The sequence below is a fragment of the Qipengyuania sp. NPDC077563 genome (assembly GCF_044901345.1).
Lineage (GTDB): Bacteria > Pseudomonadota > Alphaproteobacteria > Sphingomonadales > Sphingomonadaceae > Qipengyuania > Qipengyuania aestuarii.
This window is the reverse complement of the sequence record NZ_JBJDPC010000003.1, coordinates 114,490-172,160: the sequence shown is the minus strand read 5'-3', so window position 1 is coordinate 172,160 and position 57,671 is coordinate 114,490. Positions and strand designations below refer to the sequence as shown.

Here is a 57,671-nt window from a genome sequence, read left to right as displayed (position 1 = left end):
CTTTATGATCGCCGTCAATCGACGCAAGTTTCTCGGAGCCGGAGCAGGAGGAATGGGTCTGCTCGGCCTTGCCGGGGCGATGCCTGCCTGGGCACGGGGCGCGGACATCCTCGCAGGTAACGCCCGCAAGGGGCTGGACGAGATATCCGGCCCCAATATCGACCTCACCGTTGCCCGATCGGCCTTCGCGACCGGCAACAGGCGCGGCGGCGCGATCGCCGTCAATGGCACTATTCCTGGTCCGCTGTTGCGATTGCAGGAAGGCACGACCGTCCGGCTCAATGTCCATAACCAGCTCGAGGAAGATACCTCGATCCACTGGCACGGTCTGCTCGTGCCGTTTCAGCTCGATGGAGTGCCCGGCGTGAGCTTCCCCGGCGTCAAACCGGGAGAGACCTTCACCGCCGAGTTTCCGGTTCGCCAGTCGGGTACCTACTGGTGGCACTCGCATAGCGGCCTGCAGGAGCAGGCCGGGCATTACGGCGCGATCGTGGTCGACCCCGCCGGACCCGATCCGGTCCAGGCCGACCGCGAATATATCGTGGTGCTGAGCGAATTCAGCGAAATGTCGCCCCACACGATTTTCGACAAGCTCAAGAAGGGCGAAGGCTACTTCAACTACAACCAGAACACCTGGACCGACGATTACCCGCTTTCGGGCGAGGATCGCCGGATGTGGGCGAAAATGCGCATGATGCCGACGGACATCCTCGACGTGTCGAGCGCGGCTTATACCTATCTTCTGAACGGCCATGGCCCGCTCGACAATCTGGAATACCTCTTCCGCCCGGGCGAACGCGTGCGGCTGCGCTTCATCAATGCCGGCGCCATGACCTTCTTCAATATTCGCATTCCCGGCCTGCCGATGACCATCGTTCAGGCGGACGGGCAGAACGTCGAGCCGGTGGAGGTCGACGAGTTCCAGATCGGTGTGGCCGAGACATACGACGTCGTCGTGACGCCGGGCGCGCAACAAGCCTACACGCTGGTCGCGGAGTCGATGGACCGCTCGGGCATGGGTATTGCCACACTCGCGAGTGCACCCGGCGCTCGCGCCGCCATTCCGCCGCTGCGCGATCCGCCGCTTCTGACCATGGCCGACATGGGCATGAGCGGCATGGACCACGGCTCGTCTGGCGATGCCGGCATGTCGGGCATGGACCACGGAAGTGGCGGCGACATGGCGGGGATGGATCATGGTTCGTCCGGCCAATCCGAGATGGCAGGCATGGCCGGCATGTCGGGGATGCAGATGCGCGACACGTCGCTTCTGCCGCCCGATGTGAAGGTCGGGCCCGGTCTCGACATGGTCTCGATGAACCCGGTCGACCGCATGGGCGATCCCGGCATCGGTCTCGCCGATGTGCCGCATCGTACGCTCGACTATCGCAAGCTGCGCGCTCTGACTCCACACCGCGAGGGCCGCACGCCGTCCCGGCGAATGGAAATTCATCTGACCGGCAATATGGAGCGCTACATGTGGTCGTTCGACGGCAAGAAGTTCTCCGCCGTCTCAGACGAGCCGATCCGTTTCGCCTATAACGAGCGCGTGCGCGTGAAGCTCGTCAACGACACGATGATGGCGCACCCCATTCACTTGCACGGTCATTTCTTCGAGCTGGTCAATGGCGCGCCGGCCGATCGTCAACCGCTCAAGCACACGGTAATCCTGCAGCCGGGTGGCAGCGCGCAGTTCGACCTGACGGCGGACGAGCCGGGCGACTGGGCCTTCCACTGTCACCTTCTCTACCACATGCATGCCGGGATGTTTCAGATCGTCACGGTCGCCAATCCCGACGGGAGCGAAGCATGAAAATTCGTATTGTCAGCCTGCTCGCATCGGTCGCAGCCGGCTCAGTTCTCGCCTTCCCCGCGGCGGCGCAGCATGCCGGTCATTCGCCGGCGGAGCCGCAGCAAAGCGCCGAGGCGCAGGCTGACGCGAAGACGAAGTGCGAGGAAGAAGCCGAGCGCCATCGCGCGATGGGGCATCCGGTTGCAGATGGAGCATGCGAACCGGCTGCTCAACCTGAAGCCGCCATGGACCGCTCGCAGATGGATCACTCAACCATGGATCATGGTGCGATGACCGCTCAGGATGGCCATTCTGGCATGACAATGCCTGTGGACGCTGCCCGTCCACAGGCATCGCCCGAAAGTCATGAAGGAATGGATCACGGCTCGATGCCGCAGGGCAAGCCCGCCGAAGGCGCGATGGATCATTCGCAGATGAATCACGGCGAGATGGGTCAGGCGGAGGCCAGTTCGTCGATGGACCATGGGCAGATGGATCACAGCCAGATGAACCATGGGGAGACGCCTTCGCAGGACAGGCAGGGCATGGACCATTCGGCGATGCAGATGGGCTCGGACGATGATATCCCGCTGCTGCCGCCTCCTCCAGAAGCAGGGAGCGGCCCAGCGCGCGCGGCGGTCGCCATCTGGGGCGAGGAAGCCATGAACGAAGCGCGCCGCGAGCTTGTCCGCGAGACCGACGGAGGAATGCGCTTCTGGTTTCAGGGCGACCGGCTCGAGTACCGCGCCCGCGAGGGGAAGGATGGATATCTGTGGGACATCCAGGGATATTATGGCGGCGACATCGACAAATTCTGGTTCAAGTCCGAGGGTGAGGGCAGCTTCGGCGAACCCATAGAAGGCGCCGAGGTCCAGGCGCTCTGGAGCCGCGCCATTGCGCCCTTCTTCGATTTCCAGGCGGGTGTTCGCCAGGACCTGACCGGTCCGGAACGCACGCACGCGGTTATCGGTATCCAAGGGATCGCGCCTTACCAGTTCGAGGTCGATGCCGCGGCCTTCGTCTCCACCAAGGGCGATGTGACGGCGCGTTTTGAGGGCGAACTTGATCAGCGCATCACGCAGCGGCTGATCCTTCAACCGCGTGCCGAAATCGCACTTTCCGCTCAGGATATTCCCGAACTCGGCATTGGCGCTGGCCTCGACCGGATCGAGGCAGGTCTGCGTCTTCGCTACGAGTTCGCACGCGAATTCGCGCCCTATGTCGGCGTTTCCCAGGAATGGCGCATCGGCGACAGCGCGGATTTTGCGCGGGCCGCCGGAGAGGATCCGAGCGTCACCAATTATGTCGTCGGTGTGCGATTCTGGTTCTGAAATCTCAAAAAGGATAGAACTTCCATGACCAAGACGTTGACACGCATCGCGGCGACTGCGCTTGTTGCCACGCTGATACCGCTGCCAGCCTTCGCGCAGCAGATGGACCACTCTTCCCATGCGAACCATCAGATGCACGCGATGGACGCTTCGGCGGACGATGTCGCGGGCGCTGAAGAAACCCTCAAGGCCTATCGCACCGCTCTTGAAGCGCGCGACGCGCAGGCAATGCGCGCGCTCTTCGCCGAGGACTCGGCGATCTTCGAGAATGGCAAGGCCGAAGGAAGCTTTGCCAATTACATGGAGCACCATTTGGGCCCCGAGCTCGACGCGATTGTGAGCTTCACCTTTACCGACCCCACGCTGACCGTCACCCGGATGGGGCACATGGCCCATGCCTATGAGACGTATGGCTATCGCATCGAACTTAGCGATGGCCGGGTGATCGAGCGCGACGGCGTGGCGACATCGGTGCTTGCTCACGATGCGGACGGGTGGAGAATCGTCCAGTACCATTCCTCGTCGCGCGCGCCGCGCAACTGATTACGGCTTTCGAAGAGGTAGCACCGGTTGGCAACGCCGTCGCTGAAGCTGCGCCTGCATGTGCTCGGCAGCAAGATCCACAAATGGCTGGCGATTTTCGTCGGTGTCCAGGTTCTCTTGTGGATGGGAACCGGCGCCCTCATGTCGTTTCTCGACCTGGAAGAAGTTCGCTCCGAACATGTCGTTTCGCGTGAACAAGAGGCGCTGCCCGCCGATGCCCCGCTCCCGGCCTGGGTCGCAAACGACGGTACTCTTGCAGCGGTAACGACACGTTCGCTCGACGGCGATGCCGTGACCGAGGTCCGCAAGGTTGACGGTAGCGTGAGCCTCCACGATCCGGTGACTGGGCGTAAACTCTCCCCCATCTCGGCGGCAACGGCAAAATCCATCGCCTTGCGCGCATGGACCGGGCCGCGCACGACCATCGAGGCCGCACGGATCGTCGATGACCCCATCGGAACCGAGTTTCGCGGCCCTTTTCCGGCCTGGCAGGTCACCTATGCTGACGAGGCTTCGACGCGCATCTACATCGATGCCGCCAGCGGCACGCTCGGGGCGGCGCGCAGCGATACATGGCGCCTGTTCGATTTCATCTGGGGCCTCCACATCATGGACTGGACCGAGCGCGACCGCATCAACAGTTGGTGGCTGCTGCTGTTCGGCATTGGCGGCACGATCATAGCCCTGTCGGGTTTCGTCCTGCTGGCGAACCGGATGCCGAGGCTGCGCCGCCGCGCAAAGAAGAGCAAGCTCGCCTGAGCCCATGGGGCTTATTCGCGTGGGCGAACGCCTTACCCTCGTTCGCCAGGCCGAACGCGGCCAGGAGCCGAATGCGTTCGACGATCGCGATGATGCCGCCAGCAAGCGTGACCACCCGGGCGCACTTCAGTCGCGCTGAACTATCAAATTAATGCGAGGGGCACGCGGCTGCCGTGCGTATCAGGCACATAGGTCGCACTTTAACTGCAGGGTCGGGAGACATACGAGACATGAAAGCCCCCTCATTTCTGGCGCTGCTCGCCGCAAGCCTGCTCTTCGTCGGACCCGTTCAGGCTCATGGCGACGAAAAGCACGGCGAAGAGGCGAGCGCCGCGCCTGTTGCCACCAATGGCGATGTGCACGACCAGGCGGCCATGGCGCAGATGGGCGAGACTGCGGATGCTGGCGAGTCCTCCGGCGCGCACGATGAAGCGGGCGCAGCCCATGACGAGGCCGGTGGCCATGCGGATGAGAGCGAAACCGGCGTCATGGCCGTACTGAAAAAGCTGCATCCGGCAACGATCCACTTCCCGATCGCCTTGTTTTTCATGGCTGCGGCCACCGAATTGTTCGTGATGCGCCGGAAAGGAGCGGGCCTGGAAAGTGCGGTGCGCGTACTCGTCTACGGCGGAGCAATCGGCGCAGTCGTCGCAGTTCTGTTCGGATGGATTCACACCGGTCTGTGGTTCGGCGGCGATACTGTCATGCAAGTCCATCGATGGACCGGTATGCTGATCGCGGTTCTCGGTATTGCGATGGCATACCTCGCGAGCAGGCCGAGCCAGAGCCGCGCATGGTTGCGCGCGTCGATCTTCTCCATGGCGGCACTCGTTCTCATCCAGGGGTTCCTTGGCGGCGAGCTCGCGCACGGACCGGACCATCTTGGCGTTTCGTGGCTCTGAAGGAGTTGAATAACATGCGAATTCTGAAATCGAACACCGCGATAGCATTTCTCGCGACCGCGCCATTGACGTTCGCTCTCGCCGCTTGTGACCAAGCGCAGGAGAGCACACCGGCTGCTGAGGTTTCGCCTATGGGCGGAACTGCGGTGATGCCTGGCACGGCACCCGAGGCGGGTCTTGCAGACCCGGCAACCTCTCCCTCCGAAAATGAGGCAGCGGCCGCACGTCAGGACGCTCTTTCGACAATTGGCGCCGCCACGCCTGCGTCACGGCGCGCTGTCCCGCCCGCATCACGCGCAACTGCCACACCCGCAGCGCCAGCAACGCGCACGCAACCCGCGAGCGAGGCGACCCCGCCCGCCGATCCCCATGCGGGCCATGACATGTCCTCGATGGCCGATCACGACATGGACAGCATGTGATCGGGCGCGTTCCCCGGTGACACGGCTATTCAGGAGATACCCTGGGCAGGAAACCGCAACGAACATCGCAAGATCAGGAAAGGACGGCCCCGCCTCCCCCCGAAGCCCTGCGGGTCGCAGGTGCCCCCAAGGGGCCGTCCAGGAACCCCGCGTGAAGCCCAACCCGACTCGCGGGGTTCCGCTTGCCCGGCTTTGCTGTCCCCGTGCCAGGCGCTTGCCGGCATGGCATTGTGCTATGTGAGCAGCGCGCAGAAAATCGCCTCGATGATTATGAAAGCAACCGCATCTGTCGGAATCGGGAAAAGCCGGAGCGTTGTCGGCTTGGGAGGACGAAGGTAAGCGGTTCACTTAGCGTCTATGGATTGAGCCCGAAGTAGAACGGCCGCATTCGTCCAATCGACGAGCAGAGTATTTCATTCGATCTCAGACGCAAAACCAGCGCGGAAATAGACGGATATCCGCCAAAAAGGGCTGCTAGTCGCTGCCAATCGCAGATCCGTAGGCGGAGACCTAAACTGCTAGCGATTGGTGATTGATCGCTTTTTGCCGTGGATTGAGAGTTTGACCGAACGGCTTGTCTGCTTGAGAACAACACTAATAGCCGACTGACCGCTAGCGGCCCCATAGCAGTCAGTCTGCATTGCGCCCTAATCTCGGTCATTCCGGCCTATGCGGCGAAGGCCCGAAAGCGGTCATCACGAAGAGGACAGAGCGATGCCCGATATATCCCTGTTAGGATCAATGACGCGACCGGCCTCCTTGCGTTCAGAATAGCGGTCGACCAGCTGCTCGCCATGCGGGTGCAGCAGTACCGTGAACCGCACCAGCTCCTCCATAACATCCACGATCCGGTCGTAGAGTGGAGAGGGCTTCATGCGACCCGCATCGTCGAACTCCTCGTATGCCTTGGGCACACTCGACTGGTTGGGGATCGTGAACATTCGCATCCAGCGCCCGAGCAGGCGTAATGTATTGACCGTGTTGAAGGACTGCGAGCCAGCCGATACCTGCATGACCGCCAGCGTCCGCCCCTGGGTGGGACGCATCCCACCGATGCTGAGCGGCAAGTGATCGATCTGGGTCTTCATGATACCAGTGATCTGGCCGTGCCGCTCCGGGCTGCACCAGACCATGCCCTCGGACCATAACGCATGCTCGCGCAGTTCGTGGACGGCGGGATGGTCATCGCCGACGACCTGATCGGGCAGCGGCAGATCGGACGGATCGAAGATGCGCGTTTCCGCACCGAACAGCCGCAGCAAACGCGCGGCTTCCTCGACCGCGAGTCGTGAGTAGGAGCGCTCGCGCAGGGAGCCGTAGAGCAGCAGAATGCGCGGGGGTGGCTGGTATGCACCGAGCCCTTCCGCTGGGCGCGCATGGATGAAGGTCGGATCGAGCGCGGGAAAGCTGTCGGGATCTGGCAAGAGTCGTAAACGCGACATGATTGAGCTCCGAGGATCAGACCAGGGTCAGGCGAAGGGCGAATGCGGCCAGGGTCACCAGCAGGATCGGCGTGGTCAGGGTGATGCCGACGCGGAAGTAATAGCCCCAGCCGATTGTCACGCCCTTCTGGCCCAGCACATGCAGCCACAGCAGCGTCGCAAGCGAACCGATCGGGGTGATCTTCGGCCCGAGATCGCAGCCGATGACGTTGGCGTAGATCATCGCGTCGCGAACGGGTCCGGTAGCGCCGGTTGCGTCGATCGACAGCGCGCCGACGAGGACAGTGGGCATGTTGTTCATGCCCGAAGAAAGCACGGCCGACAGGATGCCGGTGCCGAAAGTCGCACCCCATACGCCGCCCTGGGCCGAGCGTTCGAGCAGTCCCGCTATGGCGGCGGCGAGCCCGGCGTTGCTCATGCCGTAGACGACCAGATACATGCCGAGCGAGAAGATCACGACCTGCCACGGGGCCTCGCGGATGACCCGGCCGGTCGGAATGGCCTGTCCGCGCGCAGCGATGGCAATGAGCGCCAGCGCGCCGACCGCCGCGACCGCGCTGATCGGCACACCGAGCGGATCGAGCACGAAGAAACCGACCAGCAGCAATGCCAGTACCACCCATCCGGCGCGGAAAGTCGCGCGGTCCTGTATCGCCTCTTCCGGAGCGCGCAGCTGGGTGAGGTCGTAGGTGGCTGGAATATCCTTGCGGAAGAACACCATCAACGCTGTCAGCGTGGCCGCAATGGCGGCTACATCGACCGGCACCATGACCAGCGCATATTCGCCGAATCCGATGTCGAAGAAGTCGGCGGAGACGATATTGACGAGGTTCGAGACGACCAGCGGCAAGCTGGCGGTGTCGGCGATGAAGCCAGCCGCCATGACAAAGGCCAGCGTCTCCTTGGCGTTGTAGCCCAGCGCGCGGAGCATCGCGATTACGATCGGGGTCAGGATCAGCGCGGCGCCATCATTTGCGAAGACCGCCGCGACCCCTGCGCCGAGCAGCACCACGAGCACGAACAGCATACGCCCGTTCCCGCGGCCCCATCGTGCGACATGGAGCGCGGCCCATTCGAAGAACCCCGCACGGTCGAGAAGCAGACTGATGAGGATGATCGCAACGAAGGCGCCGGTCGCATTCCAGATGATGTTCCACACCACCGGAATGTCGGCGAGCGAGATCACGCCGGTGGCAAGCGCCACAATAGCGCCGCCGATGGCGCTCCAACCGATGCCGAGCCCGCGCGGCTGCCAAATCACCAAGGTGATGGTGGCGACGAAAATTCCGATGGCAAGCAGCATCAAACGATACGCTGGCCGGTCTCGTCCACGACCTGCTCACCGTCCTCCTTGGCGAATGCGCCGCGCTGGGGACTGGGCAGGATTTCGAGCACCGCCTCGGAGGGGCGGCACAGGCGGACACCGAGCGGCGAGACGACGAGCGGACGATTGATGAGGATGGGATGGTCCATCATCGCATCGACCAGCGCTGCATCGCTCAGGCTCTCATCGCCGAGCCCGAGTTCGGCATAGGGTGTGCCCTTGTCACGGAGCAACTCCCGGGGGCTCAGTCCGGCGCGGTCGATCAGGCTTTCGAGCATGACACGCGATGGCGGGGTCTTGACGTATTCCACGACGTGCGGCTCGATCCCAGCATTGCGGATCATCGCCAGCGTATTGCGCGAGGTGCCGCATTCGGGATTGTGGTAGATGACGATGTCGGTGGTCATGGATATTCCCTTCACATGAGGAGTCCCGAGCGCGCGACGCTCAGCAGCATTCGGCAAGCTCGGCGACGAGCGGTGCGCACAGGTCGGCTCGTCCGCCGCAGCAGTCCTTCGCGAGGAACAGCATCAGATTGCGCAGGACCTCGATGTTCGCGCGCTGGATCATCTGGCGCCCCCGCTTTTCCGGGACGACGAGGTCGGCGGCGACGAGGATGGCGAGGTGGCTGGAAAACGTGCTCTGACTGAGCCCTGAGGCCTCTACGAGTTGACCGGTGGAAAGGCCCTCCGGTTCGTGACGCACCAGACGCCGGAAGGTGTCGAGGCGGGTTGGGTGAGAGAGAGCAGCAAGGGACTCAAGGGCACTGGAGGTTTGCATCCATCGGTATTTATCGATGGGATAAAGCGACGTCAAATATTATCGGAAATTATCGATGAATGGCTGGCTGGCTTCAACCAGGTCTCCAAGTAAGTCGCTAGTGGGAACGTCCGGTTTCACCGGAATAAGTGCCCTAAGCGGACCGTCAGGAACCGGCCCCCTTGCTGTCGGGCAGCTCCTGGGAAAAGCAGTCAGTCGGCAAAGCGCCCCCATTTTGGTCGTTCACCCGCTCACACCAATTTCCCGAAAGCGGACATCGAAGCGATTCTCGCCAAGTGGAATCCAATCCATCACTGCCATCATCGCAGCGCCGAGAACAAACGCCTTCCAGAAGCGCGCGTCGCTCCGGAAAATGTGATCGGCGTTGAGGTACATCAGTCCGAATATGAAGACAGTAGACGTGCCGATCATTACCTGAAGCGGATGTAATTTCCGTAGTGTTCACCTTTCGATCTGCGTTTTGCCATACAATCTTCTTTCATCTATATTCATTGATCGACAGGCGGTTCACGCAAAGAGCAGGCCGTGAGGCCAACCGCGAGCAGCGGGACGACCCCCCACATGATCGGAAGGATCACTCCGATCCCCAACAATATGAGCATCCGCTCGGGATAGTTCCAACCCCACGGTACCCGTAACGCGACAAATTTTAGAGCAAACGGGACAATTTGCCCGGTTCCCAGAAAGACCGTCAGCGTGTCCGTCGTCAGAACATTTGGCACAACTCGCGGCGTAGATTAGCGGAGTGTGGGCCTCGTCTCGGTTTGATGTTTAGGCGGCGAGCTTGCGGTGTTGCAAGCGCCGATGTTCGAGTGTCTTTCGCTTGATCCTTTCTCTTCGCTTGATGATTGCTGGTGCCCTGCCGAAGTAGGCATCGGCGGGTGTGACGTTGTCGAGGCTCTCGTGGTAGCGCTGGTGGTTGTAATGCTCGACGAAGGCCTTGATCTGCTGTTCGAGATCGCCGGGCAGGAAGTAATTCTCCAACAGCACACGGTTTTTGAGCGTTTGATGCCAGCGCTCGATCTTGCCTTGGGTCTGTGGGTGGAAGGGTGCGCCGCGCACGTGGCTCATCTTGTTGGCGTCGATGTATTCGGCCAACTCGCTCGCAATGTAGCTGGGGCCATTGTCGCTGAGCAGGCGGGGCCTGTGCAGCACATTGGCGTGGTCGCAGTCTGAGGCTGCCAGTGCCATATCGAGCGTGTCAGTGACGTCCTCGGCTCGCATGGTGGTGCAGAGCTTCCAGGCGATGATGTAGCGCGAGAAGTCGTCGAGCACGGTCGAGAGATAGACCCAGCCCCATCCTATGATCTTGAAGTAGGTAAAGTCGGTCTGCCACATCTCGTTGGGGCGGGAGGTTTGCGTGTGGAACGCCTCGGCGGCCTTGATCACGGTGTAGGCTGGGCTGGTGATCAGGTCATGAGCCTTGAGCAGCCGGTAAACCGTAGCTTCGGACACGAAGTAGCGCTTCTCGTCGGTGAAGCGCACCGCCAGTTCTCGCGGGGATAGCTCGGTCTGTTCCAGCGCCATCTCGACGATCTGCTGCTGGACATCCTCGCCGATGCGGTTCCACACCCGGCTCGGCCCGGATGGTCGGTCTGCCAGTGCTTCGGGCCCGCCTTCGAGGTAGCGATCATACCAGCGGTAGAAGGTGCGCCGTGCCACGCCGAGCTGGTCCAGCGTGCGTTTGGCGGGCAGGTGCGACTGCTCGACGATCCGGATTATCTCCAGCTTCTCGGATGCAGGGTATCTCATTCGTCGTCTCCCCCATCCGCGATCATGCTTTTTTTGAGCAGACGGTTCTCCAGGGTGAGATCGGCCACACATTCCTTCAGATCACGGGCCTCACGGCGCAGGTCCTTCACCTCGTCCGTGGTCGCAGCACGCGCAGTGTCACCAGCCAGACGGCGCTTGCCGGCCTCCATGAACTCCTTGGACCAGGTGTAATACAGGCTCTGTGCGATCCCTTCACGGCGGCACAGCTCGGCAATGGAGTCATCGCCGCGCAGGCCATCGAGCACGATCCTGATCTTGTCTTCAGCAGAGAAGTGCCGACGGGTCTTGCGGCGGATGTCCTTTACCACCTGTTCGGCGGGCTTTTTGGAGCTTGAGGATTTGGGCTTCATCTTCGTTCCTTCGTCACTACGACGAAGCCCAAATCCTCCTTAAATCACAACCTCAAATCTGTGCCATTGGCGCTGACGGGGGACAATCGCTCATCTCCGCCGCCTCGATCTGAGGAAGGGCTGCCGCATTCGCTCCAACCTGGACAAAGAGTCCGAAGCCAAAAAGGATCAAGGTCAAGGTACGAATGAACTTCACCGGCCCGAGATAGTCGGGGGCGAGGCGATTGGCAAGTAACGAGCGATTGCGGACGGGGACCGATCAGATCGCCCCGTCCGCTTTATCCGCGTAAAATCAATAGTCTTGTGCGACTAGCAGTATCCCGCCGAAGCTGGCTCCGAACTGGCCTCCGATACCTCGCGCACGAGGTCGCCGGTTTCCTTCTCGGCTGCACTTCTGGCGATGTCGGCCTGCGCAACGATACCGCAACATTTGCCCTCGTCATCGACCACCGGAAGCCGGCGAACCTGATTGTCTTCCATCTTGGTGCAGCATTCGTCGACGCTGGCATCGGCGGTGACAGTAACAGGTGATGATGTCATCACCTCCTCAACGCGTTGGTCGGAGGAATTGCCTTTGGCAACACAGCGGCAGGCGATGTCCCTGTCGGTCACCACGCCCACCAACGCACCGGAATCATCGACAACGGGGATTTCGCCGCAATCATTATCGACCATCAATGAAGCTGCCTCTTGCACGGTGCTCGATGGACTGCAGCATGCGGGGTTAGCTGTCATTACATCTTGGGCTTTCATGGCTTATCTCCTCATTCGTAATCGAGCTTTCAATGGAGGAAACGAGGCATTCCGAGTGTTAGTTCCGCGCATGTCGGCCACCTGTGGGGCGTAGAAGCTATCCCGTTCTGAGATTTCTGTCCGGCGTCGCCTCTTATAGCGGAGGCTTGGGTTCCGACTGCATCAGCAATGTAGATAACCAAGGGTTCGCAGCCGGATGTCAAACGCGTCGCAAATATAACCATCTTGGCCGGTTATCTGCCAAATTCGTCGCCCTTGCGGTGCTCGGTACCCTCTTCGTCATGGCGATCCTTATGCGCATCTCGCAAAATGTCGATGCCGCCGTAAAGCGCGATACCCGCAACGGCGACGCCCACGACAAGATCGGGCCAGTTCGCGCCGGTAAGCATGACGATGATGCCCGCAATGATGATCCCACCGTTAGAGATGAAATCGTTGAAGCTAAAGGTCGTGGCAGCGCGTAAATTGACGTCCTTCTTTTTCATGTTCTGGAGCATTCGCAGGCAAACCAAATTCACCACACCTGCCACCGCCGCCATCACCATCATCATCACACCGCCGGGATCAGAGCCTTCGAGGAAGCGCCGAATGGCATCGGCGATGACGCCGCCAGCGAAGATGAGGAGCATGATACCGGAAAAGCGCGCGGCGCCGCGCTTCCAGGTTCGAGAACGGGTTAACGCCAGCAGGCTTAATAAATAGACGATCGCGTCTGACGAATTGTCCAGGCCATTTGCAAGCAATGCGTTGGAATCAGCGAAATAGCCGACAACGAAAAAACCTATAGCGATCGCCACATTGAGCCAGAGGACAATCCAAAGCGTATGCCGCCTATCGTCTGTGTCGAGCTCAAGTTCTGCATCGCCGCTCATGTGATACTTCCTCCACTGCGACACCAAGCTTTGGCAGCGACCGGCATGGACCGGCTCATAAGACTGTTGTGGTCGAAACTTCGAGAATTTGCGTGGGCTCGAAGTCTGAACGACGGCTTGTCTTCTGCAATTTTCAACATTTGACATCTCCAACTCATTCCGGTCATGTCACATCTTTTAATTCCCGCCGCTCTTCGCGCGTTACGTTGCGTCGCAAACGGTCCCACCATTTCTCGCGCCAGCTGCGCTCGTCATCCGAACGGTGCAGGACGAGACGTGCGATTGCAGGCAGAACGAACAGAGTCAGCGCAGTTGCGGTAATCAGTCCGCCTATAACCACCGTAGCCAATGGACGCTGCACTTCCGCGCCTGTTCCGGTGGCGATCGCCATCGGCACGAAGCCGAGCGAGGCCACCAGTGCGGTCATCAGCACCGGTCGCAGACGCGCAAGCGCGCCATCGGCGATGGCTTCATCCAGCGGCATCCCCTTTTCCAGACGCTGGCGGATGGCGGTCATCATGACGAGGCCATTGAGCACCGCCACGCCCGACAGGGCGATGAAGCCGACCGCGGCCGACACCGAAAACGGCATGCCTCTCAAAGCCAGTGCGAAGACGCCGCCAGCGAGGGCCATGGGTATGGCGCTGAATACCGCAAGCGCCGGAACCCAGCCGCCGAGCGCCATGAACAGGAGGAGCAGAACGAGGGCGAAGCAGACAGGGACAACTATAGCTAACCGTGCCTGTGCTTCTTGCAGGTTTTGATACTGGCCACCCCATTCGATGAAAGATGCGGGCGGCAGATCAACTTGGGCCGCGACACCGGCCTGTGCTTCCTCAACAAACGACCCGAGGTCACGTTCGCGCACATTGGCTGATACGATCACGAGCCGACGCCCTTGTTCGCGGCGGACCTCCGCGAGGCCGTCGACCACCTGAAAATCGGCCAGCGTGCGCAGCGGAACGGTGACACCGTTTTCAAGGACGATCGGGAGAGCCCCGAGCTGGTCGAAATCGTTTCGGGTGGCATCTTGCAACCGCACAACGACGTCGAACCGGCGATCGCCTTCGAACACGAGGCCAGCAGGCCGTCCCCCAAGCGCGATCGCCACCGATTGGGCCACCTCCTCGACAGTCAGTCCGTATCGCGCGATGGTCGGGCGATCAAAAGCGATGTCGAGCGTGGGAAAGCCGCTAACCTGTTGAACGCGAACGTCTGCCGCACCCTCGACATCACGCATAACATCGGCGACATCATCGGCTGCGGTCGTCAATTGCGCCAAATCGTTTCCATAAATCTTGACGGCAAGGTCGCTGCGGCTTCCTGCAATCAATTCGTTGAAGCGCATTTCGATAGGTTGGGTAAATTCGTACAGGTTGCCGATCAGCCCTTCCAGATCCTCCTCAATCTCTGAGATAAGCTCTTCTTTGTTCTTGGAGGGGTCTGGCCATTCGTCCCGCGGACGAAGCATGACGAAGGCATCGGAGATATTCGGGGGCATGGGGTCGCTCGCCACTTCTGCGGTACCGGTTTTCGAGAAAACCAGTTCAACTTCGGGAAAACGAACAAGCCGATCTTCAAGCCGTCTTTGCATCTCGACCGAGCGTTCGATGGGAGTCGAAGGAATGCGTATCGATTGGACCAGAAGATCCCTCTCGTCGAGCTGCGGCGTAAACTCGCTACCGAGAAACCCAAACGTGACAGCCGCGACCGCGAAGATCCCGACCCCGGTGCCAATAACCGGCCAGGGCCGCGCAATAGCCTTGCGAACTGCTGGGCCATAACGCTCCTTCGACCAGCGAATGGGCTTGACCTCCTTTTCGGTAAGCTTCTTGTTGAGCAGCACCGCGATCATCGCAGGGACGAAGGTCAGCGACAGCACGAAGGCCGAAGCCAGTGCGAGCATCATCGTGATCGCCATAGGCGAGAACGTTTTGCCCTCGATACCGGTAAAAGTGAGCAGCGGCGCGAAGACGAGGAAGATGATCGCCTGTCCGTAAACGGTCGGTTTGATCATTTCCTGCGCTGCCAGACGCGTCTCGGTCAGCCGCTCGCCCAACGTGAGCAAGCGTCCCTCGCGATGCTGTCGCGCCGCGAGCCGCGCGACGCTGTTCTCGACTATAATGACAGCACCGTCGACGATCAGCCCGAAGTCCAGCGCCCCAAGGCTCATCAGATTGCCCGAAACACCGAGCCGGTTCATCCCCACCGCCGCCATCAGCATCGACACGGGAATAACCAGAGCTGTGATGATCGCTGCTCGAATATTGCCAAGCATTAGGAACAGCACTGCAATCACCAGCAGCGCGCCTTCGAGCAGGTTTCTCTCGACCGTTGCGATGGTCGCATCGACAAGAGACGAACGGTTGTAGACGATCTCGGCCTCTACCCCTGCAGGAAGCGAGGCGCGGACTTCGTCAAGCCGTTCAGCCGCCTCGGCCGATACCGTGCGGCTGTTCTCGCCGCTGCGCATCAAAACCGTTCCGACCACAGCTTCTTCGCCGTTCAGCGAGGCGGCGCCTGTTCGCAGATCGCCGCCGATTTCGACATCGGCGACATCGCCAATACGGATAGGCACACCTTCGCGGGTAGCGATGACGGCTTGTTCAATATCCGCGATCCCGCCGAGCCGTGCATCGACCCTTACGAGCAGAGCCTCGTCTGCGCGACTGACGAAGTTGGCACCTGCCGCCAGATTCGCCGCTTCGAGAGCATCGATCAGCGAGTCGAAAGAGAGGCCGTAACCTGTCAAACGGGCCGGATCGGGCTGAACCAGAAATTGCTTTTCGAAGCCTCCGATCGAGTCGACCCCGGCCACTCCGTTGACGGAGCGCATCAACGGTGCGACGACCCAATCCTGCACTGTGCGCAAATAAGCCGCCTTGGCCACTTCGCTTTCGAGGCGGTCGCCACGTTCGGTGATGAAGCTGCCATCGGACTGCCAGCCTGTCCGGCCGCCAGTGGTCGCACCCTTGCCGCCGGGATGCTCATACTCGATCGTATACATCAGCACTTCGCCAAGCCCGGTGGAAATCGGGCCCATCGTGGGCTCCGCGCCCTCGGGCAGCGAAGCTCCGATCGGCGCGAGACGCTCGTTTACCTGCTGGCGGGCGAAATAAAGGTCGGTCCCCTCCTCGAAGATCGCGGTGACTTGGCTGAAACCGTTGCGCGAGATCGAGCGGGTCATTTCCAGCCCCTCGATCCCGGCAAGACCGGTTTCGATCGGAAAGGTCACCTGCGTCTCCACCTGTGAGGGCGAAAGCGCGGGCGCACTGGTATTGATCTGGACCTGCGTGTTGGTGATGTCCGGCACCGCGTCGATCGGCAGGCGCAGCAAATTGAACGCGCCGTAGATCGCGGCGAACACCGTCAGGATGATGATCGCCCACCGGAAGCGCACGGCGACATCAAGAACCATCCCGATCAGGCCGTGGCGTTGGCTACCCTCACTCGAAGGCGTCGATACATGATCAGTCGTCATCTTCGACGTTCTCCTTTCCGAGTTCAGACTTCAACAGGAAGGCGTTATCGGTCGCGATTCGCTGCCCGGCGGTGAGGCCAGACAGGATCGTCACCATTCCGGCGGACCGGCTGCCGACTTCGACTTCTCGCGCCTGGAACCCACGCTGCGTTCGCACGAAGACGACATCGCGGCCTTCGAGCACCTGCACGGCATCTTCGGGAACTGCGATGCGGCTCCGGTCCACTTCGCCCGAAGGACGAATGCGCGCCTGGAGGAAAGAACCAGGCTGAAGGCCGGGAACAGCGCGCGTCAGACCGAGTACAGCGGTGGCACTGCGGCTTTCGAGATCGAGCGATGGTGTGACCGAGCGCACACGTGCACCAATCTCGCGGCCATCGCCGACGATCAGCGCCGCCTCGTCGCCAGGCTGGATGCGCGCGGCGTCTTCTGAAGGCAACGCCACCTCAATCTGGAGACCGTTCGGGTTGACGACGCGGTAAAGCTCCTCGCCGGCATCGACGAATGAGCCGAGCACGATGGGGGCAGCGGTGACGCGGCCCGAAAGTGGACTCGTCACCGCGAGCGAACGTCCATCGCCGCTTACACCTGCTGCCGCGACAGCAGCCTGTGCACGGTTCAGTTCGGAACGCGCGACGTCCAGATTGGCGCGGGCGGCTTCGAGATCCTGGCGCGCTGTTACATTCGCATCGAACAGGCGCCGCTCGCGTTCATAGGCAGCCGAAAGCTCGGTTACCCGGGCACGGGCAACGCTAAGCTGCGAAGCGAGAGCCGCGGCATCGGCGCTTTCTATACGTGCGACGGTCTCGCCTTGACGGACATAATCGCCAAGCGTCTTGCCAACGCTGCGAACAACACCAGATGCGCGCGCATCGATCCGGGCGCTAGCGGTCGGGCTCGCTGCGACGGTCGCGGGGAATACCAGTTCAACTGCCGCACCGGTTTGCACTGCGGCTACCTCGATTTCGGCCGCGCGAATCTGTTCTTCTCCGATCAGGACCAAGCCCTCTGGCAATTCGGCTTCAGCCGCTTCCTCGTCGGCATGAGTGTCAACCTGGCCATCTGGCCAGAGCATCAGCAACAGTGCTGCCGCAAGAAGGGCGATTCCGGCGATGATCGCCAATTTTCTACGGGTCATCTGAAAATTCCTCATTGTGCTGCAAGCCTGATAAGCTCGGCGGCAGCCTGTCCCCGGTCTTCCTGCGCGGCGATCAAAGCCTCGCGGATGGCATCGCGCGCTTCTGCCGCGCTCAACACCTCGATCAGCGGGAAGCGACCGTTGCGGTATCCGATGCGGACGAGCCGCAGCGCCTCCTCGGCCTGCGGAAGTGAGGTTGTTGAAAGTGTTTCAACGCGCGTTTCGGCGACGAGATATTGCGCTCGCGCGCGGGCCACCGATTGTTCGAAGTCGGCCAGGGCCACCGCCTCGCGAGCATTGGCTGCACGTAACCTAGCTTGGGCAGCGGCAATATTGCCCTGGTTGCGATCGCGAAAAGGAAGCGGAATTGAAACGCCAACAAGGAACGCGTGGTCGTTACTTTCCTCGAAGCGCCGAACACCGGCCGAAACGACTGGGTCGGGGATGCGCAAACTGCGCTCGCGCTCGATTTCGGCGGCCGCCGCCGTGCTTTCTGCACGCGCCACCTGCAATTGCAGACCTGTCGTCGAGATCAGCACCGTCACTGGCGGCTCAATATCGGGAAAATCGCCAGGCACGAGTGGTGGCGTTCCTTGCTCGCCCCATAACGAGGCAAGCGCCGTGCGTGCCGCTACGCTGGCCGCTTGCGCCGCCTGAAGTTCCGCTCTCGCTTCCGCGAGGGCAGCCTCCCGCGCAAGGCACGCAGCGGTGGTTCGCGGCCCACCTCGACCAGCACACCGGCTATGCGCGCAAGTTCTTGGTTACGCTCTACCACGTCGCGGGCGAGGTCGACACGCGAAGCTGCAGCAGCCGCCGCAACATAACGCTCGCGAACGAGGAAGCCGAGCTCGGCATCGGCAAGCTCGGCTCGCAAGCCCGCCAGCTGCGCCTCTGCCTGGGCAGCCCCGACACGTGCGCCGCGCTTGCCGCCCAGCTCGATCCGCTGCCCTACCGCAAGCGTGTACTCGGTCGCTCTCAGCCCGGAAAAGGCCCCGCTGCCAGCAAACTCCTCGACCTCGAGAGAGACTTCAGGGTTGGGCTGAAGTCGGGCCTGCTCCACGAGCAAACGCGCGGCCTCGGCGTCCGCCCGAGGACCGACGATGCGTGGATTTAACTCCGCTTCCGTGGTTTCGCTAACTACGCCTGTCCGGGTCAACGCGTCTTCCAGCGATAGAAGCTCTTGCCCATGTGCGACCATGGGCGTGGCAATCGCGGCGATGGAGAGCCCTGCAATCAAGGCGCCCCGCCAACTTGTGGCTGACATTTTTGAATATTTCCTCTGCTGATGATCCGGTGTGCGCTGCGTGGGACAGCGCGATTCAACCTGTCAGCTTCGAGGAGGGCGTTGGGGCAGACCGTGCGCCTCGCCGGCTATTTTCACGTCTGGGAAAGAGGTAGTAACGATGACGGCTTCGCCGAACGCTTGACCATGACTATCGGATACCAATGCTGCGAACAGGTGGTGGCAATGCCCATGCGCACAGCCCTGGAGCTGCGGACCATCTTGCTCAGACCCGTCACTGGTATCCGCATCAATCGTTTCGTTCGGATAGATTGCCGAAGACATTTCATCGCCGCATTGAGCGGCTTCCACCACCGGCGACACCATCAGCGCCGCCACCGCCAAAACAGCGGCGACAATTCTAACGGAAATCAATCCATGCAGCTCAAACATCTTGGCGCCTCAAGCGAACCTAAATCGGATTCGGATTTTCAAATAACCCCTCCAGCGACTGTAGGGGCAAGCGGTTTTTCGCGCCCTCGTACCTCAGTGGGTTCTCAATGCAGCGAAATGGATTGCCGGAGCGGATGGATTCCGGCGGTGTTTCGCCACCTTCATAGCTTCTGATCGCACCGCCGCGGCACTCAGGGAGCTGAGAACGCACGGCTTCGGGTTCTTTTCTTCGCGGGCACAAAACTGGGGCGGGATTGAGAGAGCGTCTCAATGATCTTGCAGTCCGACAAGTCGCCGCCTTTGCAAGACACCACTACGTTTTCCAGCTCTGCACGCAGTGCTTCAAGATGGGTGAGGCGCTCTTCGATACTAAGTAGATGTCGTTTCGCAATATCACTCGCCTTATCGCACTTTCCATTAGGCGTGTTCTTCAGTTCCAGGAGAGAGCGTGCTTCCTCGATGGAAAAGCCCAGTTTGCGCGCCTGCCGGATGAAGGCCAGTCGTTTAACATCCCGCTCCGTATAGGTTCGCTGGCCCGCTGCCGTACGTTCGGCTTTGGGCATCAGTCCGATGTCCTCGTAAAACCTTATCGTATTCACCTTCGTTCCGGTTGCCTTTGCCAAACCTCCGATAAGCATGAATCTACTCCTTGTGCGCCATATCGCGAATGTGTCGCAATTTCAGCTTGCCTCTACAGCCACTGGAGGTGTTACCTACTGGCTTATGTTAGAAAACGAAACATCGGATTGCGGTTGCACAGGCGATACGCAAAGAGCAGATACAGACCCGGCCTATCGCCGCGCCCTTTGGATCGTCGTATTGCTCAATCTGGGCTTTGGCGTTTTCGAGGCCTTCGGCGGGTTTCTGGCGGACAGCCAAGCGCTCAAGGCCGACGCTCTCGACTTCATCGGCGATGGATCGATCACGCTCATCGGCATCCTTGCTCTTGCGTGGAGTGCCCGCACGCGCGCCCGGGTCGCGCTGACACAAGGCTTGTTTCTGGGCGCACTGGGCCTTGGAGTAATCGGTCTGGCAGTCTGGCGCTCACTGAACGCAGTTGCGCCTGAAGCCGGTTTGATGGGCGGTATCGCGGCTGCAGCACTGGTGGTGAACATCGCGGCGGCGCTTGTGCTGATGCGGTTTCGCGAAGGCGACGCACATGTATCCGCGATCTGGCTGTTCAGCCGCAATGACGCGATCGCCAATGTCGGAGTGATCATCGCTGCAGCGCTGGTCGCCTGGACCGGGCAAGCCTGGCCGGATCTTTTGGTCGCGGCGATCATCGCGCTGATATTCCTGCATTCGGCTTACCTCATCGTCCGGCGCGCAACCGAGGAACTTCGCGCGCAACACGCTTCAGCTCTCGAAACGGTCGTCTCCAAATGACGCTACGCGCCTTTGTCGGCCAGCTAATCGCTATTCTGGCGATGGCAGTCGCAATGCCGGCTTCCGCAGACACGCACGACGATGTCCAAACGAGTTGGCGCCTTCTCGACTACATCGCGGTGGATTACATAGAAGCGGTCGAAGACGGTAAAGTCACCAACGAGCTGGAATATGCCGAAATGCAGGAATTTTCTGCTTCGGTAGTCGAACGCATGGCGGCCCTACCCGCAAATGCGCAACGTGCACAGCTGGTTGCGGATGCAGAGGCGCTTGCCGAGGCAATCTCGGCGAAAGTGGAGCCTGCTGTCGTCGCACGAGACGCGCGCAGGTTGGCAAGCGAGCTGATCGCGGCCTTTCCCGTTCCGCTGGCCCCGGACGCGGTACCCGACCTTGCGCGAGGCGCCGCGCTGTACGCCCAGAGCTGCGCAAGCTGTCATGGGGTAAGCGGAGCCGGCGCCGGCCCCGCCGCAGAGGGACTCGATCCCCCGCCAATCGCGTTCGACGACGTCGCCCGAGCCCGCGAGAGGAGCGCTTTCGCGCTCTATCAGGTCATTGGACAAGGTCTCGAGGGAACCGCCATGCCGGGCTTTTCCGATCTCCCGGCGGAAGATCGTTGGAGCCTTGCTTATTATTCTGGGTCGATTGCATTTCCGGAGGTAGAGCGGGGAAGGCGTATCTGGAATGACGAACCGGCGATCCGGGCACGCGTTCCCGATCTCGCTGCACTATCCGGTCTCACACCGGCAGCCCTCGGCGAGGCGATCGGCACCGAGCGGGCCGATGCCGTCATGGCCTATTTGAGGGCTCATCCTGAAGCCGTGGCGAGCGATACGACCGGCTCACTCGCTCTGGCACGCGAACGATTGCAGCAAAGTCTTGCCGCTTACGAAGCGGGTAATAAAACCGAGGCGCGCGAACTCGCGCTCTCGGCCTATCTCGATGGCTTCGAACCGCTGGAAGCCGTTTTAAGCACGCGCGATGCCGATCTCCTCGCATCGGTCGAAATCGGCATGGCCGAGCTTCGAGCGGCAATCAGCCGCGGTGATCCGGTGGCCGCCGTCGCCGAGAAGGTGAATGCGCTCGACGTTCTTTTCTACCGGGCCGAGACGGTGCTCGCCCCGGCCAATGCCAGCGAAGCGTCGGCATTTTTGGGAGCCTTTGCGATCCTGTTGCGCGAAGGGCTAGAGGCATTGCTGATCGTGATCGCGATGATCGCGTTCCTGCGCAAGGCCGAGAGAACGGAAGTTCTGCCCTTCGTCCATGGCGGATGGCTCTCCGCTCTTGGGGCCGGAGCCCTGACATGGGTGGCAGCGACCTACCTAATCGGAGTGAGTGGTGCGGGCCGCGAGCTGGTGGAGGGGTTCGGATCGCTTTTTGCCGCTCTCGTCCTGCTGTCGGTCGGCATATGGATGCACGGCAAGTCGCAGGCCGGCGAATGGCAACGCTATATCCGGAAAACCATGCAGCACGCTCTCTCGCGCAGGTCCGCATGGTTTCTGTTCGGGCTGGCCTTCCTCGTGGTTTACCGGGAGGTCTTCGAGACGATCCTGTTCTTCGCAGCGCTCTGGAGTCAGGGCCATACGGACGCGATTCTTGCTGGCGCTGCCGCCGCAATCGTCTTGCTAGCGCTGATTGCCTGGGCGATGCTGCGCTACAGTCGCCGACTGCCAATTGGAACATTCTTCGCGTATAGTTCGGTTCTGATCGGCATTCTTGCCGTCGTCCTGGCCGGGAAGGGTATTTCGGGGCTCCAGGAAGCCGGATTGTTGGGCATCACTCCGCTTCCGAATCTGCCCCGCATACCGATTCTGGGCATCGCACCGGCACTTGAGCCAGTGGCGGCGCAAATTCTCACGCTCGCGCTCATCGCGCTGGGTTATTGGCGCAACAGAATGAAAGGCATGCAATCCGGAACACCGCAGGCCGAAACCGGTTGACGACGCTCCGGGCAAGGGAAGCATTATGATCGACAGACGTTCTATTCTTGGTGGTGCAGTGCTTGGCGCAGGTGCACTGGGAATAGCCGCGTATGCCCGGCGCGACCTGTTGACAGACCGGAATACGGCGCTTGCTTCGGTAACCGCGCGCTCGAAACTTCTCATTCCTCCTCTTTATCCAGGCGAACGAGATAGTGGCGAACGGGTTTTCGATCTCAATCTGCGCCACGGCGTCTCGCAATTTTTTGACGGGCTCGAAACGCCGACCATCGGTATCAACCAGTCCTATCTAGGCCCCACGCTTGAGTTTAACGCAGGCGATACGGTGCGGATGAATGTCACGAGCGATCTGTCCGAAACGGCAACCGTCCACTGGCACGGTTTTCATCTGCCGCCGCGCGCCGATGGCGGACCGCATCAGCCGATCGAGCCGGGAGGCAGCTGGACCGCGCGTTTCGATGTCCGCCAGCGCGCATCGATGTTCTGGTATCATTCGCATGCACACCGTCGCTCGGGGCCACAAGTCTATCAGGGTCTGGCCGGAATGATCTACGTTCGCGACAGCGCGAGCGAAGCGCTCGACCTTCCGAACGATTACGGCGTCGATGATATACCGCTGGTCGTACAGGATCGCGCTTTCGCGCGCGATGGAAGCCTCATTTACTCCACACGCATGCATAATGTCATGATGGGGATGATGGGTGATACAATGCTGGTCAATGGCATCGTCGAACCCGTCTTCGAAGCGACGTCTGATCTCCTTCGGCTGCGCCTGGTCAATGGCTCGAACGCACGCTTTTATCGTTTCGGGTTCGACGATGGCCGCAGCTTCCATCAGATCGGAACCGACGGCGGTTTGCTCGCCGCGCCGCTGCCAACCGACAATGTCGTTCTCGCTCCCGGCGAACGCGCGCAGGTAATCGTCGATCTCAGTGACGGAAGGCCGGTCTCGCTGCTTGCGGACGGGCTCGAAATCATGGGTATGGGAAATATGGGCCGGGGAATGAGAGGGTCCGGGCCCATGCGCGATTCCGACCGGCCGACGGACAATTGGATGATGGGCGACCGAGGCGGCCGTGGCGGTATGATGGGCGAACGGGAGCGTCGCGATGGGATGATGGGCGGCATGATGGATGAAAGGCGTCGCTTTACCGTGCTGGACATCCGGCCGGCCGCAAGCCGCAGGCGGTCGATCGCATTGCCGCGCCAGCTCGCTACCTTGCCTCAGATCGATCCAGGCGACGCGGTCCGGACGCGCCATTTCGTTCTCGATATGGGCATGGGAATGCGCATGATGCGCGGAGGCGGTTTTACCATCAACGGCAAATCGATGGACATGCAGCGTATCGACGAGACAGTGCGGGTCGATACCACCGAAATCTGGCAAGTCGAGAATGCCTCGATGATGGCGCATCCGTTCCACATTCACGATGTGCAGTTCCGTATCCTCGACCGGAACGGCCGGGCACCTGATGCGGCGGAACAGGGACTAAAGGACACGGTTGTCGTCTATCCGGGCGAGACCGTGCGGCTCCTTTTGCGGTTCGAGGACTACACCGACCCGGATTTGCCTTACATGTATCACTGCCACATCCTCGAGCACGAAGACGCCGGCATGATGGGGCAATTCACCGTCACAGCTTGAATCAGTAGCCGAGCAGAAGATCTGCCACCAACAGCCTCCAAGCCCTCACCAATGCGAGAACCATACCATGAAAGCATCCGATCTTCTTGTCGCCGCGTTGGAAGCCGAAGGCGTCGAGTATATCTTCGCGGTTCCGGGCGAAGAAAACCTCGATCTTCTGGAGTCACTGCGGACCTCGTCGATCCGCCTGATCGTTACCCGGCACGAGCAAGGGGCAGGGTTCATGGCGGCAACCTATGGACGTCTTACCGGTAAAGCCGGCGTATGCCTTGCCACGCTGGGGCCAGGGGCGACAAACCTCACGACGCCCGCAGCTTATGCCGCTCTGGGTGCTTTCCCACTGGTCATGATAACTGGCCAAAAACCCATCAAGGTCTCGAAGCAGGCGCAGTTCCAGATCGTCGATGTCGTCTCGCTTTTCACCCCCTTGTGCAAAATGGCGAAGCAGATCGTAAATGGAGAGCGCATTCCCTCGCTCGTGCGAGAAGGTTTCAGGAGGGCCCAGGAAGAGCGGCCCGGAGCAGTTCTGCTGGAGCTGCCTGAAGATATTGCCGAGGAGGAAACCTCCGAACCGGTCGTGGCGCCTCACCCTCGCCAATATGCGGTGGCGGGAGATGCCGCGCTAGACGAAGCTGCCGAGCGTATTCTGGCCGCCGATCGGCCGCTGCTTCTGGTCGGTGCCGGAGCCAACCGGCGTAGCGCCTGCAAGGCGCTCCGAAAGTTCGTCGACGACACTCAATTTCCGTTTTTCAATACGCAAATGGGCAAGGGAGTGCTTGATGAGGCAAGCCCCCTGTATCTTGGAACGGCGGCTCTATCATCGGATGACTATGTTCATTGCGCCATCGATCGTGCCGATCTGATCGTCAATATCGGCCATGACGTGGTCGAGAAACCGCCCTTTTTCATGGAGCCTGACGGACGCACCGTTATCCATGTGAATTACAAGGCCGCAGAGGTCGACCAGGTCTATTTCCCGCAGCTGGAAGTCATTGGCGATATTGCCGGATCTGTCGAGCGACTGGGAAACCGGCTGCGCGGCAAACATCCTAGTGACCCGGCAGCCTACGCCAATGTCCATGAGGACATCGCGGCGCACATCCGCCAAGGCAGCGACGATAGCCGCTTTCCGATGGTGCCCCAGCGCATCGTTGCAGATGTACGGGCGGTCATGGGCCGGGACGACATCGTCGCACTCGACAACGGCATCTACAAGATCTGGTTCGCCCGCAACTATATCGCGCATGAGCCCAACACCATTCTGCTCGACAACGCGTTGGCGACGATGGGAGCGGGTCTCCCCTCGGCGATGATGGCAGCGATGCTCTCGCCCGAACGCCGCGTGCTCGCCGTGTGCGGCGATGGCGGGTTCATGATGAATTCGCAGGAGGTGGAAACCGCGGTCAGGCTCGGCCTCAACCTCGTGGTGCTCATTCTCAACGATGCCGCTTACGGGATGATCCGGTGGAAGCAGGAACAGCTAAGCTTTCCCGATTACGGCTTGAGTTTCGCCAACCCTGACTTCGTCACCTACGCGAAAAGTTATGGCGCCACGGGCCACCGGATCGACAGCAGCCAAGCGCTGCTTCCGACCTTGAACGACGCATTCGAAAGCGGCGGCGTTCACCTCGTGGATCTGCCGGTAGATTATTCGGAGAACCGAAAAGTTCTGATCGAAGAGCTGAGCGCGATGGAGTGCCCCCAATGACCTGGCAGGTCCTCAATCCTTACGACCAGAAGTGCATCGGCAGCGTGGACCTGGTCGACTGGTCGAAGATCGACCGCTGGCTGGACGAGGCGCGTACGTTGCACGAAGACCGGCAGGCCTGGATTCCGGTTCACGAGCGGATTGCCATCTTGCAGCGTGCGAGCTCGCTCATGCACGAGCGTGCAGAGAGCCTCGCAATGCAGATCGCGCGCGAGGGCGGAAAACCGCTTGTCGACGCCCGTGCGGAAACGAGCCGCGCCGTTCAGAGCGTCGAACTCTGCGTGCATGAACTGTTCGCGAGCGGCGGACGCCAGATTCCGATGGAGCTGACCGAGGCGGGCGCAGGCCGAACAGCCTACACCTTTCGGGAGCCGATCGGGCCGGTGGTCGCGATTTCGGCGTTCAACCATCCCCTTAATCTGATCGCCCATCAGGTTGGCCCCGCTGTCGCGACGGGATGTCCCGTTTTGGTGAAACCGGCCAAGGATACTCCGTTGTCCTGCAAGAGTTTCGTGGAAATCCTGTACGAGGCAGGCCTAGACGAACGCTGGTGCCGCTTCGTGCCCTGCACGGACGATGTCGCCGAACAAATGGTCACGGATCCGCGAACGGCGTTCTTCTCCTTCATCGGCTCAGCCAAGGTAGGCTGGATGCTCCGTTCGAGGCTCGCACCCGGTACACGTGTGGCGCTGGAACATGGGGGCGCGGCCCCGGTCATCGTCGATGAGAATATACCACGCGAAAACGTCATTCCGTCGCTCCTGAAAGGGGGGTTTTATCATTCCGGTCAGGTCTGCGTATCGGTCCAGCGGGTGTTCGTTCCGCGTGCCGAACTGCCGGACTTCGCTGCCGCGCTCGCTGCGGGCGCAAAGGCACTGAAGGTGGGGGACCCCACCAACGAGGAAACTCAGTGCGGTCCTCTCATTCGCCCTGCCGAGGTCGACCGGATCGAAGCCTGGGTCGCGGCCGCCGTCGAGAGCGGCGCCGAGCTAGCCGCAGGTGGCAAGCGCATCGGCCCGACGCTGTATCATCCCACCGTTCTTATCGATCCGCCTCGCGCCGCCAAGGTCTCGCGAGAGGAGGTGTTCGGGCCCGTTGTGTGCCTCTACGGATACGACAGTATCGATGCAGCCATTTCCCAGGCGAACGAGCTGCCTTATTCCTTTCAGGCCGCCGTATTTACCGAGCGACAGCACATTGCCGATTATTGCGTCGAGCGCCTGTCGGGCTCCACAGTGCTGGTCAACGACCATACCGCCTTCCGAGTCGACTGGATGCCCTTCGCAGGTCGACGGCACTCCGGTCTCGGAACAGGCGGTATCGGATATACAATGTCCGATATGAGCCCGGAAAAGATGGTGATAACGAGGAGCTCGTCCGGCCTCGATTAGCATCGGCTGCAATCAAACCGACGAATCACACCGCTTTCAGCGCGCTTCTGCCTCTGACAGCTTTCAAGTTTTGAGCGAAGATACCAAGGCTGTGCCGGTTGCGCTCGGAGTTGCCCGGTACAGGCGCAAGCTGCGCCAGCGCCGTGTTCACTGCCGGCATCCCGCCCGCGCATTACCGCGGTGGATCAGTGATCGGGGTCGCTAGCCGGAGGATGCGTCGGTATCAGCTGATCGTCGCATTCGGTCGCGAGGCATGCCTCGAGGGTTGCGTGAGCGATGCGGGGACCGGTCAAGCCGAAGCCACGCCCAGAATGCAAAGCAACCGGCGATCTCGGCGAATGCAGCACCGACGTAGATAATATAGGTCATCCGGAGACGATGTCGCACAAGGAGGCGCGAGCAGCAATGTCGCTGCGCTGGTCGTTTGTGGCAGCGGTAATTTGCTCAGGACATCTTGAATAGATGCGTCGAACAGCAGCGATCTTAAGCATCTAGGCCAATGCGGGAGAGGCCTTAGCTGGAACCTAGAGCAGGCGAATTCGTCGTGCCTGTAACGGAACCAACGAGCTGCCAATTAGCGGTCTGGTTGATGTCTGACTGACCCGAAGGAATTTTGATCATGCGATTTGCAATCGTAGTGTGTTCCCTCGCTGTTGCCGCCTGCAGCTCTCAGGATGAAACCACTCCTGAAGAAGTTCCAGAAACGCAGGCAACGGCAGAGCCATTAACTCCGACCATTCCGCCACCGCAGCGTGAGGAACTCGCCGCCGCTTGGGCTGAAGGATGTCCCGAAGCAGAACCTGCCAACAAGGGTCTTTGTAAATCCAAGGGCTTTGGCCACCCCGATTTCACGTGCGATTTTGCTTTGGGAGACGATGAGTATCGTCGTTACACTGCAGAGCTGACGATGTCAGATGGGAAATGGGTTCTCGCTGAGCCGGAAAATGCGTGCGCCATCGTAGAGTAGTCCTTTGTCTTCGCGAAGTTCGACCGCTCCTTGTTCGAAGCCCTTCATCATTCGCTGGGGAAGGCCGATGCTGATGTGACTGTTTTCATATCTAGGTGATAAAATCCCACCGCCAGATGCCTTCGGTAATAATCCGCTTCTTGAGAGCCAAAGTTGGTGATGTGTGGGAGTGTGTCTGCATAGTTAGAACGTCAGGTTTAGCCATCCAATGGCTTGAAAGCGGACCGTCCGGGAGCGGCCCCATTCCAGTCGTTCTTAGAAGCCGGATCCTTTTCCTCGCCCCCTCATGGCTGCCAAGCGCACCGCGTCGCTCAATTCTTCGTCCTCGGCCGCACGGGCTGGCTCTGGAAAGCGCGAGAAATTGGTCGCACTCGTTCGTGCTACAGATCTTTCCGGCGGCTCCTTTTCCAAGCTCTTCGGTTTTGCCTTATCTCGCTTCTGCTGAGACGTCGTTGCGGATTCGCTCTTGCTTTCGTTCGCCGACTTCGACGAGACAGCCTTTTGGTCAACGACCGTTGGATCGTGGAGTATCTCTCCGTTCTCCAGGACGAGAGCGTATCCTCTCGCTTTCGCGACGTCCCGGCAGATATCGAGAAATTCTCGTGAGCCGGTCACGAGAATACGGTCGCCACGGGTGCTTGCCATGGCCAGACTGGCTGCGACCGCATTCTCTTCGATTTGATGGACGATCAAAACAACGCCGATGTCGGTGACTGCGAGACTGCCATCATCATTGCGGTACTCTACTGCATAATCACAAGCGCCGCCCGTTAGGCCGTGATCGCGGGCAATGGCCTGGTCTCGGAAAACATTTGGCGCAAAAATAAATTCTGGAAGCTTGACCTTCTTGGGCGGGGGCTGACCTACCTTGTACCATTGATCGCGCTGAAGCTTAGTCTCAGCTATTGTAGCGCGCGCGCGATCGAACGCTTTCTTCACCTCAGCCTCAGCAAGGTCAAAGGATAGCTCGAGACGGGCAGCGGCAATGATGACTTTGTATTCGGACTTCTCCGCGAAGATCTTCTTCTTGAGACGCTTTCGTCTTTCCCTGAGCTTCGCCAGGGCTTGGTTCCAAGCCTCGCGAACACGCTTGCGCTCCTCCCTCAAGGCGGCCAAGTAATTCTCGTAAGGGTCGCGCTCGAGAAGCGGATCTGGCGCGTACTCGCCGAGCCGTTCTGTCATCTCGCCATACGAGAATTCTCTGCCGAATGAGGAAGCTTTCATTCGCTCGTCGTTGATCGTAATCTGCGCTCCCGATCCTTTTGTGCGATAAGTGGCACCAAGTTTGACGAGGCGGTTGTGCAGCTCTTGCCAACTTTGCGCGGATCGTATGGCTTCAGCTACCGCGGCATTTTCAGGAGAATGGCACTTTTCGGAAGCAACTAATTTACGCGTGGCGCAACCTGCGCGCGAACCATTTGCGCGGCGCATGATTTCCCCGGTTTCGCGCTCGCGAACCTCGCCCCCGCTCGCGGCATAGATCGCGTTAGTTTCGGATTCCCAACCTTGCGCATCCTCAATGATCGCGGCGACCTGATGGAGTCGATCAATGTCCCAGCCATCGCCGGGGTTGACCACCTTTTGCTTCGCAAGGTCGATCCTGTTGACCACGAGATGAAGGTGATAATTTTTTGTGTTTGAATGCGTGGCCCAGACAATCTGGCAATCTTGGTAACCCATCTCCTGCGCGAAGATGTCTACTGCGTCCTCGATCTCTTTCAGGGCAGGTCGTTCGTGCGATTTCCAGCTCATGACGTAATGCTCAATCGGGTCGACTGCGCCGGGCGTGAGCAAATTGGCGGCAAGCATCTGGCGCTGAAGCCCGACGAGCGCGCTCCCCTGTAAACGACGAGTGCCGTGCAGGTCGACTTTCTCTCCAACCTCAACCGGGTGGCCCGCCAGTATCTGCGTGTCCAAAACATACTTGGCCAGCGCATTCTCGCCGTCGTACATTAAGGAGCGATCCGTACTCGCATTCAGCACGTAAGTTGAAAGCACATTCACGATCGTCCGGATTTCGTCGAACGAGCGCCGCTTGCGTGGGGCGCCTTTTCTTATGCGCTTTACGATCATTCCGAGCCGCCCGGCTCACTCGGCGAGTTCGAAAGTTCGCGAACAAGGGCGTGAAGTTCTTCCAGCAATTGTGGCTCGCAGCGAACATCAGTCTCGAGTTTGTGGGCCAAGCTGACCAAACGAGCCAATGCCGCCAACTCCGGATTGGAGAGGACTGGGGTATCGGTCACTCTTCGGTGCAAATAGGAAGAGACAGAAAGGTTCGCAGCTAATGCTGCAACCTTGATTTCCTCGATCTGGTGCGGCTTCAGGCGCAACGATACTGTCTTTGTCATTCTAAATTTCCCTGTGCGAGAAGGCGCCCGCCGAGCACGGATCTGAACGTGTAAACACGTTCCAACCTGCCTTGAATTTTCCTCCCTGACTGGGAAAGAAAGACGCCTATGTTGAGACTTCCGCGAGCCCGGTCGGCTCGCGTTTGAGATTACCGTGACGAGCTCAGACTATCCGTCTCGTCAGAGTTGATGATCAGCGTGAGACCGATGCGACTTCGGTCGGGAAGGCTTCATGGCCTTCTGCGCCTTAAATCGAAGATCGCATTGGCGACGGCTCGGCCGGAAGCCGGAAATGCGTGCGAAGGGATAAATATCCGCGCCTGTCATTTCGCCGGCCTCAGTCGAGATTCAAATCGTACCTGCACCGGTCTTGTCCATGAGACCGATAAGGGGTCTGGCCGGGAGCGCGACAAGATTGGTGAAGCTTGAGCAAGTGGTAAGGATCGGCATTCGTGCCGCGGACATTGGCGAAATCCAGTATCGCGATTAGGGATTCATCGAATGGCGGTTCGCGACGGCTCCAGTCGACGTTGCCGCCAACCGTTTCTTGGACTGCTTCGGCAAAATTGATCTTTGCGTAGGACTCCTCGGTGAACCACATGGGTCTGATCCAACCCCAAGCGAAGAGGGTTGCGAAGAGGAAAAACGCCAACCCGAATGCCGCGACGAGAAGCCCGAGGCCTCTCAGGAAGGCCTTGTTGGCAGCAGTTTGGGCGGATGGTGAAGACTCATAGATACGCTCGACGGCCTCTTCGACCATCACCTCGACCACGGCCTGCGACCTCGCCTGTACCTGCGTGAGAATCTCTTCACCTGCCTTGGAGATCGTCTCGCGCAGAAGTCTGTGCTGAGCCTGCTTGATCATGAGATCAGCTACGTATGTCCGAGATTCCGTGAGAGCCTTCGGCGCGAGGAGAAGGAAGCTACGCAGTTCATCGACATCTTCGGGCAACATGACCCGGCCTGTGGCCTGTCGGTAGAGTGTGGGATAATCCAGCCGCTCACTCATTTCGCGATCCTTTCGAGAAGGGGGGCGAAGGCCGTGCGAATCTCTGCGAGGTAAGCGAAGACGTCGTAGTGGTGATAGGGAGCGAGATTGTCCAAGGACGCTGCGGCGAAGGGAAGGTCCTGACGCTCGAGCTCGCGGGCTGCAGCGTTGGAAAGCTCGGGCATGATCAATTCGGAACCGCCCTGGGAGCGGAATTCGGTGCGAGTGTTACTCTCATTCCACTCGCGGAAGTCGCGCTTTGTCGCGGCTCGCATATTCTTCACCGCGAAGGTGCGATCGCAACTGACCTGGTTCATCGTCTGGTTGAGGATGTTCAGGCTGTCGTACTCGGCTGCGACACAGAAGAGCCGGAGGAGGGGGCGCTGGAGATGGTCGGCGGTTGCCTGCATGCGCCGATATTGGACGGGCAGGACGCTCCCGACCTGGCTCGCTAGGTCGATGAGGATTACCGAATTGGGATCGGCCTGGGACATCAGCGAGAACATCCGGTCCCACTCACTAGGATCCGTCCAGTCGATGAACGTGATGTCTTCATTGGCATGAAAGCGAATGAAGTTCTGGTTCGTGGGATCGACATCGAACCCTACCCAGCTGATGTTGTGAACGGTGAGGAGGTAAGCGAGCAAGCGGATCAGAAACGTCTTGCCGACCCCGCCCTTGCCGCCATCCACACAGAGGATGGCGGCGACGACCTCACGAGCAGTAAGCTGTCGCATTTTTCGGACTTTCGTATTTGGTGATGCTGATGGCGAAGGGATGGGGAGCGCCTAGAGCTTTCCCCGCGGCACGTTCTTCATCTCGGTGGAGCTGCCGAGGAGATCCTGCTGCTCACCCAAGCCGCCATCGGATGGGGATGCCTTTTTGGCAGAGCGGGAGTGCGACTTGCTCCTTTTCGAAGACGACTTCGGCGGCTTGACCAACTCCTTTCGCGCTACGCTCAACGCCTTCCGGAACGTGGCGAGGCCGATCCCCTCACTTTCGAGGTCCTTCAGGATTTCAGGGTCCCGCAACTCGGCCGCGCCGAAACCCGGCGCACCTTCCAGCACAAGGCGCGCCAGTTCGAGTGCACGATCTTTGGCTTTGTCTGTCCTGATCTCCTGTGACCGGGAAGTCATAGCCTTCGCCAAGGAGGAGAGACCGTTATGCTCTTGGTTGTTGGTGGAAGGGTTCATGTTACTCTCCTCCTCCAGAGTTGCTGTCTCCGAAGAGGGGCAAGTCGCGCACGAACTTCCGGAGGTCCTCCGGGCAGATGATGGTGCGCCGGCCGGCCTTTCGGGCGGTCAAGCGCCCGTCGCCCAACGCCAGATATATGGAAGACCTAGAAAGCCCGGCGATCTTCGCCGCTTCCTCGACGCTATATGCGAAGGGCCTGCGCGGCTCTCGGTCAGGGTCCGACTGTTTGTTATGTTTGTCCATGTGTATGTCCTTTCAAGTGAACACACACAGACGTACCGAGGGATCTGAAGCGGCTAGAGGACAAATATCGAGAAATTTTGGATCGATTTTTTACCTATTGCGGCGGCTACAGTTCTTACCCTCCGCAGAACGGAAGATCTTGTGCATCGCCCGACGGTGAAAGATGCGCTTCTTAAGCTTTTTCGAGAAGAGGAATGAGTCAGGCGCGTATCGCGCGCCACAAGTATGAGTAGCGCTTGAGTAAAAATCGGCGTTCGATCTCGGAAATGTGACTTTAAGGATTCGCGTCTGCAAGCCACTTCTTCTTCGCAAGCCTCATAAGGTGGGCGGTCTCGTTTGGCAGGAAGTTATTTTTAGAGATTTTATTTTTAGAGATTTTCGAGGCGGCAGTTTGCACAAATCTTACCCCCGGCCCTCCGCGACCCTGATCGTCAACCGTGATACCAATAGACCCGTTACCCCAAATAGATTTGAAGACAATCATTAAACGGGCTACGAGAAGCTGGTCCGTCTCAGAAGCCTGTCGTCGTGTGATTATTTCATCGCTGCCTTGCCTTTTGTCGGATTTTCTCTCTTCTTCTTCTTTGGCTTTGGTCTTGGCTTCTTTTGCGATACGTACATCGCAAAGGTCGACTAATTCGAAAAGTGAACGGATCAAATCGTTGGGGTCGGGGATGTATTCGTCCTCATTGGTATAAATTGATCCGGTTCGGGCTCGGGAGCCTCAAATATACCGCCGGGGAAAAAGTGACCAGGATTGAGGTCTTTGACGCTGCCCCCTGCATCCAATCCGAAACTACCTAGAAGGTTTATTGCTTGCTCGCGAACCTTTGTGGCGTGTTCCCACCTCTTGTGAGCAGTCGAAAGATATGAAATCGAGTTCTGAGCTCGGTGCAGAGATGCAATCGTCTCCAGTTCAAGATGGAGAAATGTAAGCAGGTCATCACTCAAAGGGGTGTAGACCTTGGGTGGTCCCTTTCTGGCTAAGCGGTCCAGCTCCTCACAATCAGCTCGGGAAAAAACGTCCTCAAGGACATGTTTTTTTTGAATTTATCTGCGATGACCTTGGAGTACACTGACTTTCCTACATGGTGTCCGGGCTTGAAGCGGGAGTCCGGCTTTCCCCACCGCGCTCCTGCTACGGAACCATTAGGATCTATTTAAAGGGTCGTCGGGCGATGGGCTTGCCATCACACCTGAGGGGACATGTCTTCCAGAAACAAGGGTCCTAAAGCGCTAGCGTATCCAACGCCTGTAGAGCAGCTTCACTGGTCAAATGACCATAGTGTCGCTCGATCATTTCGGCGCTTGTTCCGCTAATTTGGGCGATGGTAAGGAGGGGAAGGCCGGCCATTACCAAATCCGTGATGGTGCTATGCCTCAAAGTGTAAGCGGTGGTGTCCTTGGACAACCCGGCTTTCTTTGCTGCTGCATGGATCGGTTTTTTCCACGTATGTCTATCCCAAGGCTTACCATTAGACCGTGCGAAGATTGGAGCTTCCGGTGCCTTTTTCTGAGCTTGTTTAGCCACAAGTTGAGCGGCGTCAGTCGGCAACTTAATCCGGCGTGGCCTGCCGTTTTTGTCCTTTCCGATAGTCAGCTCGTTGGTGCGCCTTTCGAAGTCGCGCGTCTGCAAAGATGCCAGTGCTCCAGGCTGCAGAGGCAACAGGCACAAGGCTCGGACGAACGGCTCGGCCTCTAAATCAGTCTCAGCGACAAGTTTTCTTCGTTCCTTGCGATCAAGATAGAGGGTCCGGCGACCATCGGCATTTGGCGTCGGCTTAAGGGCTTCTTGCCAGGCTGAATCGGATTGTGGAGCCCCTTGCGGTAACATGGCTGCTAAAGCCGCTCGAAGTGCGGCCATATCGCGGTTTACGGATGAAGCTGCCCGTGCTCGGTAGTTATTCTCCCCAATCTTGCGGCGTGATACTAGAGCTGGCTTCCCTTCCAGACGAGTCCGCCATTCTCGAAGGTGGCGCCGGCGTAACTTTCCGAGCTTAATTTTTGCGATTGGATCATGATAGATGTGCCGCTTGAACCGACCTTCGGCATCTGGGCGTGAAGCTGCGTATTGACGACACGCATCGGCTACGGTTTCGATTAGGACTACAGGATTGCCACCGCTCTCAACAAGTTCGGCGATGCCTTCCGTATCCCGCTTTGCGGCAGCGAACATCTCGTTGCCCGGGAGGGTCCCATAATCCCCCAAAGATTTCACATGATAGCGACCGCGATCCTCATCGTAGACCCGCGATCCATTTGCCTTTCCCTCCGCGCCTTGATGGACGAAATCCAAGAAAGCATCCTGCGCGCAGGCGCTGCCAATGCGGCTCACGCTGAGGCTTGAGTTTGCTTCGATCTCCAACTCTGCTCAGATCCGTCACAGATGCCAACCTTTGTATGTAATAAGTATGGAATACATAGATGGATTCAGTAGGACAATAGCAAGTTCAATTTAAACGAATTTGGTAGATTGTCGCGGAAATTTCACCTGCATCTCTGCTCTCCGAAGGCAGAGGCCACAGGTTCGAATCCTGTCGGGTGCGCCATGACCTCCCGCTCTAGGCACAACCATCTGTTATTCCTGGCGTAATTTCGCCGGCCCCAAGCGAATTGTGATTTGCGCGCGATCCGTGGCATAGTCCGCCACTGGCTGGGAAACTGGTAGGGAAGAGCCATGCGATCCGTTGTTCACTTTTCGCTATGCGCGCTCGCCATCCTCGGGCTGGCAATCCCCTCGGTCACCCTCGCCCAGCCCCGCTCCGGCGACCTGCGGCTGCGGACCGACGGCGAGCTAAAGTTCGGCACCTTCATGGTCTTCGGCAGCGGCGCGCGAAGCGTGAGCGCATCGGGCGCGGTGGTGGACCAATCGATCGTGGCTCTGGAAGGAACAAAGGCCCGGCCCGGCCAGTTTACAGTGGAGTATGAACGAAAAGGCGCCAACACGAGGGCTCTCACAGTGACGATCGAACTCGTCATCTCGGCGCCTGCCCAGATTCGCCAGGGCGGGGTCAATGCCCGACTGAGCCAGTTCGAAACGGACCTTCCTGGCTATTCCCGCATCTCCAACGGACAATCCGTTCGGGTCGAGCTGCCGAACTGTCGTTCCAAGACTTGTACCCGGAGTTTCAACATCGGCGCGCGGCTCGACGTGACGCGCAATTACGGGGGCGCGGATATTGCGATCCCGATCGATCTCGACGGGCGGGTGGTTTCAGTGGACTGGTCTTGAGGCCCGAGCGGCTGCTTCCTGACTTTCGCCCTTCCTTCTGGGCGCTTACATTATGCGCAACTTTGCTCCCGCATCAGGCGAAAGCCCGAGAATTGGGAACCTCCCAAGGCACTGCCACGGCCCAAGTTGTCGAGCCCATCCGCACGGTTCCGCTGGAGAATCTATCCTTCGGCGCGATTTCGGTCGCGCAAGGGCGGGCGGGAGAAGTCCGCGTGAATTCCGATGGGGCGACGGTGACGTATGTTGACGGAGCTAAGCCTCAATGCGGCGCCCGCGCCAATTGCTCTACGCATCCAGGCAGTTTCTCGGTCTTCGGTGCTGCCCACCAGGCCTACGACGTGTCCTTGCCATCCCAAGTCACGGCTTATGGCCGCAGGACAGGCCGGGGGCTGGTCGTCGGAGATCTAGAAATGCGCAGTTCCAACAATCCTGCCCTGCACCATGGTGGCCGACTTGATGGGGACGGAAGAGATACCTTTTTTGTCGGCGGTATTCTGTCTGTGCCCGCGGGTATTGAAGCGGATGTCTTCACCGCAGAGCTGCCGGTTACCGTTTCCTACAATTGATTGCACTAAGGTTAACCTTAACAAAGGGTTTCTCCGACGCATTTCCGGCGAAGTCACTGGTTAATTTCATCTTTAGCAACTCTAAGTAAGTTCTTAAGTTTACTCCGGGTAACATTGGTCCCGACGGGAATGGTCAAGTCAGATTCCTGTTTTCGGTAATTTCGGCGAACGCCGGAATCAAAATTTGAAGGGGACCAACCTTGAAAAAACTCGCAATTCTCGCTGCCGCAGCAGCAGTAGTATCAGGGCCTGCCATGGCTGCCCCTGGAGATACCGCAACCGCACAAGGTGCGGCTACTGCTGAAGTCGTCGCACCGATCACGCTCGCGCATCAGACCGGCGCCGCACTCGATTTCGGTACGTTCACCACCGGCACCAACGGCGGCACAGTCACTGTGGATCTGACCGGTGCGGGCGTAGCGACCGCTGACGTCACCCTGATTGGCGGTTCGGTAGAAGCTGCCGACCTTTTCGACGTGACCGGCGACGTGAACCGCAGCTTCGCTATCAGCACCACGCCCGGTTCGGTTTCGAACGGCACCGACACGATGAACTTCACGACTTCGGCTCCTGCTTCGGCTTCGCTGAACGGGTCGGGCGCAGCATCTTTCGCAGTTGGCGGCGTGCTGACTGTGGCAGGCGGTGAGTCCTCCGGTTCCTACACCGGCACTTACGACGTTACCGTCAGCTATAACTGATTCGACTACGTAGGGTGCGGGGTGACGCATGATTCCCCGCACCCGGCCTCTTTTTCGGGAGGGTAGGCCCATGCTGAAACGTTCCATATCCCTGTGCCTGGTCCTGCTGGCCGGTCTCTCCTTGTCGTCACCGGTTCTTGCAGAGCCTGGAACGAGCGCGCAGGAGACCGGAGCTGCGGCCGCGAATGTGGCGGAACCGATAACTATTCAGCGATTGGCAGACCTGCGTTTCGGGCGGTTCGCATCGCCGTCTACTCCCAGTACTATCCAGATTACTCCCGCCGGGGCGTTTACTCCGGCAGGCGATGTCGTATCCTCCACCCAGATGGCACAGCCGGCAAATGGCCGTGGCCCAGCCCAGTTCAGGGTGCGCCAGGCAGGTAATCGCGGTGGCACAGTCAGGATTCCAGAGACCATCACTTTGAGGAGTGGCGGTAATTCGATGGACGTGACCGGTGTCCAGGGCACCTTGACCGTCATCTCCGGCTTCGGTCGCTTTCGCGTCTACCGCCTGGATCTCGGCGGAACCTTGCAGGTAAGGGCGAATCAGGCGCCTGGCTCCTATGTCGGCGACTTTGATGTGACCGTCGTCTACAACTAGTCCGGCTCTGCCGACTTACCGAATGTTAACCGTCGAACCGTATCAAGCTCTCTGAAAAAGAGGGCTTTTGGTCGGCTATCCCATGAAGAAAATTTACCATGTTGCTGCGCGTGCAATCGGCTCGGCTTTCGGGCTTGCCTGTTGCGTATTGTCCAGCCCAGCCCTTCCTCAGAGCCTCGCGCTTGAAGCCGCACCTGTCGAGACCGAAGAAGAAGCCGCTTTGCCGCAAGTGGAAGCCGGGCAAGTTCCCGAGGGTTCGGTCGGCGGAATGGGCGATATCAATCTTTATCCCCGCCGGATCGTCATGGATCAGCGCCAGCGAATTTCTTCCGTTGGCATCTACAACAAGACCCCGTTCGACGGCGATTACGAGATCTCGATCAGCGACATGGTGATGACCGAGACCGGAGCGGTCATCCCGGTCGATAATCTGCCCCCCGGGGTGGACGCCGGCGATCTCAAGGCCGCCAGCGACATGCTGCGCTGGTCTCCCCGCCGGGTCATGCTGCCCGGAAGCGAGGCGCAGACCGTGCGGATCATGGCGCGCCCTCCCGCAGACCTGCCCGACGGAGAATACCGCGCACATTTCATGGTGGTTTCGGTGCCCAAGGATATCGATGAGGGTTTTTCCATCGAGGATGCCGTCGCGGATTCCGCAGGTGCCGGCGAAAGCGTGGGCGTAACCATCCGTCCCCGCTTTGGAATTTCCATCCCCGTCATCATTCGCGTTGGAGAGACCACGCTTGATGTAGCTTTGCGGGATCTGTCCCTCGCCGAGGACGCGCAAGGCGACGCCATCACCCTCACTATTGCCCGCAGCGGCACAAGGTCGGCTTACGGCGATCTTACGATCACCGCCGCCGGCATCGCCGAGCCCGTGGCTATCGCCAAGGGGATCGGCGTCTATCCGGAAATCGACAGCCGGACCGTCCGCCTTGCCCTCAACCCCGAGTTCGACCGCGATCGGCTGCCCTCAGGCACAGTCCTGACGGCCACTTTTGTCGATGACGATTACGCCCCGGGCCGGACCTTGGCGAGACAGGAATTCAGCGTCCCGTGAGGGTGCTCGGCGCGTTCGGTGTGTTGACCTGGCTTGCCGGGGCACCATCGCTCGCGAACGTGCCCACAAAAGAAGATATTTCCTCGGACGACGCCATCCTGGCCGAAGCTGGCAAGCCGACTCCGGTATCGGCCACGCCAGCATCCGCTGGCGTTTCGCCGCTGCCTCCCGGGGTGAAGATGGCGGCATCCAATTCCCAATCGCAGCAACCCTTCGATCTGACGCCTGGCCGTCAGATTTTCCCGGTCGACAAGGGGGATCTGCCCCTCTTCACCGTGGATGACGAACTGATCCTGCAATTGCGGATAAAGGGGTTCGATTCGTCCGATACACTCATCGCCTACGGATCGCGTGAGGCTTTGTATCTTCCACTTGGCGAACTCACACGCATTTTGGACCTCGCCATCCGGATCAGCGACGACGGCCATTATGCGAGCGGGTGGTTCTTGGCGGAAGCCCGCAAGCTAACAGTGGATTTGCGCCAGCGCAGGATCGTGACGCCAGATGGAATCCGGCCGCTCAAGCCGGATGACGCGATGGCCTTCGAAGGGGAGATGTATCTGCGGAGCGAAATCTTTCCCGAGATCCTTCCTGTCGCGCTCGAACCCAACCTTCGAAGCCAGTCCATTCTTGTGACTACGCAGGAACCCTTTCCCTTCGAGGAACGCCTGCTCCGCGAAACCGAACGCGCCAAATTGGGAACGCGGCGCACCTCGGGCGAGGCGGAACCTTGGACAAGGCAGGAAACGCCTTGGCTGCCGATCTCGGTCCCGATGGGCGATGTGGAACTAAGGCCGGTTTCCGATTCCGCGAAAGGCGCGCGCATCGAAGGCGATCTGCGCCTGTCGGGCGATGTCGCCTATCTAACCGCCCAGACCTATTTCTCCGCGACCAGTCAGGACGGACTGGTTGCCTCGCTCGTCCAGGCCGGCCGCCGCGATGTCGATGGCGATCTGCTGGGTCCCCTTTCTGCAAGCGAATTCCAGTTCGGCGACGTTGCTACCACGTCGATGCCTGTAGGTTTGCGGGGACGCTCGGGCAGGGGCGGGTTCGTTACCAACCGGCCGTTCGAGAGCGTGTCGGTCTTCGAACAGATCGATTTGCGCGGTATCTTGCCCAGCGGTTACGAGGTCGAACTTTACCGCAATGACATCCTCGTGGGCTCTGTCGCCAAGGCCAGCAATGGCCAGTATGAATTCCTGGAAATTCCCCTCGACTACGGCCTTAATGTCTTCCGGTTCATCTTTTACGGGCCACAAGGGCAGCGCCGCGAAGAGGTCAAGCGCGTCAGCGTGGGAGACGGCCGGCTGTCGAAAGGAAAGCTCGAATATGATGTCGGGGCCATTCAGCGCGGCGTGAACCTGCTTGGAGTGAACGGCCCCGAGTTCAATCCGAGCGAAGGCTATGGCGGCTGGCAGGCCGCGGGGCGCGTCTCATACGGATTGAGCGAGAACATCACTGCGCTGGCGAGCGTGGCGATGATCGATCAGGATGAGGATGGCGGCCTGGTCGGGACAGCCGGGGTCCGCACCGGCTTTGGTGGCTTGGCGCTTCGTGCGGATGCGGCCTTGGCCAGCGGCGGCCGCTTCGCCATGGGAATTGGCACCGGTGGCCGTTTGCTGGGAGGCGCGTTCGCTCTGTCCCATTTCGAATATGGCGGCGGCTTCGTCGATGAATTGCGCAGCAACAACCGCGATCCGCTGAGCCGGGCCACGGAATTGGATATCAACACTACGCTGAAGGTCGGCGGAGGGGTGAATGCCATCCCTGTGGCCGCGCGGCTGCGCAATATTGCATATTTCGACGGGCGGTCGGACATGCGTGCGCTGGTGCGCGGATCGGCCCGCATGGCCGGCCTGGTCCTGTCCGGCAACCTCGAATATCAGCGCGCCACCAATCGGGATGGCACCGGCTTTACGCAGCTCGGCGGCAATTTCGATCTGGCCACCTTCAGGCGCTCGCGCACGCAGGCACGCGCTTCGGTCGGATACAGGATTATGCCCGAAGTCGAGCTCGCCAATGTATCGGGCGAGATCGACCGTCAGCTCGATGATCGCACGGTGGTGAACGCCCGCGCGTCCTACGCTTTCAATGGCGGGGGCCTGGGCCTGGGAGCTTCGGCCATTCGCGAATTCGAGCGGTTTTCGCTCGCCTTCGACGGCAACTATGCATTCGAGCTCAAGAATTACTCGGCCGCGATCAGGCTGGGATTCAGCTTCGGCCGCGATCCGTTGACGCGTGAGTTTTTCCTTGCGCGTCCCGGACAGGCCTCGTCCGGCGGCGTCAGCCTTCGTGCCTTTCAGGACATGAACGGCGACGGCATCTTCGGCGAAGGGGATGCCGTGCTCGAGAATGTGGATTTTACCGTCCACAACAATGTTGGAACGACAAGGGCGGATGGAACGGCGCGCCTTACCCATCTGGGCCATGGCAACCGCGCGACCCTGCAGGTGGATCCGACCACGCTGCCCGATATCCTCATGGTTCCGGTAGAGCGAGGGGTGGAATTCGTTCCGCGTGCAGGCCGTTTCCACGTCATGGACTTTCCCATCGTCGCACAGAGCGAGATCGAGGGAACGGTATCGTTCAAGGGTGCAAAGCAAGGGCGCGGCGTTTCCGGTCTTCGTCTGCAGCTGGTCGATACGGACGGCAAGATCCGCGGGACAGCGCGATCCGAGCGGGGTGGCTACTTCTTCTTCGAGCAGGTGCTGCCGGGGTCTTACCAACTGGCGGTCGACCCAGAACAGGCTGGCAAGCTCGGCATTTGCATCTCCGATGCCGAACGGGTGGAGGTCGGCGCCGAAGGGTCGATCCAGTCGCTCGATATCGAAGTGCGCGAATGCGAGCAGGCCACCTGACTGCATATTGTGAGAAGCCCGTGTGCTATTGCGAATGATTAGCATTGACCCGCAGGATTGGCATCTGTAGCGGGCGCGCATGTCTCGCCGAGCGATCCGAATCTGGTACCTGATCCACAAGTGGAGCAGCCTCATTCCGACCGTTTTCCTGCTAATGCTTTGCCTCACTGGTCTGCCGCTCATTTTCCATGACGAAATCGACGCGGCCATGGCTGGAGACGCGGAAGCAGCGCTGAGTGGTCCTCCCTCGGCCGAAGCCGGTCTGCCGCTCGATGTCATGCTTGACAAGGCTCTCGCGGGTGATCCTGGGTCAGTGCCGCTGTTCATGGCATTCAGTCAGGACAGTCCTTTGCTGACCGTGACAACCGGGCCGCGCCCCGATGCGCCCGCCGATCAGATGGAGCTTTTCTTCTTCGACAGGACGACTGGCGCGTCGCTAGGCCCAGCACCGGTCAATCCGGTGATGGACTTCATCCTCCAGCTGCATACGGACATGTTTCTTGGCCTGCCAGGCATGCTGGTTCTGGGTGCGATGGGATTGCTGTTCGTCGTCGCGCTGGTCTCGGGTACCGTTCTTTACGCCCCTTTCATGCGCAAGATCGCATTCGGCACCATTCGCAAGAATAAAAGCGACCGCTTGCGCCAGCTCGATCAGCACAATTTCGTCGGTATCGTGGCGCTGGCGTGGATGCTCGTCATCGGGCTGACGGGTGCCATCAATGCCTTTGCCGACCCACTGACCGACAGCTGGCGCGCCGGTGAGGTTGCGCGGATGACTACGTCATACTCGGGTACACCTTCGCTGGCTCCGCAGGATTATGGATCACTGGACGCGGCGATGGCCGCCGCTAACCGGGCTCTCCCCGGCCGCAGCCCGCAGTTCATCGGCTTTCCCGGCGGCGACTGGTCGTCCGGTCACCATTATGCGATCTTCTTCCAGGGTGACCGCGGCCTCACCGAGCATCTGCTGACCCCGGCGCTTGTCGACGCGGCCACGGCACAAGTTACCGACGCCCGTGACATGCCAGCGCTCAATCAGGCGCTGATGATGTCCAAGCCGCTGCATTTCGGGGACTATGGCGGGCTGCCGCTTAAGCTGATCTGGGCCTTGCTGACCCTGGCCACAATCTGGGTTCTATGGACCGGAATTCTTCTCTGGCTTCGGCGCACCCCGGGCAACATCGAACGCCGGGTGGAGGAAATCTATTCCGGCAGCACTCCGGGGCAGACCGCATGAAAAGCGCGCGGCGTAAACCCTCGGCAATTTTCGCAATTCCGCTGCTGATCGGCATGGCGCTCCTTGCGGGCCTTATCCTTGGCCTGACTGGCGAAGGCGCGCGAGATGCGCTGGCGTGGGCCCTCGTTGGCCTTGCTCCGATGACCCTCTTTTTCGGCCTTTTGCGCCGGTCTCCGAAACGATCCCCAAACTGATCATGAAAGACCTCCACATGAATCGTTCGACGTGCATTTCCACGCTTGCCCTTGCCTTGTCGCTCCCTGCCGTTGCCCATGCGCAGGAGGACCAGGACACCATCGTGGTCACGGCTCAGCGCGCGAACCAATCGGAAGTCACCAATGGTGGGAGCGCGGGGGTTCTTGGAGACAAGGCGGCTGAAGACCTGCCCTTCACAATCCGCACCTATAACGAGAGCCTGATCCTCAACCAGCAGCCGCTTACGCTGGGCGAGGTGCTCGAAAACGACGCCACCATCCGCACGACCTACGGCTTCGGCAATGCAGCAGAACAGTTCGTCGTTCGCGGGTTCACGCTGTTCGGCGACGACGTGGGCGTGAACGGCCTTTATGGCATCGGCCCGCGCCAATTGGTAGCTCCCCAGCTCTTTGGCAGCGTGCAGGTTCTCAACGGTGCCAGCGCATTCCTCAACGGGGCGGCGCCTGGCGGAACCGGGCTCGGCGGTAACGTCAACCTGCAGCTTAAGCGGGCAGGGTCCCGAGATTTCGTCCGCGTTACTGGATCGGCGCAAGAAAACGCCCGCTTCGGCGGCGCGGTCGACGTTTCGCGGCGCTTCGGCGAGAACCGCGAATGGGGTGTCCGCCTCAACGGCGCGTACAGTGACGGCGAAACATCAATCGACCGCGAAGACCGGCGCACGGGCGTCGTCGGCGCGGCGATCGATTACTCTTCGGGACCGTTCAAGGCAGCGCTCGACCTTGCCTTCCAAGAGGTCCGCGTGGACGGCCTGCGCCCCAAGGTGACAATCGCAGCGGGCGCCATTCCGGCGGTTCCCGAAGCGGACGCCAATTACGCGCAGAACTTCACTTACAGTGAACTGCGCGATGTCTTCGGCACCATCGATCTCGAATATGCCGTGGCAGATAATGCCACTATTTACGCGAAGGCGGGCGCGCGCGATGGATCGGAAGAGGGGATATATGGCGGGATCACCGTCGATGACGCGGTGACGGGGGCGGCGACAGGATCGGCCCTGTTCGTCCCTGCCACCACCAATAACGAAGCGGTGGAAGCGGGTCTGCGTGTGAAGCTCGGCCAGGCAATCACGCATGAGTTCAATTTCGGCGGCAACGCCAACTGGCAGGTCTTCCGCACGGCCTATGATTTCCTTCCGGGCTACAGCACCAACCTTTACGACACCCCGCAGGTCGCGCGACCTGACTCCACCGGCTTCATCGGCGGCGATCTCGACAATCCTAATCCTACCGCGCGGACCACGCTGTTCAGCGCCTTTGCGTCGGATACGGTGGGTCTGTGGAATGACCGCATTCTGGTGACAGGCGGGCTGCGCCTCCAGAACATCCGCCAGCGCAACATCAACTATGATGGCACTCCCGCGGATTTCTACGATCGTGACGCCGTAACTCCGGTGGCCGGACTCGTCGTCAAGCCTGCCGAACAGCTGTCCCTTTACGCAAACAGGATCGAGGCGCTTCAGGCAGGGCCCATCGTCCCATTCGACACAGCCAATCCCCTGCCTAACGCGGGTCAGGCACTCGCGCCGCGCAAGTCGGTCCAGTATGAAGTGGGCGGAAAACTGGGTCTGGGCGGCATGTTCCTCACGCTTGGTGCCTATCGGATAAAACGGCCGGGCGAGGGGCTGCTGGAAGACGGCACCTTTGGTTACCGCGGGGAGCAGCGCAATGAAGGCCTGGAATTCACCGCCAGCGGCGAAGTGGCGGCGGGCCTGCGTCTGATCGGCGGTGCCGCCCTGACCGACGCGGAATATGACGATGGCACGAAGGTAACCGGCGTTCCCGAATACACTGCCAATGCGGATGTCGAATGGGACCCTGCGTTTCTTCCGGGCGCCACATTGACGGCGCGGGTTATCCATACCGGCCCCCAGTGGGTCGATGCGGCGAACACTCTGGAACTCGACACCTGGACCCGTTTAGATCTTGGTGCCCGTTACGTATTTGCTGCCGGCGAGACGCCGGTCACAGTCCGGCTCTCGGTCGATAACGTCGCCAACGAACGCTATTGGGCCAGTGCCTTCGATGCTTTCTCCTCGGCCTTGCTGCAGGGGACGCCGCGCACTTTCAAGGCCAGCATTTCGGCCGACTTCTGATCCTGCAGCCGAGAGGCAGTGGAAAGTCTTCCCTGCCTCTCGGCCGCAAGCGAAGGGCAGCTTTCCAGCCAAAGCTGGAAATCGCTGGCCAAAAGGTTACATAGTCATGACAAAGTGTGACTCATTCGGGAAACTACTAGGTTCGCCGATCTCTATCGGGCATTGGCGCCAAGACTATGGAACGTACGATCTACCAGTTCGAGGACTTTGCCCGCAGCGCAGGTAACAGCGCACGCGCGCCGCTGCGCTTGCAGCCGGCGAGCCGTAGCGGCCAGGCCGTGCGCGTGGGTGTGATCCTCAATCGTCGCAGCCACCAGAACCTCGCGGAAACGCGCGAATGCGAAGGGCGCAGCAACGTGACGGTCGCATGCCCCGATACGCGTCACGATATCGTCCACGAACTGGCCCGCTTTGCCGAGCGCGGCATCGATCTGCTGGTCATCAGCGGGGGAGATGGGACAGTTCGCGATGTCCTGACCATGGGGCAAAGCGTTTTCGGCAACAACTGGCCCAAGATCGCGGTTCTGCCGAAGGGCAAGACCAATGCCCTCAATGTGGATTTGGGTTCGCCTGAGGACTGGACCTTATCGCAGGCCATTGCCGCCTACACCAATGGGCGTACGGTCAGGCGCAGGCCGCTAGCGCTCAAGCCGATCGACAGCAAGGACCCTCCAGTGCTCGGCTTCATCATGGGAGCGGGCGCCTTTTCTTTGGGTGTCGACGCCGGTCAGGACGCTCACAAGATCGGCTTCTTCAATTCGCTTGCGGTTGGAATGACCAGCGCTTGGGGCGTATTGCAGGCCTTGTTCGGGAGCGACGGCAACCAATGGCGGCGAGGAACGCGCCTCAAGCTCGCCTACCTGCCATCCGGTCGCCAGATCGAGCGATCGGATTTCGGCGATGCTCGGCGGCGGCACCTCATGCTCGCATCGACACTCCAGACGATGCCGCTCGATATCAAGCTGTTCGGGAAAGGTCAGAACGGCATTCGCCTGGTCGTGCTCGATCATCCGCGGCGCCGCGTGCTTTTTTCGGTTCCGGCAATTCTCGCTGGCTGGCATCCCCGCTGGCTGAAGACGCAGGGCCTGCACCATGTCGCGGCCGAGGGTTTCACCATGATGCTCGATACCCCCTTCGTGCTGGACGGGGAGCATTTCGCTCCGGGTAGCTACCGGATCGAACAGGGGCCCGAACTGACCTTCGTCGCCGAGTGACGCAAACCCTGCGCACGCGGGTGGGCGAGACGCTATCCCTGCCGCTTCGGCCCGAAGTGCAGGCCTATGCCCAGCGCCTCGGGGAAGAGGCTGGCGCGCTGTCGGTGCTGTTCTACGGCTCCAATCTGCGTACCGGCTCGCTTGAAGGCGTGCTGGATTTTTACGTCCTGCTCCCCGGCCCCCAGCGCGAGCGTGTCTGGCCGCGCGTCAGCTACCGTGAATGGCCGTCGGAAGGAGAAACGCTCCGCGCGAAGATCGCCACGATGAGCCTGGCGAAATTCTCCGAAGCCGCCGCTGGGCAAAGCAGGGATACTACGATCTGGACCCGCTTCGTCCAACCGAGCGCGCTGGCCTGGTCGCGTGATGGCGATGCTGCCGAAAAAGTCACCGAGGCGATCATGCAGGCGGCCTGCACTGCGAGCCGTTTTGCAGCTGTGCTCGGTCCCGAGGCGGGAAAGGCGGAAGATTTCTGGCGCGCGCTGTTCCAGGCAACCTATCGCGCGGAATTTCGGGTCGAGAAACCGGGGCGCGAGGATTCGATCCTGACGGTGAACGCGTCACATTTCGACGGGCTTCTGCCATTGGCTTGGGAGGCGGCGGGTATCCCGTTCGGCCGGACCAATGGGCAACTGGAGCCGGACCTTCCTGCACAGACAGAAACCGACCTGCGCGCCCGGTGGAAGCGGCGCGAACGACTTGGGAAGCCGCTTAATATCCTGCGTCTCGCCAAGGCAACCACCACTTTCGAAGGGGCCGCGCGCTATGGCGCATGGAAGCTGGAGCGTCACACCGGCATCGCGCTCGAGGTGACCCCCTTTCGCGAACGGCACCCCCTGCTCGCCATGCCAGGGGCGGCATGGGAGCTGTGGAGGGCGCGACGCGCTCAGCGGTAACGCATGGTGATCGAGATGTTCTCGACGCCGTTGCCGACATCGAAGCCGACATTCTTGTAGCTCGGCTTGCCGAGGTTGAAGATGTTGATGCTCGGATTGTTCGACATGGCGCCGCCGTCGCTGAAAATGTCGGTCTTACCGTTGCCATTGACGTCGTGGCGCACTGCAATGCCATAATGGCCGGGTTTGGGCAGCGGCACGCAGAACCGCATCGTTCCGGCCTTTGCGGGCGCTTCCATGCGATTGATCCACCGCCCGGACTCCAGCCAATCCTGCTTCGTGGCGCGATAGGACTGGATGCGGATGGTGCCTTTCGATTCCTTGACACCATTGATGGACACCATCACTGCAGGCCCCTTGCCGGGAGCGCATTTTAAAGCATCGTGAGTGATCTTTTCGCGGTACTGCGCCTGCGCGGGAGCCGCGAAGGACAGGCCCGTCAGCGCAAGCGCCGCGGCCCCGGTGAAGAGGGATAAGGTCCTTGTCATGGCTAATAGCCCCGTAATCGTTCTAGCGGGCTTACCCGCAGGATATGGGGGGCGATATAGCATCTGGCTCTGAATTACGGCTGAATTTGCCGTTCAATTCCCATTCCGGCGAGCGCCGCAAGCCTTGCACGGCCCGTGGATAATCCTGCGGACAAGCTTGTGGACCCGTGGTGCGCAACTGTAATCTCTCTATACGACGGCTCACCCTTACACGCCATTGGATTGACGCGCATGACCGCCCCCTTGATCTCCCCTTCGATCCTCTCGGCGGATTTTTCCCGGCTGGGTGAAGAGGTGCGCGCGGTGGATCAGGCCGGGGCGGACTGGATCCATATCGATGTGATGGACGGCCATTACGTGCCCAACATCACGATCGGCCCCGCAGTGGTGAAGGCGCTTCGCCCGCACACGCAGAAGCCGTTCGACGTTCATCTGATGATCGCGCCGGTCGATCCCTATCTCGAAGCCTTCGCGGACGCCGGTGCAGACATCATCACCGTCCATCCGGAAGCGGGCCCGCATATCCATCGCACGCTGCAGGCGATCAAGGCGCTCGGCAAGAAGGCGGGCGTGGTGCTCAATCCTGGCACGCCGGCCAAGATGCTCGATTATCTGATCGAGGAAGTCGATCTCGTCCTCGTGATGAGCGTCAATCCCGGTTTTGGCGGCCAGAGCTTCATCCATTCGCAGCTGCGCAAGATCGAAGCGATCCGCAAGATGATCGAGAAAACCGGCAAGGATATCCGCTTGCAGGTCGATGGCGGCGTTGACGCCAAAACCGCGCCGCTGTGTATCGATGCCGGGGCCGATGTGCTGGTCGCGGGCTCCGCGACCTTCCGCGGCGGTCCTGATCACTATGCTGCCAACATCGCCGCGCTGAAGGGGCTCGAATGAGCGATGGCCATTCCGACCTGTTGAGCGCCGCCAAGGCAGATATGCCCGGCGGCACGCAGGCGGCCCTGCCGCTGTTCGACGATCCCGAACCGCTGGTCGAAAGCAAATCCGGGCCTTCCCGCCCGGTCGAGCGAAAGGGCGAGCCACAAGCGGAAACGCCAGCGCCGATCACTGATCGGTCGCAGCCGGAGCGCCCCGCCAAGCGGGCTACGCCGCCGCCTGCCTCACGGACGCAGGTCGAGATCGATCCCGAACCGCTTGAACCCTTGCGTGCGCTGGTCCCTGCCGATTTCGCGCTGCCCAGTTCCAGCCCGCTCGATGCGGCCATTCGCTGGGCCTATAAATTCGGCGTGCCGGGTTCCGTCCTCGCGGCGCCGCTGCGCAAACCGGCGCGCAAACGCTTTCTGGCGATGGTGGAGACCCCGCTGCCGGGCGATCGGTCCGCCGGTGTTGCCCTTCGCGCGGGCCATTTTCAGGTGGGCGGGCTGAAGGCGCCGATCGGCAAGCTCGACTTCGCCTCGCCCTCCAAGCTTACGCCGCCTTTCGCGCGGGCCGTGCACGGTTTCACCTGGATGCGCGATCTGTCGTCCTCTGCGCCGCGCGGCCAATGCGCCGATACTTCGGGCCGCATCTTTCGCGCCTGGATCAAGCGGAATCCGGCCCCCGGCAAGGGCGCGGCGTGGGACGTCGAACTGGCCGGATTGCGCCTGCTCAACTGGCTGGTGCATACGCCGGTGCTACTTTCGGGCGAAGGGGAAAGCCTCAAGGATCCCCTTCTGGACGCGATCGAAACCACGGCACGCTGGCTCGACCGCAATGTCACGAAGAACGAAGACCATCTTGCACAGGTCACTGGCTGGACCGCAATCGTGGCGGCCGGACTGCTCATGCCCGATGGCCGTCCGCGCCGCCTGCATGGGGAAGCTGGTCTGCTGAAAGCGCTCGGGGAGCTGGTGGGCGACGATGGCGGAGTGGTGTCGCGCAGCCCTTCGGCGCAGATGCAGGCGATCGCGCTGCTCATCGATCTGCGCGCCTGCTATGCCGCCGTCAAATGCGATCCGCCCGCGGCGATCGAGGCCTTGCTCAGCCTGCTCATCCCCGCGCTGCTATCCCTGCGGATGGGCGACAAGGGGCTGGGTAGCTGGCAGGGCAGCGCGGCCACCGACGAAGCCGCAGTCGATGCCCTGGTAACCGCCAGCAGGGTACGCGCCCGCCCGATGCTGGAATCGCGCCAGTGGGGCTATCAGCGCATCAAGGCGCGCGATGGGGTCCTCGTGATGGACGCCGCGCCGCCGCCCAAACCGCGCCACGCGCGCCAAGGCAGTGCCTCGACGCTGGCGTTCGAGTTTTCGCACAGGAACCAGCGCCTCATCGTCAATTGCGGCGGATCGGAGCTGGCCGGTGCGCTTGTCCCCGCGCGGATCGAGCAGGGCCTGCGGGGGAGTTCGGCGCATTCCACGCTGGTGCTGGACGATGCCAATTCGACCGCCGTTCTTCTCAACGGACAGATCGGCAAGGGGGTCGAGGAAGTCGATTTCGACCGCCAGATCGTCCAGCAGGGCGGCCGCCGGGCGACGAAGCTGGAAGCGGCGCATAATGGCTATGTCGCGCGCTACGGCCTGCAGCACCGCCGGATTCTGCTCTTGTCTGACGACGGCGGCGAACTGCGCGGTGAGGACGTCCTCGAACCGTCGGGCAAGAAGGGGCAGCGCGGCAAGGTCGGCTTTGCGATCCGCTTCCATCTCGGCCGCGGGATCGAGGCGCGGCTGACCGATGACGGCATGGGCGCCCATCTTGCTTTGCCCGATGCAAGTTACTGGCAATTCCGCCTAGCAGGCGTTAGCGGCGAGGCGCACTGCATACTGGAGGACAGTCTGTGGGTCGATGGCCATGGCCGTCCGCACGGTGTGCAGCAAATCGTGGTCGAAGGCATGGCCGCGCGCGGCGGGGAACGGTTTCCCTGGCTGCTCAAGAAAATGGGATGATTTTTACGTGAGCGATGTGAGCATCAAGCGGGCGCTTCTCTCGGTTTCCGACAAGAGCGGACTGGCGGAGCTGGGCAAGGCACTGGCGGCCAAGGGCGTGGAACTGGTTTCCACCGGCGGCACGGCGAAGACGCTGCGCGATGCGGGCCTCAATGTGAAAGATGTCTCTGATCTCACAGGCTTTCCCGAAATGATGGATGGCCGCGTGAAGACGCTGCACCCGATGGTGCATGGCGGCCTTCTGGCGGTGCGCGATAATCCCGATCACGCCGCTGCGATGGAGCAGCACGGCATCGGCGCCATCGATCTGGTGGTGGTCAATCTCTATCCTTTCGAGGAGACCGTGGCCAAGGGCGCGGGCCGAGACGAAGTCATCGAGAACATCGACATCGGCGGGCCTTCCATGGTGCGCAGCGCGGCCAAGAACCACGATTATGTGACCATCGTCACCGATCCTGCCGATTACGAGACCCTGCTGGGCGAACTGGAAGCGAATGGCGCGACATCGCTCGATTTCCGCAAGCGCATGGCGGCCAAGGCTTTTGCCGCCACTGCCGCCTATGACGCCGCGATCAGCCAGTGGTTCGCCTATGCCGACCAGGGCGAGACTTTCCCGCAGAAACGCGCGATGGCATCCACGCTCGTATCGACCTTGCGGTATGGCGAAAATCCGCATCAGCAGGCCGCGCTCTACGTCCCGCAGCGCGTTCCTTCGCCGGGGCTCCCGCAGGCCGAGCAGGTGCAGGGTAAGGAACTGAGTTACAACAATTATAACGACGCCAACGCCGCACTTGAACTGGTGGCCGAATTCGCGGGCGGGCAGCCTGCGGTCGTCATCGTCAAGCACGCCAACCCTTGCGGCGTGGCCCAGGCTGACAGCCTTCTCGACGCCTGGAAAGCCGCGCTGGAATGCGACAGTGTCAGCGCCTTTGGCGGCATCGTGGCGACCAATGTGCCGCTCGACGGCCCGACGGCGGAGGCGATCTGCGAGATCTTCACCGAAGTGGTCGTCGCCCCCGGGGCCGACGATGCCGCGCGCGCCGCTTTCGCGAAGAAAAAGAACCTCCGCCTGCTGCTGACCGACGGCCTGCCCGACCCGCGCCGGCCCGGCTTTTCCCAGGTCGTCATTACCGGCGGATTGCTGGTGCAGACGCGGGATAACGGGGCAATTTCCGAGAAAGATCTGAAGGTTGTCACCAAGCGTCGGCCGACCGAGCAGGAGCTGAAAGACTGCCTCTTCGCCTGGACCGTGGCCCGGCACGTCAAATCCAATGCCATCGTCTATGCCAAGGACGGCGCGACGGCGGGCATCGGCGCAGGCCAGATGAACCGCCGCGATTCCAGCCGGATTGCGGCAATGAAGGCCGCAGAAGCCGCGGAAACCTATGGCTGGGGCCAGTCCCGCACCGTGGGCAGCGCGGTGGCATCGGACGCGTTCTTCCCCTTCGCCGACGGTCTTCTGGCCGCTGCCGAGGCGGGGGCGACGGCGATCATCCAGCCCGGCGGTTCGATCCGCGACGAGGAAGTGATTGCCGCTGCCGACGAGAAAAACCTCGCCATGGTCTTCACCGGGATGCGCCACTTCCGCCACTAGAAGTGTTCCGGATGAGGCACCGAACACCGTCTTGATCGGGCGCGCCTGGCCCGAACACCGGCTGTAATCGCCTGAACCGTTCACAACCATCGTATTCAGCACGTTGCAATCGGACGGCGTGTACCCACGTGTGATAAAGACACGAAAGATAAGACATGAATCTCTTCACCCCCGACCTCTATCGCAACTTCGGCATCGGCTTTCTCGCCGGAGCGGTCATCATCGCATTTTCGAACAGCGGCGAAATCGTTTCGGCGGTCGCCGCGATCATCTGATGCGGCGCATTCCCCTTCTCCTGACCTCGCTGGCGCTGGCTCTGACCGGAGCCTGCCAGCAGCCCGCGCTCGCGGCGGAGAGTGTGGTGAAGACCCCGCCTGCCGAAACCCGCGCCAGCGAAAGCGGCGGGCTGAAGACCGCGATCTTCGCCGGCGGCTGTTTCTGGGGCGTCGAGGCCGTGTTCAGCCATACCAAGGGCGTGACCAGCGCCATTGCCGGCTATCACGGCGGGACCGAGCGTTCGGCCAAATATTCGCTCGTCTCGAGCGGCGTCACCGACCATGCCGAAGCGGTCAAGGTGACCTACGATCCCGATGTCATCCGCTATGATCAGCTGCTGCGCATCTATTTCTCGGTCATCACCGATCCGACCCAGCTGAACCGCCAGGGCCCCGATACCGGCGCACATTACCGCAGCGCCATCGTGCCCATGTCGGCCGAGCAGAACAAGGTGGCCAAGGCCTATATCGCCCAGCTGAAACAGGCCGGCGTGTGGGACAAGCCGATCGTCACGAAGATCGAGCGGGCGCAGGGTTTCTACCCGGCCGAAACCTATCACCAGGACTTTGCCGCCAAGAATCCGCGCCACGGCTATATCGTGCGCTGGGATGCGCCCAAGGTGGCGGCGCTGAAGCGGCTTTACCCCAGCGCCTATCGCGCCGAGTTCAAGCGCGACTGACTTGCGCCGCGGCCCTGCGCGTCCTACTTTTGACGCCATGGCAGGACATGCACACGCACATGAGGAACATTCGGGCGACGATCTGATCGACGCGGCCCGCATCACGCTGACCGATTCCGGCGAACAATGGACGGGCATGCGCCAATCCGTGTTCGAGGAACTGGCGCGGCATGAAAAACCCGCCAGCGCCTATGACATTGCCGACAATCTTTCGGCATCGCGCGGCAAGCGCGTGGCGCCCAACAGCGTGTACCGCATCCTCGACCTGTTCGTGCGCACCAATCTGGCCAACCGGATCGAGAGCGCGAATGCCTATCTCGTCAACACCCATCCCGGCTGCCGCCACGATTGCATCTTCCTGATCTGCGACGATTGCGGAAAGGCGACGCATATCGACGATGAGCGTGTGACGGGCGCGCTGCGCGTCGCGGGCAAGGATGCCGGCTTCACCGATGTCCGCCCGGTGGTGGAACTGCGCGGGCTGTGTGATGACTGCGCCGCCTGACAGCGGTCGCGGGCTGACGACTGCGCCGCCTGACGGCGCTAAGCAGGTGACGACTACGCTACCTGAAAGCCGACCCGGGTAGCGGCAGTCTTCGTGGCGTCAGCGCCCAACCGTGTAAATTCATCGACAAGCCGTTCATCGACAGTTCGATAAACCAAGTGTAGAGCATTCGTATGAGTGACCGCCCATATACCCCCCTGCTCGACACAGTCGACACGCCCGACGACCTTCGCAAACTCGACAAGAGCCAGCTTCGCCAGCTGGCGGATGAACTGCGCGAAGAGATGATCGATGCCGTCGGGCAGACCGGCGGGCATCTGGGTTCGGGCCTCGGCGTGGTCGAGCTGACCACGGCGATCCATTACGTTTTCGACACCCCGACCGACAAGCTGGTGTGGGACGTCGGCCATCAATGCTATCCGCACAAGATCCTGACCGGCCGCCGCGACCGCATCCGCACGCTGCGCCAGGGCGGGGGCCTCAGCGGCTTCACCAAGCGCGCCGAAAGCGAATACGATCCCTTCGGCGCCGCGCATTCCTCCACCTCGATCAGCGCCGCCCTGGGCTTTGCCATGGCGAACAAGATGCAAGCGCGGCCCGGCCGCGGCATCGCGGTGATCGGCGATGGCGCGATGAGCGCGGGCATGGCCTATGAGGCGATGAACAATGCCGAACAGGCGGGCAACCGGCTGGTGGTGATCCTCAACGATAACGACATGTCGATCGCGCCGCCGGTGGGCGGGCTGTCGGCCTATCTCGCGCGCATGGTGTCTTCCAGCGAATATCTGGGCCTGCGCACCATGGCATCCAAGCTGGCGCGCCGCATGGGCCGCCGCGTGTGGGGCGGGCTGGAAAAGGCCGAAGAATATGCCCGCGGCATGGTGACCGGCGGGACCATGTTCGAAGAACTGGGCTTCTATTACGTCGGCCCGATCGACGGGCACAATCTCGATCACCTGATCCCGGTGCTGGAAAACGTGCGCGACAGCGAACAGGGCCCGGTGCTGATCCATGTCGTCACGAAAAAGGGCAAGGGCTATGCCCCGGCCGAAAACAGTGCCGATAAATATCACGGCGTTGCCAAGTTCGATGTCGTCACCGGCGAGCAGAAGAAATCCACCGGCGGCCCGCCCGCCTATCAGAACGTGTTCGGCGAAACGCTGGCCAAGCTCGCTGAAAGCGACCCGCGCATCTGCGCCATCACCGCCGCCATGCCCAGCGGCACGGGCGTCGATAAGTTCGCCCAGGCGCACCCTGACAAGGCCTTCGACGTCGGCATTGCCGAACAGCACGGCGTGACCTTTGCCGCGGGCCTTGCCGCCGAAGGCATGCGCCCCTTCGCGGCGATCTATTCCACCTTCCTCCAGCGCGCCTATGACCAGGTGGTGCACGATGTGGCGATCCAGAACCTGCCCGTGCGCTTCGCCATCGACCGCGCCGGTCTGGTCGGGGCCGACGGCTGCACCCATGCGGGCAGCTTCGATGTCACCTATCTCGCCACCCTGCCCAACATGGTGGTGATGGCCGCCGCCGACGAGGCGGAGCTGGCGCATATGACCTATACGGCCGCCGAATATGACGATGGCCCCATCGCCTTCCGCTATCCGCGCGGCGGCGGCACGGGCGTGGAAATTCCCGAACAGCTGGAAAAGCTGGAAATCGGCAAGGGCCGCGTGGTCCGCGAAGGCAGTAAGGTGGCGATCCTGTCGCTCGGCACGCGGCTGGAAGAGGCCAAGAAGGCCGCCGACCAGCTGGAAGCCAAGGGCCTGTCCACCACCGTGGCCGACATGCGCTTCGCCAAGCCTCTCGACACCGATCTGATCGAAAAGCTGATGCGCAGCCACGAAGTGGTGGTGACGATCGAGGAAGGCGCCATCGGCGGCCTCGGCGCGCATGTGCTGACCTATGCCAGCGACGAAGGCCTGACCGATAACGGCCTCAAGGTGCGCACCATGCGCCTGCCCGACACCTTCCAGGATCAGGACGATCCGATGAAGCAGTATGACGAGGCGGGGCTGAACGCGCCGCATATCGTGGACACGGTGCTGAACGCACTGCGGCACAACAGCGCGGGCGTGGAAGAGGCGCGGGCTTAGCCTAGCGCCTCCATTTCCCGTGATTCAGTGCTTCCATGTCTTGGTGCATGGCCGCTTGCGATGGGCCGCAACGGCGCCCGACGGTGATCAGAGCGTCGGGCAACCCGCAGGCTTCTTCTGCCACCGATACGTCTTCGCGTCCGACGCGGCGTCGGCGAGCGATAAGGCATTCGAGAGAGTGACGACTAATCTGGAGGCTCAAACTGGTTGGCTGGGTGATGAGACGGCTTCGCTGACCTTAGAAGCCGAAGATGTATCGCGGGTCTCCCTTGTGAGAGGCTTCCTGAATGCCAATCGCGGTCATACTTTCTACGATCACGATTAGACCCATTTCGTCTGGCGGCATGATGAAGCGGCCCGAAACCCTAATGAGCCGTCACCCCGGACTTGATCCGGGGTCCAGCTTTCCTTTAGCGCTAATCCACAGGCAGCCAGACCCCGGATCAAGTTCGGGGTGACGGGGGAGATGAGGCGGGCGTCCAAGAAGTGGGTTAGCACGATGACTGCTAACGACCCGAAAGCGGAAATTAGGCGCGTAGCTCGGTTACATACCTGTTCAAAGAAACAGCAACTTCATTTGCCCGTCGGTGAACGTCGGGTGCCTCACCTAGGCCCATGTATTCCGTTTCGATCCTGACCAAGTAGTTCGCTACTTCCTCTCGGCTCGCGCCATTCCACAAACGCCCAGCTGCTTGAAGTAGATAGCTGTCGTATTCATCTTCGGGCCGATCGTCAGTCCCGCTTAATCCGATTGGATCCCACTTCGCCCACCCGATTTCACGAAGCCTCGAAAGCTTGAATTTGGGGTGAGTGGTCATCAGCAAATCCTACACGCCAATTGTCCGTTTTCCACCCCATAGTCAGACATCCGCATTACGTGCGACCATTTGCGTCGCAGGTGACGACGCGCCACGAGCCTGCCATGGAGGTGGGTGAAAGGACCCACCGCCCATGACCCTGCTCACCGCCGAAACCGCCGACCACGTCACCACGCTCACGCTCAACCGGCCCGACAGCATGAACCCGCTCGGCGCGGCGGGGGACGGGGACGCGTTTGCGGCGGCCTGCGATGCGATCAATGGCGATATGGACGTGCGCTGCGTGATCCTGACCGGGGCGGGGCGCGCCTTCAGCGCGGGCGGCGACATCAAGGCGATGAAGGAGAAGACGGGCAATTTCGGCGGCAGCGCGCCCGAGATCGCCGATGGCTACCGCGGTAACATCCACAAGATCCTGCGCGCGCTTTATGGCCTGCGCGTGCCGTTGATCGCGGCGGTGAACGGGCCGGCGATCGGACTGGGCTGCGATCTGGCGTGTCTCGCCGACATGCGCATCGCCAGCGA

The 57,671-nt window shown here is 60.8% G+C and carries 53 protein-coding genes (1 of these 53 running past the window's edge); 30 read left to right on the top strand and 23 right to left on the bottom strand.

Annotation, left to right across the window (positions count from 1 at the left end; genetic code table 11):
- Positions 1 to 4 precede the first annotated feature (4 nt).
- The 7 genes from ACI2I1_RS11840 (at position 5) to ACI2I1_RS11810 (ending at position 5,749) form a co-directional block, all read left to right on the top strand.
- Complete coding sequence (locus tag ACI2I1_RS11840) at positions 5 to 1,813, top strand: copper resistance system multicopper oxidase (protein ID WP_054522842.1); 1,809 nt, start codon at positions 5 to 7, stop codon at positions 1,811 to 1,813.
- Positions 1,810 to 3,123 carry a copper resistance protein B gene (locus ACI2I1_RS11835; protein ID WP_404679294.1) on the top strand — a complete coding sequence of 438 codons (1,314 nt, stop codon included), beginning with the start codon at positions 1,810 to 1,812 and terminating at the stop codon, positions 3,121 to 3,123. The genes ACI2I1_RS11840 and ACI2I1_RS11835 overlap by 4 nt, the downstream gene beginning before the upstream one ends.
- Positions 3,124 to 3,147: 24 nt before the next feature.
- Positions 3,148 to 3,666, top strand: coding sequence for a nuclear transport factor 2 family protein (locus ACI2I1_RS11830; protein ID WP_009823989.1), 519 nt, complete (start codon positions 3,148 to 3,150; stop codon positions 3,664 to 3,666).
- Between the two features lie 27 nt (positions 3,667 to 3,693).
- Positions 3,694 to 4,425, top strand: coding sequence for a PepSY domain-containing protein (locus ACI2I1_RS11825; protein ID WP_009823988.1), 732 nt, complete (start codon positions 3,694 to 3,696; stop codon positions 4,423 to 4,425).
- Positions 4,426 to 4,429: 4 nt separating this feature from the next.
- Complete coding sequence (locus ACI2I1_RS11820) at positions 4,430 to 4,564, top strand: hypothetical protein (RefSeq protein ID WP_267900630.1); 135 nt, start codon at positions 4,430 to 4,432, stop codon at positions 4,562 to 4,564.
- A gap of 91 nt (positions 4,565 to 4,655) precedes the next feature.
- On the top strand, positions 4,656 to 5,327 hold the full coding sequence (locus tag ACI2I1_RS11815) for a DUF2231 domain-containing protein (RefSeq protein ID WP_404679293.1): 672 nt from the start codon (positions 4,656 to 4,658) through the stop codon (positions 5,325 to 5,327).
- A gap of 14 nt (positions 5,328 to 5,341) precedes the next feature.
- Positions 5,342 to 5,749, top strand: coding sequence for a hypothetical protein (locus tag ACI2I1_RS11810; RefSeq protein ID WP_156492842.1), 408 nt, complete (start codon positions 5,342 to 5,344; stop codon positions 5,747 to 5,749).
- A 695-nt stretch (positions 5,750 to 6,444) separates the two neighbouring features.
- On the opposite strand, the gene arsH is transcribed toward ACI2I1_RS11810, so the two are convergent.
- From arsH to ACI2I1_RS11740, 14 genes are all read right to left on the bottom strand, one after another.
- Positions 6,445 to 7,191: an arsenical resistance protein ArsH gene (gene arsH, locus ACI2I1_RS11805; RefSeq protein ID WP_404679292.1), complete on the bottom strand. Its 747-nt coding sequence runs from the start codon at positions 7,189 to 7,191 to the stop codon at positions 6,445 to 6,447.
- 16 nt (positions 7,192 to 7,207) lie between these two features.
- A complete protein-coding gene (locus ACI2I1_RS11800; protein WP_404679291.1) occupies positions 7,208 to 8,494 on the bottom strand; it encodes an arsenic transporter in 1,287 nt (428 codons plus the stop codon).
- Positions 8,494 to 8,922: an arsenate reductase (glutaredoxin) gene (gene arsC / locus ACI2I1_RS11795; protein WP_094063619.1), complete on the bottom strand. Its 429-nt coding sequence runs from the start codon at positions 8,920 to 8,922 to the stop codon at positions 8,494 to 8,496. The genes ACI2I1_RS11800 and arsC overlap by 1 nt, the downstream gene beginning before the upstream one ends.
- Before the next feature lie 40 nt (positions 8,923 to 8,962).
- Complete coding sequence (locus tag ACI2I1_RS11790) at positions 8,963 to 9,295, bottom strand: helix-turn-helix transcriptional regulator (protein ID WP_296940882.1); 333 nt, start codon at positions 9,293 to 9,295, stop codon at positions 8,963 to 8,965.
- Positions 9,296 to 9,517: 222 nt separating this feature from the next.
- Positions 9,518 to 9,670, bottom strand: coding sequence for a hypothetical protein (locus tag ACI2I1_RS11785; protein ID WP_404679290.1), 153 nt, complete (start codon positions 9,668 to 9,670; stop codon positions 9,518 to 9,520).
- A 396-nt stretch (positions 9,671 to 10,066) separates the two neighbouring features.
- Positions 10,067 to 11,418 (bottom strand): IS3 family transposase gene (locus ACI2I1_RS11780; protein ID WP_404679289.1). Its coding sequence is split into 2 segments (ribosomal slippage): positions 10,067 to 11,080 and positions 11,083 to 11,418, totalling 1,350 coding nucleotides; the frame shifts between segments, so codons are not numbered across the junction.
- A gap of 309 nt (positions 11,419 to 11,727) precedes the next feature.
- On the bottom strand, positions 11,728 to 12,171 hold the full coding sequence (locus ACI2I1_RS11775) for a CBS domain-containing protein (RefSeq protein ID WP_404679288.1): 444 nt from the start codon (positions 12,169 to 12,171) through the stop codon (positions 11,728 to 11,730).
- A 233-nt stretch (positions 12,172 to 12,404) separates the two neighbouring features.
- A complete protein-coding gene (locus ACI2I1_RS11770; protein ID WP_120324998.1) occupies positions 12,405 to 13,043 on the bottom strand; it encodes a cation diffusion facilitator family transporter in 639 nt (212 codons plus the stop codon).
- A gap of 163 nt (positions 13,044 to 13,206) precedes the next feature.
- Positions 13,207 to 16,470, bottom strand: coding sequence for an efflux RND transporter permease subunit (locus ACI2I1_RS11765; RefSeq protein ID WP_156320627.1), 3,264 nt, complete (start codon positions 16,468 to 16,470; stop codon positions 13,207 to 13,209).
- A 43-nt stretch (positions 16,471 to 16,513) separates the two neighbouring features.
- On the bottom strand, positions 16,514 to 17,662 hold the full coding sequence (locus ACI2I1_RS11760; RefSeq protein WP_290134645.1) for an efflux RND transporter periplasmic adaptor subunit: 1,149 nt from the start codon (positions 17,660 to 17,662) through the stop codon (positions 16,514 to 16,516).
- An 11-nt stretch (positions 17,663 to 17,673) separates the two neighbouring features.
- Positions 17,674 to 18,240, bottom strand: coding sequence for a TolC family protein (locus ACI2I1_RS11755; RefSeq protein WP_404679287.1), 567 nt, complete (start codon positions 18,238 to 18,240; stop codon positions 17,674 to 17,676).
- 53 nt (positions 18,241 to 18,293) lie between these two features.
- Positions 18,294 to 18,926 (bottom strand): TolC family protein, encoded by a 633-nt coding sequence (locus ACI2I1_RS11750; RefSeq protein ID WP_404679286.1) that lies wholly within the window; start codon positions 18,924 to 18,926, stop codon positions 18,294 to 18,296.
- A 63-nt stretch (positions 18,927 to 18,989) separates the two neighbouring features.
- Positions 18,990 to 19,337, bottom strand: a complete 348-nt coding sequence (locus ACI2I1_RS11745) for a hypothetical protein (protein ID WP_404679285.1) — start codon at positions 19,335 to 19,337, stop codon at positions 18,990 to 18,992.
- Between the two features lie 191 nt (positions 19,338 to 19,528).
- The gene (locus ACI2I1_RS11740; RefSeq protein WP_404679284.1) at positions 19,529 to 19,975 is read right to left on the bottom strand and encodes a helix-turn-helix domain-containing protein; all 447 of its coding nucleotides are present in this window, start codon (positions 19,973 to 19,975) and stop codon (positions 19,529 to 19,531) included.
- A gap of 85 nt (positions 19,976 to 20,060) precedes the next feature.
- Between ACI2I1_RS11740 and ACI2I1_RS11735 the strand changes: the two genes are divergently transcribed.
- The 6 genes from ACI2I1_RS11735 (at position 20,061) to ACI2I1_RS11710 (ending at position 28,371) form a co-directional block, all read left to right on the top strand.
- Positions 20,061 to 20,723, top strand: coding sequence for a cation transporter (locus ACI2I1_RS11735; protein ID WP_404679653.1), 663 nt, complete (start codon positions 20,061 to 20,063; stop codon positions 20,721 to 20,723).
- Positions 20,720 to 22,660, top strand: a complete 1,941-nt coding sequence (locus ACI2I1_RS11730; RefSeq protein ID WP_404679283.1) for an FTR1 family protein — start codon at positions 20,720 to 20,722, stop codon at positions 22,658 to 22,660. Before ACI2I1_RS11735 ends, ACI2I1_RS11730 begins: the two co-directional genes overlap by 4 nt.
- A 25-nt stretch (positions 22,661 to 22,685) precedes the next feature.
- Positions 22,686 to 24,305, top strand: coding sequence for a multicopper oxidase family protein (locus ACI2I1_RS11725; RefSeq protein WP_404679282.1), 1,620 nt, complete (start codon positions 22,686 to 22,688; stop codon positions 24,303 to 24,305).
- Positions 24,306 to 24,372: 67 nt separating this feature from the next.
- A complete protein-coding gene (locus ACI2I1_RS11720) occupies positions 24,373 to 26,013 on the top strand; it encodes an acetolactate synthase large subunit (protein WP_404679281.1) in 1,641 nt (546 codons plus the stop codon).
- Positions 26,010 to 27,404, top strand: a complete 1,395-nt coding sequence (locus ACI2I1_RS11715) for an aldehyde dehydrogenase family protein (RefSeq protein ID WP_133496373.1) — start codon at positions 26,010 to 26,012, stop codon at positions 27,402 to 27,404. The genes ACI2I1_RS11720 and ACI2I1_RS11715 overlap by 4 nt, the downstream gene beginning before the upstream one ends.
- A gap of 619 nt (positions 27,405 to 28,023) precedes the next feature.
- Positions 28,024 to 28,371 carry a hypothetical protein gene (locus ACI2I1_RS11710; RefSeq protein ID WP_404679280.1) on the top strand — a complete coding sequence of 116 codons (348 nt, stop codon included), beginning with the start codon at positions 28,024 to 28,026 and terminating at the stop codon, positions 28,369 to 28,371.
- Between the two features lie 255 nt (positions 28,372 to 28,626).
- Here ACI2I1_RS11710 and ACI2I1_RS11705 read toward each other — a convergent pair whose 3' ends face one another.
- From ACI2I1_RS11705 to ACI2I1_RS11670, 8 genes are all read right to left on the bottom strand, one after another.
- Complete coding sequence (locus tag ACI2I1_RS11705; protein ID WP_404679279.1) at positions 28,627 to 30,444, bottom strand: relaxase/mobilization nuclease domain-containing protein; 1,818 nt, start codon at positions 30,442 to 30,444, stop codon at positions 28,627 to 28,629.
- On the bottom strand, positions 30,441 to 30,719 hold the full coding sequence (locus tag ACI2I1_RS11700; RefSeq protein ID WP_404679278.1) for a plasmid mobilization protein: 279 nt from the start codon (positions 30,717 to 30,719) through the stop codon (positions 30,441 to 30,443). The genes ACI2I1_RS11705 and ACI2I1_RS11700 overlap by 4 nt, the downstream gene beginning before the upstream one ends.
- A gap of 337 nt (positions 30,720 to 31,056) precedes the next feature.
- On the bottom strand, positions 31,057 to 31,728 hold the full coding sequence (locus tag ACI2I1_RS11695; protein ID WP_404679277.1) for a hypothetical protein: 672 nt from the start codon (positions 31,726 to 31,728) through the stop codon (positions 31,057 to 31,059).
- Positions 31,725 to 32,444, bottom strand: coding sequence for a hypothetical protein (locus ACI2I1_RS11690; protein ID WP_404679276.1), 720 nt, complete (start codon positions 32,442 to 32,444; stop codon positions 31,725 to 31,727). Before ACI2I1_RS11690 ends, ACI2I1_RS11695 begins: the two co-directional genes overlap by 4 nt.
- A 51-nt stretch (positions 32,445 to 32,495) precedes the next feature.
- Positions 32,496 to 32,900: a hypothetical protein gene (locus tag ACI2I1_RS11685; RefSeq protein WP_404679275.1), complete on the bottom strand. Its 405-nt coding sequence runs from the start codon at positions 32,898 to 32,900 to the stop codon at positions 32,496 to 32,498.
- Between the two features lies 1 nt (position 32,901).
- Positions 32,902 to 33,144, bottom strand: coding sequence for a helix-turn-helix domain-containing protein (locus ACI2I1_RS11680; RefSeq protein WP_404679274.1), 243 nt, complete (start codon positions 33,142 to 33,144; stop codon positions 32,902 to 32,904).
- A gap of 274 nt (positions 33,145 to 33,418) precedes the next feature.
- Complete coding sequence (locus ACI2I1_RS11675; RefSeq protein WP_404679273.1) at positions 33,419 to 33,802, bottom strand: hypothetical protein; 384 nt, start codon at positions 33,800 to 33,802, stop codon at positions 33,419 to 33,421.
- A gap of 570 nt (positions 33,803 to 34,372) precedes the next feature.
- The gene (locus tag ACI2I1_RS11670) at positions 34,373 to 35,509 is read right to left on the bottom strand and encodes a tyrosine-type recombinase/integrase (protein WP_404679272.1); all 1,137 of its coding nucleotides are present in this window, start codon (positions 35,507 to 35,509) and stop codon (positions 34,373 to 34,375) included.
- A gap of 312 nt (positions 35,510 to 35,821) precedes the next feature.
- Here ACI2I1_RS11670 and ACI2I1_RS11665 point away from each other — a divergent pair, with 312 nt between their 5' ends.
- From ACI2I1_RS11665 to ACI2I1_RS11620, 10 genes are all read left to right on the top strand, one after another.
- On the top strand, positions 35,822 to 36,376 hold the full coding sequence (locus ACI2I1_RS11665) for a DUF4402 domain-containing protein (RefSeq protein WP_404679271.1): 555 nt from the start codon (positions 35,822 to 35,824) through the stop codon (positions 36,374 to 36,376).
- Positions 36,377 to 36,468: 92 nt separating this feature from the next.
- Positions 36,469 to 36,942, top strand: a complete 474-nt coding sequence (locus ACI2I1_RS11660; RefSeq protein ID WP_404679270.1) for a DUF4402 domain-containing protein — start codon at positions 36,469 to 36,471, stop codon at positions 36,940 to 36,942.
- Positions 36,943 to 37,142: 200 nt separating this feature from the next.
- The gene (locus tag ACI2I1_RS11655; RefSeq protein ID WP_404679269.1) at positions 37,143 to 37,640 is read left to right on the top strand and encodes a DUF4402 domain-containing protein; all 498 of its coding nucleotides are present in this window, start codon (positions 37,143 to 37,145) and stop codon (positions 37,638 to 37,640) included.
- A gap of 70 nt (positions 37,641 to 37,710) precedes the next feature.
- Positions 37,711 to 38,241 (top strand): DUF4402 domain-containing protein, encoded by a 531-nt coding sequence (locus ACI2I1_RS11650; RefSeq protein ID WP_404679268.1) that lies wholly within the window; start codon positions 37,711 to 37,713, stop codon positions 38,239 to 38,241.
- 82 nt (positions 38,242 to 38,323) lie between these two features.
- Positions 38,324 to 39,301, top strand: coding sequence for a hypothetical protein (locus ACI2I1_RS11645; RefSeq protein ID WP_404679267.1), 978 nt, complete (start codon positions 38,324 to 38,326; stop codon positions 39,299 to 39,301).
- A 59-nt stretch (positions 39,302 to 39,360) separates the two neighbouring features.
- Entirely contained in the window at positions 39,361 to 42,159 is a 2,799-nt protein-coding gene (locus tag ACI2I1_RS11640; protein ID WP_404679266.1) for a hypothetical protein, read from the top strand.
- A gap of 79 nt (positions 42,160 to 42,238) precedes the next feature.
- Positions 42,239 to 43,396 (top strand): PepSY-associated TM helix domain-containing protein, encoded by a 1,158-nt coding sequence (locus ACI2I1_RS11635; RefSeq protein WP_404679265.1) that lies wholly within the window; start codon positions 42,239 to 42,241, stop codon positions 43,394 to 43,396.
- A 196-nt stretch (positions 43,397 to 43,592) separates the two neighbouring features.
- Entirely contained in the window at positions 43,593 to 45,704 is a 2,112-nt protein-coding gene (locus ACI2I1_RS11630; RefSeq protein ID WP_404679264.1) for a TonB-dependent receptor, read from the top strand.
- Between the two features lie 176 nt (positions 45,705 to 45,880).
- Positions 45,881 to 46,918, top strand: coding sequence for a diacylglycerol/lipid kinase family protein (locus tag ACI2I1_RS11625; RefSeq protein ID WP_404679263.1), 1,038 nt, complete (start codon positions 45,881 to 45,883; stop codon positions 46,916 to 46,918).
- Complete coding sequence (locus ACI2I1_RS11620; protein WP_404679262.1) at positions 46,915 to 47,811, top strand: hypothetical protein; 897 nt, start codon at positions 46,915 to 46,917, stop codon at positions 47,809 to 47,811. Before ACI2I1_RS11625 ends, ACI2I1_RS11620 begins: the two co-directional genes overlap by 4 nt.
- Here ACI2I1_RS11620 and ACI2I1_RS11615 read toward each other — a convergent pair.
- Positions 47,802 to 48,299 carry a DUF2141 domain-containing protein gene (locus ACI2I1_RS11615; protein ID WP_404679261.1) on the bottom strand — a complete coding sequence of 166 codons (498 nt, stop codon included), beginning with the start codon at positions 48,297 to 48,299 and terminating at the stop codon, positions 47,802 to 47,804. The genes ACI2I1_RS11620 and ACI2I1_RS11615 overlap by 10 nt on opposite strands.
- A gap of 231 nt (positions 48,300 to 48,530) precedes the next feature.
- On the opposite strand from ACI2I1_RS11615, the gene rpe reads away from it, so the two are divergent.
- The 7 genes from rpe to ACI2I1_RS11580 all read left to right on the top strand — a co-directional run.
- Complete coding sequence (gene rpe, locus ACI2I1_RS11610) at positions 48,531 to 49,193, top strand: ribulose-phosphate 3-epimerase (protein WP_404679260.1); 663 nt, start codon at positions 48,531 to 48,533, stop codon at positions 49,191 to 49,193.
- The gene (locus ACI2I1_RS11605; protein WP_404679259.1) at positions 49,190 to 51,178 is read left to right on the top strand and encodes a heparinase II/III family protein; all 1,989 of its coding nucleotides are present in this window, start codon (positions 49,190 to 49,192) and stop codon (positions 51,176 to 51,178) included. The genes rpe and ACI2I1_RS11605 overlap by 4 nt, the downstream gene beginning before the upstream one ends.
- A gap of 7 nt (positions 51,179 to 51,185) precedes the next feature.
- Positions 51,186 to 52,772, top strand: coding sequence for a bifunctional phosphoribosylaminoimidazolecarboxamide formyltransferase/IMP cyclohydrolase (gene purH / locus ACI2I1_RS11600; RefSeq protein WP_404679258.1), 1,587 nt, complete (start codon positions 51,186 to 51,188; stop codon positions 52,770 to 52,772).
- Positions 52,773 to 53,046: 274 nt separating this feature from the next.
- Positions 53,047 to 53,727 (top strand): peptide-methionine (S)-S-oxide reductase MsrA, encoded by a 681-nt coding sequence (gene msrA, locus ACI2I1_RS11595; RefSeq protein ID WP_221543970.1) that lies wholly within the window; start codon positions 53,047 to 53,049, stop codon positions 53,725 to 53,727.
- Between the two features lie 37 nt (positions 53,728 to 53,764).
- Positions 53,765 to 54,232 carry a Fur family transcriptional regulator gene (locus ACI2I1_RS11590; RefSeq protein ID WP_221543971.1) on the top strand — a complete coding sequence of 156 codons (468 nt, stop codon included), beginning with the start codon at positions 53,765 to 53,767 and terminating at the stop codon, positions 54,230 to 54,232.
- 173 nt (positions 54,233 to 54,405) lie between these two features.
- Complete coding sequence (gene dxs / locus ACI2I1_RS11585) at positions 54,406 to 56,328, top strand: 1-deoxy-D-xylulose-5-phosphate synthase (protein ID WP_404679257.1); 1,923 nt, start codon at positions 54,406 to 54,408, stop codon at positions 56,326 to 56,328.
- A gap of 951 nt (positions 56,329 to 57,279) precedes the next feature.
- Positions 57,280 to 57,671, top strand: partial view of a crotonase/enoyl-CoA hydratase family protein gene (locus tag ACI2I1_RS11580; protein ID WP_404679256.1) — the start only. It continues 406 nt past the right edge of the window; only the first 392 of its 798 coding nucleotides appear in the window; it begins with the start codon at positions 57,280 to 57,282; its stop codon lies off the right edge, out of view.

Bases quoted from the DNA above. Each gene is read 5' to 3' on its own strand.
- ACI2I1_RS11840 (WP_054522842.1), top strand. From the start codon at position 5: ATGATCGCCGTCAATCGACGCAAGTTTCTCGGAGCCGGAGCAGGAGGA.
- rpe (WP_404679260.1), top strand. From the start codon at position 48,531: ATGACCGCCCCCTTGATCTCCCCTTCGATCCTCTCGGCGGATTTTTCC.
- ACI2I1_RS11645 (WP_404679267.1), top strand. From the start codon at position 38,324: ATGAAGAAAATTTACCATGTTGCTGCGCGTGCAATCGGCTCGGCTTTC.
- ACI2I1_RS11650 (WP_404679268.1), top strand. From the start codon at position 37,711: ATGCTGAAACGTTCCATATCCCTGTGCCTGGTCCTGCTGGCCGGTCTC.
- ACI2I1_RS11680 (WP_404679274.1), bottom strand. From the start codon at position 33,144: ATGGACAAACATAACAAACAGTCGGACCCTGACCGAGAGCCGCGCAGG.
- ACI2I1_RS11740 (WP_404679284.1), bottom strand. From the start codon at position 19,975: ATGCTTATCGGAGGTTTGGCAAAGGCAACCGGAACGAAGGTGAATACG.
- ACI2I1_RS11635 (WP_404679265.1), top strand. From the start codon at position 42,239: ATGTCTCGCCGAGCGATCCGAATCTGGTACCTGATCCACAAGTGGAGC.
- ACI2I1_RS11625 (WP_404679263.1), top strand. From the start codon at position 45,881: ATGGAACGTACGATCTACCAGTTCGAGGACTTTGCCCGCAGCGCAGGT.
- ACI2I1_RS11665 (WP_404679271.1), top strand. From the start codon at position 35,822: ATGCGATCCGTTGTTCACTTTTCGCTATGCGCGCTCGCCATCCTCGGG.
- ACI2I1_RS11730 (WP_404679283.1), top strand. From the start codon at position 20,720: ATGACGCTACGCGCCTTTGTCGGCCAGCTAATCGCTATTCTGGCGATG.
- ACI2I1_RS11810 (WP_156492842.1), top strand. From the start codon at position 5,342: ATGCGAATTCTGAAATCGAACACCGCGATAGCATTTCTCGCGACCGCG.
- ACI2I1_RS11690 (WP_404679276.1), bottom strand. From the start codon at position 32,444: ATGCGACAGCTTACTGCTCGTGAGGTCGTCGCCGCCATCCTCTGTGTG.
- ACI2I1_RS11590 (WP_221543971.1), top strand. From the start codon at position 53,765: ATGGCAGGACATGCACACGCACATGAGGAACATTCGGGCGACGATCTG.
- ACI2I1_RS11785 (WP_404679290.1), bottom strand. From the start codon at position 9,670: ATGTACCTCAACGCCGATCACATTTTCCGGAGCGACGCGCGCTTCTGG.
- ACI2I1_RS11820 (WP_267900630.1), top strand. From the start codon at position 4,430: ATGGGGCTTATTCGCGTGGGCGAACGCCTTACCCTCGTTCGCCAGGCC.
- ACI2I1_RS11710 (WP_404679280.1), top strand. From the start codon at position 28,024: ATGCGATTTGCAATCGTAGTGTGTTCCCTCGCTGTTGCCGCCTGCAGC.
- ACI2I1_RS11745 (WP_404679285.1), bottom strand. From the start codon at position 19,337: ATGTTTGAGCTGCATGGATTGATTTCCGTTAGAATTGTCGCCGCTGTT.
- ACI2I1_RS11835 (WP_404679294.1), top strand. From the start codon at position 1,810: ATGAAAATTCGTATTGTCAGCCTGCTCGCATCGGTCGCAGCCGGCTCA.
- ACI2I1_RS11630 (WP_404679264.1), top strand. From the start codon at position 43,593: ATGAAAGACCTCCACATGAATCGTTCGACGTGCATTTCCACGCTTGCC.
- ACI2I1_RS11760 (WP_290134645.1), bottom strand. From the start codon at position 17,662: ATGACCCGTAGAAAATTGGCGATCATCGCCGGAATCGCCCTTCTTGCG.
- ACI2I1_RS11790 (WP_296940882.1), bottom strand. From the start codon at position 9,295: ATGCAAACCTCCAGTGCCCTTGAGTCCCTTGCTGCTCTCTCTCACCCA.
- arsH (WP_404679292.1), bottom strand. From the start codon at position 7,191: ATGTCGCGTTTACGACTCTTGCCAGATCCCGACAGCTTTCCCGCGCTC.
- ACI2I1_RS11735 (WP_404679653.1), top strand. From the start codon at position 20,061: ATGTTAGAAAACGAAACATCGGATTGCGGTTGCACAGGCGATACGCAA.
- arsC (WP_094063619.1), bottom strand. From the start codon at position 8,922: ATGACCACCGACATCGTCATCTACCACAATCCCGAATGCGGCACCTCG.
- ACI2I1_RS11715 (WP_133496373.1), top strand. From the start codon at position 26,010: ATGACCTGGCAGGTCCTCAATCCTTACGACCAGAAGTGCATCGGCAGC.
- ACI2I1_RS11815 (WP_404679293.1), top strand. From the start codon at position 4,656: ATGAAAGCCCCCTCATTTCTGGCGCTGCTCGCCGCAAGCCTGCTCTTC.
- ACI2I1_RS11685 (WP_404679275.1), bottom strand. From the start codon at position 32,900: ATGAACCCTTCCACCAACAACCAAGAGCATAACGGTCTCTCCTCCTTG.
- ACI2I1_RS11830 (WP_009823989.1), top strand. From the start codon at position 3,148: ATGACCAAGACGTTGACACGCATCGCGGCGACTGCGCTTGTTGCCACG.
- ACI2I1_RS11705 (WP_404679279.1), bottom strand. From the start codon at position 30,444: ATGATCGTAAAGCGCATAAGAAAAGGCGCCCCACGCAAGCGGCGCTCG.
- ACI2I1_RS11720 (WP_404679281.1), top strand. From the start codon at position 24,373: ATGAAAGCATCCGATCTTCTTGTCGCCGCGTTGGAAGCCGAAGGCGTC.
- msrA (WP_221543970.1), top strand. From the start codon at position 53,047: ATGCGGCGCATTCCCCTTCTCCTGACCTCGCTGGCGCTGGCTCTGACC.
- ACI2I1_RS11700 (WP_404679278.1), bottom strand. From the start codon at position 30,719: ATGACAAAGACAGTATCGTTGCGCCTGAAGCCGCACCAGATCGAGGAA.
- ACI2I1_RS11775 (WP_404679288.1), bottom strand. From the start codon at position 12,171: ATGAAAGCCCAAGATGTAATGACAGCTAACCCCGCATGCTGCAGTCCA.
- ACI2I1_RS11770 (WP_120324998.1), bottom strand. From the start codon at position 13,043: ATGAGCGGCGATGCAGAACTTGAGCTCGACACAGACGATAGGCGGCAT.
- ACI2I1_RS11800 (WP_404679291.1), bottom strand. From the start codon at position 8,494: ATGCTGCTTGCCATCGGAATTTTCGTCGCCACCATCACCTTGGTGATT.
- dxs (WP_404679257.1), top strand. From the start codon at position 54,406: ATGAGTGACCGCCCATATACCCCCCTGCTCGACACAGTCGACACGCCC.
- ACI2I1_RS11695 (WP_404679277.1), bottom strand. From the start codon at position 31,728: ATGAGTGAGCGGCTGGATTATCCCACACTCTACCGACAGGCCACAGGC.
- ACI2I1_RS11750 (WP_404679286.1), bottom strand. From the start codon at position 18,926: ATGTCAGCCACAAGTTGGCGGGGCGCCTTGATTGCAGGGCTCTCCATC.
- ACI2I1_RS11605 (WP_404679259.1), top strand. From the start codon at position 49,190: ATGAGCGATGGCCATTCCGACCTGTTGAGCGCCGCCAAGGCAGATATG.
- ACI2I1_RS11725 (WP_404679282.1), top strand. From the start codon at position 22,686: ATGATCGACAGACGTTCTATTCTTGGTGGTGCAGTGCTTGGCGCAGGT.
- ACI2I1_RS11615 (WP_404679261.1), bottom strand. From the start codon at position 48,299: ATGACAAGGACCTTATCCCTCTTCACCGGGGCCGCGGCGCTTGCGCTG.